The following is a 57,671-nucleotide window of genomic DNA, read 5'->3' on the forward strand; positions in this document are numbered from 1 at the left end:
AATAGTGGTACATGAAAAAAACACCTCCTGAATTCGCATACTAAGTATGCAAATTCATTGGAGGTGTTTTTCGTTTGAAGACAAGAGTTCATTACCCAGAAGAAGTAAAGTGGAAAGTGATTGAAATGAAAAAGGATGGATATTCCAATTGGACAATTATGGAGAAGCTTGGAATTAAAAATGTTTCCCAAATTAAGACGTGGATGAAGTGGTATCGTACCGATCAAACGTACCGTTTTCAACAACCTGTAGGAAAACAATATTCTTATGGAAAAGGACCAAAAGAGCTCAGTGAATTAGAACAGCTACGTTTAGAAAATAAACATCTAAAAACAAAATTACTTGTATGGGGAAAGTATCTGGAAATCGAAAGGGGCTGAAACCAGAAACTGTAGTTACTTTATGGAGAAATGTACAAACAAAAATAACGGTAAAAGACTTGTGTAACGTATTAGAATTACCCCGTTCTACATTTTATCGTTGGTTACAACGAACGGAAGATCTGAAAGATGATATAGAAGAAAAAGTAAAGGACGTCTGTCTTAGGCATAAATTCCGGTATGGATATCGAAGAGTGACCGCTACTCTTCGAAAAATGGGACTGTGTGTCAATCATAAAAAAGTATTACGAATCATGAGACAAAATCATATTCTTTCAAAAGTGCGTCGAAAGAAAAAGAAATATATCAATGGTGCGGAACCAATGGTAGCCCCTCATCGATTGGAGCGCCAATTCGATGCATCCAAACCAAATGAAAAGTGGTTTACGGATGTGACGTATCTCTTATTTGGAGAGCGTACCTTGTATTTATCAACGATCATGGATGCCTTTAATCGTGAAATTATTAGTTGTGTCATCAGCGAATCACAAACACTGACATTAGCGATGAAAACATTGAAACAAGCAATGAGAGGGCGAAAAGTAAAAGATGTCCTTCTTCACTCGGATCAAGGAAGTATTTATACAGCAAAAGAATTTCAAGCGTATGCCAAAGAAAACGGCATGATCACCAGCATGTCCCGGAGAGGAAATTGCCATGATAATGCCGTCATGGAAAGCTTCTTTGGTCATTTAAAAAGTGAAGCTTTCTATTCACAAAAGATAACAAAAGTATCCAACACAACTGTGCGAAAGATTGTGCTAGAATACATTCATTACTACAATTGTGTGCGAATTCAAGAAAAATTAAACCACCTATCCCCTAAAGAATTTAGGGAACAAGTGGTTTAGGTGTTTTGATTGGTGTCCCGTTTTCGGGGTTCACTTCACAAAGTTATGGTTTTTATCCTACAACGCCACTCTACCTATAACTTTGCCGTGAATTCCACAAAATCCATTTGTGCCTATACCAACTTTCACCTTTTTCACAATGAAACTATATACGTTAAAATCGTTTCATAACGCTATTACTTCCGCATACCTACACTTTATATAATAACGGTACAGTACAAACAACGTACTGTACAAATATATGTGGGGGGATTAACTATGAACGAAGCGTTACTATTAGTCGACATACAAAATGATTACTTTGAAGGTGGCAATATGGAATTACATCAACCTGAAAAAGCCGCACAAAAAGCGAAAGAAGTTTTGAGAGTATTTCGCGAAAAGCATAAAACAGTTATTCACGTATAACATATTGCGAACAACGAAGGGGCTACTTTCTTCTTACCCGATACAGTAGGTGTTCAAATTTATGATGATGTACAACCGATTGCTAACGAAAGAGTCATTCAAAAACATCACCCTAACAGTTTTTTAAGAACAAATTTATTAGAAACATTAAAGACAGAAAAAATAGATCAACTAGTCATTTGCGGTATGATGACTCATGTATGTATTGATGCAACAGTACGCGCTGCCAGTGACTTCGGATTTCAATGTATTGTAATTGAAGATGCTTGTACAACAAAAGATTTAGAATTTCAAGAAAATCTAATCCCCGCAGTACACGCTCATCAATCGTTCATGAGTGCATTAGAGTTTGGTGATATTTATGCAACAGTCATGTCAGCAAACTGTTTTATAAACAAGAGCAAATAAAAAATTACAGTTCAAAAAAAAGAAAGGATAAATATCTTATTCTTTCTTTTTTTCCATTGTCTTAATGACCGTATTTATACGATAATCACCATAATGTAAAACATCTGCAAGAGTCTCTTCTAATTGCTGATGCGAAGATGTGTGAAGAGTCATGACATAGCACCCATCGCCGCTTATACGATACATTTCAGTAATTACGTCCGTTTTTTCAAAAAATTTTTGAATTTGATTATGATAGTGCGGTGCATGCAAAAATAGTGTAACAAAGGTCATAATAGATCCTTCTAGCTTAGCCCTGTTGATATTTATCGTATATTTTTGAATGACACCTGCCTCTTCTAATTTATGAATTCGTTTCCCGACAGCCTGACCAGTCAAATGTACTATCTCCCCAATTTCCTTCCAGTTCATTCTAGCGTTTTCTTGTAGTAATTGTATAATCTTAAAATCTGTTGAATCAAACATGGACATCCCCTTCCTATACGAAACGAATTCTATAAAATCTTCATTTCCCCTACAGTTTAGCTCGAAAATTTTGCAATACAATCGATTGGCTCCATTAGGAATTACATTATTGTTAGCGACTTTCCTTCTTCATTACAATGTATTTGTTGGATTACTCGTAGGCACTACAACAAGCTAGCGATTTTTTATAAATATGAACATTTTTTAGGAATTAGTTTATCTTTTTTTAATGTTTTATTTAGAGGCAGTTTATAGTCGGGTATTAACATAAGAAACGTAGCAACTAAGTTCATATATGACGCACTGCTACTATAATCGCAAACCGTACTACTTAAAATCATAAAATAAGGAGACGATAAAACATGAACAAAAAAACAAAAGCACTATCATCCGTACTGCTCGGATTCACATTAGCATTAACAGGGTGTGCTGGTACTAAAGCTGAAGAAAATCATAGTAAACAAAAACAAGAACAAGTTGCTAAAGAAACAAAAAAGGAAAATAAATTAACTAAAGGGCAAAAAATGGCTAATATTCTTAGCAAGACAAATTGGCAAGGTACACGAGTGTATGACAAAGATAAGAATGACTTAACAAAAGAGAATGCAAACTTCATTGGTCTTGCAAAATATGATGCGAAGTCAGGCAGATATGAATTTTTTGATGCTAAAACAGGTGCAAGTCGTGGCGATAAAGGAACTTTCTTTGTCACAAATGATGGGAAGAAGAGAATATTAATTTCAGAATCAATGAAGTATCAAGCTGTCGTTGACATGACAAAACTAAATAAAAATGTATTTACTTATAAACGAATGGGGAAAGACGCTAACGGTAAAGATGTAGAAGTTTTCGTTGAACATGTTCCATATAAAGAAAAAGAACTTTCTTTCACTGATCCGGACAAGCAGCTGAACACGACTACAGGAGATATTGTTAAAAATGTTGATGGAGATAAAATTTTAGGCGGTACCCTTTGGCACGGAACAAAGGTATTAGACGAAGCTGGTAACGATGTAACACAATTTAATTCGAATTTTATAAGTCTAGCAAAATTTGATGACAAATCTAATAAATATGAGTTCTTCAATAGCGAAACAGGTCAAAGCCGCGGTGATTATGGCTACTTCGATGTTGTACATGAAAATAAAATAAGAGCCCATGTTTCAATTGGAAATAATAAATATGGTGCTGCTCTTGAACTTACTGAACTAAATAAGAATAAATTTACGTATAAAAGAACTGGTAAAGACCAAGCTGGTAAGGATATAACTATATTCGTTGAACATGAACCTTATAAAGGGGATATGAAACCACAATTTAGCTTTTAAAAACGTTTAATTAAAGATCCTGTACTGAGTTGCAAGATCTTTCTTAAGACAAAATCATTTATGATTCTCTTGAAAGAAATCGTCTCATATCCCCCCTCAACACTTCAGCTTAATTGTTGAATATAACAACTTTAAAAAGCCTTACTACACATAAATTGTAGTAAGGCTCTGACTATTTAAGATAAACATTAAACGACTTCATTATCTCTATACAAATAAAGTTTAGCAAATAATGTTACTATCTCCTCCAAAGAAAAGAAACCTTATTTCAACTTTCCTATTGATAAGTTAACACGGTAGTTCCCGTATTTTAATAGTCGTCCTAGAAAGTTATCTAAGTCTTCGTTGGAAGCAAAATGTGTTTTTAATAAATAACACCCCTCACCACTTATACGGTGTACTTCAGAAATCCCTTCTTCTCCTTGAAAGAAATTCATAAACTCTTGGTGATTAGCCGTTGTTACGAACAAAGTAACAAATGCAGTCACTACTTGTCCTAATTTGATTCGGTTTATTGCAATTGTATACTGTTCAATAATCCCTAAATCCTCTAATCTTCGAATTCGATTTCCTACAGCTTGCCCCGTCATATGTATTTTTTGGCCAAGTTTTTTCCATTGTATTCTTGAGTTTTCTCCTAATAATTTCAGTATCTCAAAATCTGTTTGATCAATGATATAAACCAATCCTTTCACCGTGAAAGTAGAAAGCCCGAAAGTGTTTCGCCAACTTATTCTGCTTATCGATACAATTCACTATACTTAGTTTATCCTCTTACATCACATTATTTATCAGCTATATTTACTTATAACACAGAGGACACAACAAAAAAATACATCTAGATTTAAAGGAGGTTACAAATATGTTATTACAAGAAATTCTATCGTTCAATGAACATTTTGTAGAAAATAAGGAATACGCTCCTCGTGAAGCGACAAAAATGCCTAAAAAACGTATGGTTGTTGTTTCTTGCATGGATGCTCGTTTAATTGAGCTACTTCCAAAAGCTTTAGATATACACGATGGTGATGCAAAGGTTATCAGAAATGCAGGTGGTAAAATTGCTTCTGCTTTCGATAGTGTTATGCAAAGTGTTGTAGCATCAGTATACGATTTAAATGCAGATGAAATCTTCCTTATTGGACATCATAGATGTGGCGCGAGCCAAACGAATCCAAAAGGAACACTTCAAAAAATATTAGATCGCGGAGTAGCTTCATCAGAAATTTTATCAGCAATTGAATATGCTGGTATTGACCTTGAAAAATGGTTATTCGGATTCGATGATGTTTGCGACTCAACGCAAGCTAATGTTGATTTAGTAAGAAATCATCCACTTATCCCAAAAGATGTTCCTGTACATGGTTTAGTTATTGACCCTCACACAGGTAAATTAGATGTAGTGGTTGATGGATATAAAGCGTTAAATAGTAAAACAAAATAATAATTATCACGTATATGAAGGGAAGTTATGAGATATGAAAAAACAAGTATTAGATATGAATAGACAAGAAGCTACGCAAAAAATTTTAGCGGCAAAAATTAAAAAAGGGTTAACTTGGGAAGAAATTGCAAAAGTAAGTGAACACTCTGAGACTTGGGTTGTAACAGCGTTATTAGGACAAGCTACAATGACACGTCCAGAAGCAGAAAAAATTGGTAAACTATTAAAATTAGATGAAGAAGTAGTTCAAGCATTGACAGTAGTTCCACTTCGCGGCCAAGTGATGGAAATGCCTCCTACGGACCCGATTGCATATCGTTTATATGAAATGATGTTACAATATGCACCAACTATTAGAGAGTTAATCTTAGAAAAAGCGGGCGAAGGTGTAATGAGTGCGATTAACTTCAACCTAGGTGTGGATACACAAGAAGATCCAAAAGGTGGCGATCCTCGTATCGTGATTACACTTAATGGGAAATTCTTACCATTCCGTACATGGTAATTAATTAAAAATCTATCTATATAATTAAAATAATTTTATAGATTTAATAAATCCATCCTTTTTAATCTAACTGTGTAGAAAGGATGGATTTTTACTATGAGATTCTTTTTCGGCAAAGGAGAATAATATGAATAAAAAACACTTTGATACGAGTTTTAGTATTCTACAATGGTTTGTGTTTCTATTAGCAAATGCAATTGCGTTACCTATCATTATTGGTGGCATATTCCATTTACCAATAGAGGATGTCTCAACATTAATGCAGCGGACTTTTTTAGTCGTGGGAGTAAGTTCGTTTCTACAAGCGTGGTTTGGGCATCGTTACCCCATTGCGGACGGGCCAGCCGGTTCATGGGTAAGTATATTTGTCATATTGGGACAAGTCGCTATGCATCAGGGACAAAGTGCAAAAGACGTATTGCAACTTTTAGAAGGCGGATTAATTATTGCAGGTATATTACTCTTCTTTCTTGGTATAACAGGGCTTGTTCATCGAATCTTACGCTTATTTACACCCTTGGTTACAGGAACCTTTCTTTTAATATTATCTCTTCAGCTTAGTGGTGTGTTACTAAAAGGAATGATAGGATTACAAGGATCTGCAACCCATCCTGACTATACAACAGCTACTATTGCTCTCTTTGTTTTTGCCCTTATTACTTTCTTATCAATTAAAGGGAAAGGATGGATGAAAAGTTACGCTGTGTTACTTGGAATTTCATGTGGTTGGCTTTTGTATGCAGTATTAGGAAAATCATCTCATATCCCTTCGCATACAACGCTAGTTAAGTTACCAGAGATATTTGCTTGGGGCACACCTAGATTCGATATTGGAATGACTCTAACTGCAACTTTATTTACATTTCTTTTAGTTGCAAATACAATCGCTGCTATTTCGGCTGTAAAACAAGTGGCTCCATTATCTAAAGAAAATGAAAAGCAAACACTGAACCGTGGTGTATGGGTCGGAGGTATATCACATATTATCTCGTCGTTGTTCTCTACAATTGGAATTGTACCATTACCTGCATCAGCAGGATTTATCCAACTAACAGGACAAAGAAAAGTGAAGTCGTTCCTTATAGCAAGTCTTATATTAGCAGGAATTTCTTTTATTCCCTCAATTGTAAACTTTATATCCTTGCTACCAGGACCTATTGCTAATGCTGCACTTTTAGCTACATTTGTCCAAGTAATAGGCATTTCATTTCAATCCATTTTACGTGAAGAATTAAATCAACGCCGATTAACTATATTAGGAATTTCATTATTAATCAGTTTGGGAATATTGTTTCTTCCAGAAAGTGCATTTAGCGGAGTTCCTTCTTCCTTACAATATGTTTTAAGTAATGGCTTACTTGTGGGTACCATGCTTGTCATTCTATTAGAACAATTTTGGAAAGAGTAAAAAGCGCCCTACTTATAGGGCGCTTTTTTTATAACTAATGACTAATACTAGCTGTTGGGTATAATGTTGTTCCTCCAATTGAAACTTTTATTTCATTTGTTAATGGAACATTTTGTTCATTAATAATTGTTCTCCACCATTCCCATGCAAGACCAGTACATTCTCTAGCTACGATTTTTATATTTTTTGAATTTGGTGGAAGAGGGATAACTGTAGAGTAATGAGCCGTTTTGTCTTTTCCGCTACCATCCCATGTTTTATGTGTTAGTACTTCTTTCCCATTTTGATCAAATGTGAATTCATCCCAAGATACATCAAATTGAGCAACGTAAGCACCGTAATGATCAAGTGTCATTTTAGCACTTGAATATTCTGTAGTTGTCGTCTCAATATAATCTGTATTGTTATGAACAGCAGCAGTTGCATTATCTTTTAAGAAAGTGCTTGTATATGAAATTGGATATGCTGGATTTTTAAGACTTAATTCAGCATTATCTTTAATGATATTTCGGATTTCATTGAAATCTTTAGTAACAACCTTGTTATGCTCTTTCGCATCTCCGCCTAATACTACAGCAGTAAAGGTACTTTCTTCAAAAATATCTTTATACTGTCCACTCGTTTCGACGCTGTTATTCTTAAGTAAGGCTTTAAAAGCAGCTTGTACATCTTTACTCTTAGATGTTGTTTCTAATTTTACATAAACGGTTCTACCATAAGCTACATTTGAAACCATAACAGGTGGAGCCGAATTACTTACACCTTTACGAGTTAACTCGTCAAAAGTAACACTATTATCAAAAAGATCGGATGGATTGTTAGGTAGTTCAGCACTTACCGTATAAAATATTTGCTTATATGCCGCTACCATCACTTTCTTCTCTCCATTTGCAACCGCATTAAAATCAATGTTTAGACTGTTATCAAGATATTTAGCGTTAACATTAAGAGCACTTGCGATTTGTGATTTACTATAAACCATAGATTCTGTATACTGCATTCTTGCAGGTAACGTATGTGTTGTAGAATACTTTTCATTCCAAGTAGATACTAAATCGTCTACTGCTCCAGCTACATTACCATATGTCGGATTTTGAACAGTGATTGTATTTTCTTTTCTCATGCCAGGTAAGTCTATACTAATATTCAAAGGCTTTCTCTTAGCCACTAATAAACTCGGTTGATTGTCTGCAAAAGCTTTATTTGCAAGTTGTACAGCTCCTGGATACGTGCGATTCACTACAGAATCAATAATTGAAATATCGACCGGTGACGTTGTAAGTGATTTTTTCTCGCGTTCCACTACTACAAATTTACCATTTGAATTGATACTTTCTTTCGGAACAAAACTCTCTACTTTATCACCATTTACGGCTAAAACCTCTTGATTATTATATTTAAGATTTGCTATACCAGTATCAATGCCACTAGCATTTTTGGTTACATCAGTTACATTGCTTGCTTGTGTTTCTGCGAAGGAAATAGATGAATAATTAATAGTGCATAAACTAACTAATAAACATGCAAGGAACTTTCTTCTTTTAGTGTTTTTCTTAATATTCAGAAAAATCACCCCGTTCTTTTTTTAGTATAATATGATAATGATTGATAAATGATAGCTAATTAATAAACTTACATAAATGCTTTTAAAAGTTCTTGAATTAACGGGATTACGCCACCTACAAATTTTAAAACTGCCATTGCGATTTCCATATTATTTCCTCCTTTTTCTTGCTACGATAATGTGGTTTATCTTTATGCCCTCATTATAGTGACACCTTACACTTTTATCAATACACTCTGATATGCAATATTACATATCAAAAACAAACTGAATTCTTTTAAAAAGTTATACAGAGATATTTTTTCGTTTGGTACATACTTGAACAGGTGAAGCATTCTTTTGCATTTTATGAGTAGTCACATAAAAAAAGCTGCTACCTATAAAATATAGACAGCAACTTCAACTAGAGTGTCTTGCATAATCTACGCAAGACATTTTATAACTAATAAACTGCGATTGGCCCATAAGGACCATTAATAATCTCTATTTTTGTTTCAAAAATATCTGTCAAAAGTGTTGGGTCCATAACCTCTTCTACTGTTCCGAAAGCAGCAATTTGTCCATCTTTCATAGCACAAATTTTATCAGAGTATTTAGCCGCAAAATTTATGTCATGCATGACAGTCAAAATTGTTCGTCCAAATTCATTAGCTGCACGTCTCAAATGCTCCATCATTTGAACAGAACGAGCAACATCAAGGTTGTTCAAAGGTTCGTCCAAAAGTACATATTCCGTCTCTTGGCACAATACCATCGCTACATATGCCCTTTGTCTTTGACCACCAGAAAGCTCATCTAAATATCTATTCTCTAAACTAGTTAAATCTAAGAAATCGATATATTTAGAAATGATAACCTCATCTTCTTTAGTCAATCTTCCCTTTGAATAAGGAAAGCGCCCAAATCCAACTAATTGTCTAACAGTAAGCCTAGTTACAAAATGATTTTCTTGTCGCAATATAGTCAAAATTTTTGCTAAGTCTTTTGATTTGGATTCAGAAACATCCATATTTGCTACCTGAATTTGACCTTCATCCATATCTAAAAGTCTTCCAATCATCAAAAGTGTCGTAGACTTTCCAGCGCCATTTGGTCCAATTAAAGAAGTAAAGCCTGCTTTTGGTATTTCAATATCCAAAGGTCCTATCTTCACCTTATCAGTATAGAACTTTTTAACATTATCAATTTTTATCATAAAGCCCTCTTCCTTAAAACTATAGTTAAGAATATGATTCCACCAAATAATTCAATAATAACTGAAACTACACCTTGAGCATGGAATACATGATACATTAAAAAGTATGCACTCGTCATTATTAAAAATCCTATAGCAAAAGCCATCGGAAAAATGTATCTATGATCATAAGTTGACGCTGCCTGATAACTCAAAGTTGCTACTAAAAAGCCGTAGAAAGTAAGTGGTCCAATTAGAGCTGTTGAAATGGACATCAAAATAGCTACTAATACAAGCGTATAAATTACACTAGGTTGATATTTAACACCAAAAGAAGTAGCAACATCTTTTCCTAGTGACAAAACATTCAAATTCTTAGAATGAGCCAAAATTAATACTGCTACAATTATGATCATAGGAATTACAATAGGAAAATATGCAGGATCTGCATGATTAACAGAACCAAATAATCTTGCTTGTAAAATATCAAATTCTGAAGGCGCAAGTAGTTTTCTCATGAAAGTTGACACTGAATTTAGCCCGGTACCAATAATAATTCCAACTAAAAGCATAAGTTGTAAATTCCCGTATTTACCGGAAAGTAACCATCCATAAAGTATCAAACTCATGAAGACCATAACAACAACTTGGAATAAAAATGATCCAATTCCATTAAAATTTATTAATGCACTAGCACCAAAGAAGAATATTGTACTCGTTTGAATTGCTGAATAAAGTGATTCGAAACCTAAAAGCGATGGAGTAATAATTTTATTATTCGTAATAGATTGGAAAGCAACTGTCGACAAGCTATGGCAAACTGCAGCGATAATCATTGCAACAATAGCTACTATCCTTCTCTTAACGACTGGGATAAAAGAAGGTGAATCTATCGGAACTGGATTGTTATAAACTAAAAGTCCATATGAAGAAAGGAGACCTAAAGCAATCAATGTAATCAGTAAAATCCAATAACGTCTTGCTTCCTTCTTAGACCGAAAAGCGCTAGCTGATCTACTTTCATTATGAAGGCTAGAATCGATTTCGACATTTTCTTTTTTTCTATATTCTAATGTGATCATCGTAGCCTCCTTGGTTTTCTTTGTCTCAATAAAATAGTAATAAACACGACTGCTCCCACTGTTGCAAGTATTAAAGAAACAGGTAATTCAAAAGGCTGTATAATTGTTCGAGAAATGATGTCACAGGCAGTTATTGACCCCATTCCGATCACACAGACCCAAGGTAAATTACTCCTAAGATCATCACCTCTAAACATTGAAACGATATTTGGCACAATTAATCCTAAGAAAGGTAAGTGTCCAATAACAGCTGCAACAATTCCAACTGCAACAGATATAAGAGCAGTCCCAAAAAGAACAATTCTATTGTAATTAACTCCAAGGCTTGTTGCGACATCTTCTCCTAGTCCAGCTAAAGTCAATCTATTAGCATACATAAAAATAAGAAAAGTAATGATAACAATCAGCCATAAATATTCATATCTTCCTACCTGAACGTTCGCAAATGAACCTACGAACCAAGTTTCAATACTTTGCGTCTTTTGAAAAAGGAGTCCCAAAAAAGTAGACACTGCAGAAATAACTGCTCCAAGCATCAATCCAATAATCGGGACAATTAAAGACGAACGAAGCTTAACTCTTCTTAAAAATAGAAAAAAAATCATAGTTCCTATAAAAGAAAAAATGATTGCACCAGTCATTCTTTGAACTAAAGTTGGGGCAGGAAATAGTAAATACACAAAAAGCAGGCCTAAGCCTGACCATTCAATAGTCCCTGTTGTAGTAGGTTCAACAAAGCGATTCTGTGTAATGAGTTGCATTACGAGCCCTGCCATCGCCATTGCAGCTCCAGTAAGCATTAATGCAACTGTTCTTGGAACACGAGTGATGAAAAACATCTCCATTCCGTCCTCTTGTCCACGTATATCATAAACTCCAGTAAACAGTGATATAATCCCTAAAATTAGAACAACTATAATCGCTATTATAAAAGGTTTTGTCCATAATTTATTGTGATTATAAAACTGGGGTTGAGAAATATTCTCAACCCTAGAAATTATATTTTTTGACACTGCTTCGTACTCCTTTACACTACTTAGCTAAAGTTTTTGAAATATTTCCAAATAACTCTATATAAGTTTGAATTGATTCATTTGTGTAAGTATCTTCTGGTGCATAAATAACCTGGTTTTTAGAAACAGCAGTTGTGTTTTGAAGAGCAGGTGATTTAGAAATAACATCCTTAGCTGGAGCTGAAGTGGCTGCATCAGATGTTGCAGCATCACGATCTAATACGAAAATCCAATCAGGATTTGTTTGTGCAATAGCTTCAACAGAAACGTCGTCACCTTTATGACCTGCAGTAGAATTTGAAACTTCTAATGCTGGAGTCCAACCGAAAATTTCATACATTGGTCCCCAAACACGACCAGAGTGCGGCGCAGCAAAACCGATATTCCCACCAGTAACGATAACACTCATAACTTTATCTTTTCCGTTATAAGCAGATTTTGCGTTTTCAATAGATTTATCAAAATCAGCTACTAATTTTTTAGCTTCTTTATCTTTATCAAAGATTTTCCCTAAAGTAACTGTAGAATCTTTAAGTCCTTTTACTAAGTTTTCGCCAGGCTTAGTAGCCTTCTCAGATACATCAACATTAAGATCAATAACAGCTGCATTTGGTACTAATTTTTTGATTTCTTCGTAATGACCAGCAAATCTTTGACCAACGATTACAAGTTCAGGATTTGCAGCTGCAATAATTTCAAGATTTGGTTCACGGTGATTTCCAATGTTTTGAACTGAATCATCCTTTTTATATGCTGAATCTGCAGGCATGATATCCTTTGGAGCAGCCGCTAATTTAATTCCCCAATCAGATAAAGTTTCAAAAGTTCTGTTATCCAAAGCAACTACATTCTTTGGGTTTACAGGGACTTTAACAGTTCCATGAGCATCAGTGATTTCAACCGTTTTTGCCTTATCACTACCATTATCTTTATTAGCTTTTGACTCTTTAGTATCATTACTTGGATTTGAGCAAGCTACTAACATTAAAGTAAAAATTGCTAGAATACTCACTAATTTTAAAAGCATAGATTTTTTCATATGTATACTCCTTATAGTGTAATTTATTTCGAAAATGATGACATCCATAGATTGAATTAGAAATTAACTTTTATTCAATTGAATCGCTATTGATAATCATTTTCATTTGAACATCCTGTTAATTAGTATAGTCATTAATTCTGTGAAAATCTTGTGAATGGTGTGAATTCATAAAATCAGGCACCAAAAGTAATATGTGAAGTCAGGCGTGTTGATTAATCATGATTTCCTCTACAAAACACGCTCATTAATAGCTAATATTTTTATAATCCATTTTTTTACGTCTTTTAATACTTCTAAGAAACTATTTGATTATTAGATTCAATAGAAAAAAGAGTAAAACTGAATGAAACAGTTTTACTCTTTTTTCTATTACCTTATTTTATCATTCAATCATTGAATAACCTCTACCATGTATCGTTTGAATATATCTGTCTTTCTTCTCGCACTTTAACTTTTTTCTTACATACCCAATATATAAATCTACTACATTTGGATTTACTACTACGTTATATCCCCAAACTTGATTCAAAAGCATTTCACGGCTTAATATTGTGTTTTTATTCTTGATTAAAAATACAAGTAAGTCGTACTCGCGCTTAGTAAGCGAGAGGTTTTCGCCACCTTTTTTCACAATATTGCTAGATGCATCAACAAAGAGATCTTTAAACTGAAAAAAATTCGTCTCATTTTGCTGGTTACAATCACTTCTCCTTAAAATAGCTTGAACCCTTGCTACTAATTCTTCTTTCACAAATGGTTTTCTTATATAATCATCTGCACCTGCTTGTAGCCCTGCCACGCAATCCTCGCTAGAAATATTGTCGGTCACAATAATTATCGGTGTCGTTTTAACAAGTCGTATTTGTCTGCAAATTTCCGGTCCCGATATACTTAATGAATCCCAATCCAATACGATAATATCCCAATCTTGTTCATATATTATATTTAAACCTTCGTTTTCATTGTGAAGTTTTAAAATGAAATAGCCTTCTTGCGTTAGACCGCTTACGATTTTCTTCGCTAAAGACCTTTCATTTTTAATTACTAACACCTGCCTCACCGATGGTTCACCTCTACTTCAATATAACTTATTTAGATAAAAAAATTATCCCGAAAAAACAATTTAAGATTTATAAATTTAAGATTCCTAAATAATCCATTAAAACAGCTTATTAGAAGAACTCTATATAATCTTACAATAGGTATGGATAAAAACACAAAACATATGAAGATTATAATAAAGTGAAATATTAATAAACACTCACCAATTGGGCGTTTACTAGCAGCTATAGTATCTCCCTACTTATCATCAATAACCATTTTTTTATTCTCTGTTTCAAGGATACCGTCCCATCAACTTATACATTTTATAAAACTACAAAACAAAATACGGTATTTTTTCTATTGCTTTAAACCTAGAAGCCAAACCGCTTCGATATTTTCTGAATATTATGGGAGGATGTAAATACTGTGAACACGGTATATTTAGTGTTTAATTGACCTTATAATAAAAAACAGCGCGCTAAATTAATTTGAAAGGTGCAAAAACATGATTACAAATCAACAATTAGTCATAAACAATTTGGAAGAAAAATTAAAAATATTTACTCATGCAGTTAGTGGAGAACTTACAAAAGAAGAAGATTTCATCATAGCAAATACAGACATTCCTACTGATACATTCAATGTAGTATTGCCGAAATCTCCAAATATCAAAAATGCAGGTAAGATTAGACATGGAATCGATAATTTTTCATATAAAAAATATCCCTTTAGTATTTGGATTGATGCTCAGTATTTAACCGAGGATTGGACAAAACTTATGCAAGAATATGACCTAGAAGAAGCGGAACATAATGTGATGATGAAGCTTGAAAATACTCTTAATGTTGGTCAAAGAATTTCCGATCAACTTATGATTACTAATGTAAAAAATAATGAAGAACTTTTAAAATATATAGACGTATTCATGAGCTTATTTGAGGGTACACCAGAAAAAGACGCATTAGAAAGTTATTTTAATAAGTTTTCTCAAGTAAAATTAGGTTCAGAAGTTCAAATGTTTATTGGATGCATAGATGAAATGCCTGTAACTACTGGTTTATTAATAGAAAGCAAAGATTGTTATGGTATTTATGATGTGATGACAAAAGAAACATTTAGAAGTAAAGGAATTGGCAGTGAAATGTTTCAATTTCTTCTAAATCAAACAACGGATAAACAAAAACCAGTTGTATTACAAGCTTCAGATGATGGGAAAAATATCTATAAGCGATTTGGATTTATGGATGTCGGGGAAATGGTTGTATTTGAATAAAGGGTTTTCTTATTCATCTATAGAGCAGGGTTCTTGAGCTACATAGATAGGAAATGATCCAAGTTTTTATAAAAGAATAAACTAATTGAAAATATTAAGAGCGTGTTTTGACCGATTTTTTTCAAAACACGCTTTTTTATTTATCAAGGTTATTTGCTTAATTTGAACAAACTTTATTCTAAAACAACCTTAATTAAAATTACTTCCAAGAAGCATATCTTTGCATAACAAAAAAGGAAGCATAAACCTGCATTTTATGCAAAGTTATGCTTCCTGTTATATACAAAATAAAAAACCACCAAATATGTATTGGTGGAGACGGTGGGAGTCGAACCCACGTCCAAAAATATCGGCACTTAAGCTTCTACGAGTGTAGTCGATATATTAGCATTTCGCGAACTCTTCGGCCTATCGACAGGCTTCCAAGTTGCTAGTCTGATTGTTCTCTTCCTTCGCCCTCAGACGGCGAACTCCGGCGTAGTCCACTTAGTTTGAGTCCCTTACCCTACCACATGGACGATGGAGGGAGGAACCTTTAGTGCAATTAAGCAGCTAAAGAAAGATTGTTTTGTTTGCCAATTATAGGCTTTGACGTTTTAACGAGGCCGATCCCCTCGACTCGCAACCTAAGCTCGAACTATCCCTGTCGAATCCGTAACGTCCCCATGATAAAAATGGAGCATACGAAGAAAATATCGTGATAGCTACTAAGAGCTGTTTTTCAATGTGCAACAACCTTACATAAGTTATTATATCATACGCGCGCCGTTTTACAAATGTAAATATCTGTATTACATCTTTTGGCGATCACGGAACACGCGTGCAATTTCACGTTTCGCTTCTTTCTCTTTTAAATCGTGACGTTTATCATATTGTTTCTTACCTTTTGCTAAACCAAGTGCCATTTTTGCAAATCCATTTTTAAAATAGATTCTAAGTGGAACTAATGCGTAACCTGTTTCTTTTGCAGCGCCCGCTAGCTTATCAATTTCTTTTTTATGAAGAAGTAATTTTCTCGTACGAAGTGGATCATGGTTGAAACGATTCCCTTGTTCGTATGTATTAATGTGCATATTATGAACCCATACTTCACCATTATGTATACGTGCAAACGCATCTTTCAAGTTCACGCGACCAGCGCGAATCGACTTAATTTCCGTTCCTTGAAGGACAAGCCCTGCCTCGTATGTTTCTTCGATGAAATAATCATGAAATGCTTTTTTATTTTGTGCAATAACCTTACCTGTACCCTTTGGCATATAACGTCCCTCCTCTATTTTTACTATTGTAACAAATGTTAATAAAAAGCGAAAGTGGCTCGCTCTCAAGCCACTAATAAAAAAAGAAAAAGCCTCGCTTTTCATCAAAGCGAAGCCATCCTTTTCTTACTTACGCTTTTTCTTTTTCTTCTTGAATCCTGGTACGTTTTCGAAGAATCCTTTTTTCTTCTTGCCATTACCATCTTTTTTCCCTGGCTGACTAGCAGACGTGGACGCTGTTGCTGATGCGGATCCTCTTCCTGTGCTTTTACCTTTGCCACCACGGTCAAACTTTCTACCTGTGCCACGTTCACCGCCGCGCTCATTACTGCGCTCGCTACGTCCACCGCGTTTCTTTCTGCCTGTTCTTGGCTGCTCGATAACGACTGGACGATCTTTGAACTTACGACGAGGTGTACCTTTCATGCCAACGATTTCAAAGTCGATTGCACGCTCGTCTTTGTTTACGTTAATAACGCGAATTGTAATTTCATCACCGATGCGGAATACGTTTCCTGTACGTTCTCCAATCATAGCGAAATGTTGCTCGTCATAACGGTAGTAATCATCCGTTAAATAACTAACGTGTACAAGACCTTCAATTGTATTTGGAAGCTCTACGAATAAACCGAAGTTTGTTACAGAGCTAATCATACCGTCATACTCTTCACCGATCTTATCAACCATATACTCTGCTTTTTTCATCTCATCTGTTTCACGCTCTGCTTCAACAGCACGGCGTTCCATATTAGAAGAGTGCTCTGCAATCTCAGGTAATTTTTCACGCCATTTTGCTTGCGTTTCATTGTCGACTTTACCATTAATAATGTATTCACGAATTAATCTATGAACGATTGTATCTGGGTAACGACGAATTGGTGATGTGAAATGTGTGTAGAACTCAGTTGATAAACCGAAATGCCCTAAACTATCCGCATCGTAACGAGCTTGCTTCATAGAACGAAGCATAACCGTTGAAATAACTACTTCTTCAGGCTGTCCTTGAACCATTTCAAGAATTTGTTGCAGCGCACGAGGGTGTACTTCATTCGCACGTCCTTTTACCGCATATCCGAAGTTCGTTACAAACTCGAAGAAACGCTCAAGCTTATCTTCTTTCGGATCTTCATGGACACGGTACATAAACGGTACGTTCATCCAGTGGAAGTGCTCTGCTACTGTTTCATTCGCAACAAGCATAAATTCTTCAATTAACTTCTCTGATACAGAACGATCGCGCATAACAACATCAGTCGGTTTTCCTTCTTCATCTACTAATACTTTCGCTTCTTTAAAGTCAAAGTCAATTGCACCACGGCGCATACGTTTTTCACGTAGAATTTGTGCCAATTGACCCATCTCTTTAAACATCGGTACTAATGGCTCATAACGCTTAATTAACTCTTCGTCCTCATCTTCTAAAATGCTTCTTACGTCAGCATACGTCATACGCTCTGTCGTTTTAATCACACTTTGGAAAATCTCGTGTTTAACAACATCACCTAAGTTGTTGATTTCCATTTCACAAGATAATGTCAGACGGTCTACTTTCGGATTTAATGAGCAAATACCGTTAGATAGACGATGTGGAATCATCGGAATTACACGGTCAACAAGATACACACTCGTCGCTCTTTCCGCTGCTTCTACATCAATTGGAGAACCTTCTTGAACGTAATGACTTACATCCGCAATGTGAACGCCAAGCTTGTAGTTACCGTTCTCAAGCTTCGTTACTGTAACAGCATCATCTAAGTCTTTCGCGTCTGCACCATCAATCGTTACGATCATTTGATCACGTAAATCACGACGATCCTTTAAATCTTCTTCTGAAATCGTTTCTGGTACACTGTTTGCATGCTCCATCACTTCTTCAGGGAATGCTAAAGGTAAATGATGTTTATGAATGACAGATAAAATATCTACTCCTGGATCATTTTTATGACCTAGAATTTGAATAACTTCACCTTCTGCGCTTAAACGGTTTTCTGGATAGCTCGTAATTTTCACAACTACTTTATGACCTTCTACAGCACCCATTGATGCACTTTTCAAGATAAAGATATCACTCGTCCAGCGCTTATTGTCAGGTATAACAAATCCAAAGTTTTTCGATTCTGTATATGTACCAACAAGTTCTTTCGTTCCACGCTCTAAAATGCGTACAATTGAACCTTCTTGACGTGAACCGCTCGATTGAGAACTAAGGCGTGCTAATACTGTATCGCCATGAAGTGCACCGTTTAATTCTGTAGGAGGGATGAAAAGATCATCGTCTCCAGTTTTCTTCTCTTCTGGCACAACGAAAGCAAAGCCACGTGCATGTCCAATTAACTTACCTCGTACTAAATTCATCTTTTCAGGAAGACCGTATCGATTACTACGTGTACGAATAACAAGTCCCTTCTCTTCCATCATTACAAGTGCTTTTACAAAATCTTTAAAGCCCTCAGAACCTTCAATTCCAAATGCCTCTTCTAACTCTTGTATCGTTAGCGGTTTATACGCTTCTTCTCTCATAAATAATAACAACTTATCAATATGTTCTTGTGTGATTTCTTCCAAGCAAAAATACCTCCTTTAAAACCTTATATTATTTAGTGTATCCGAAAGATAGGGGATGTATAAAGCGAAACTTCAATACTCCCCTTATGATTTTTACAGTTTTCACAAAAAATTCCTTATGAAAAAAAGAGGCAACTAGATCTTACCAATCTAGTTGCTCCAAGAAGTTATATACATCCTCATGTAGCTCATCACGTTGTTTATCAAGTGTAATGACATGCGTAGAGTCTTCATACCATTTAATGTCTTTTAACGTAGATTCTACACCGTTATAAATAATGTTAGCACTATCTGTATTAATCATTTCGTCATGACGTGCTTGTACAACAAATGTTGGTGCATAAATCATATCCACATTGTTACGTACGTCAGCAATTAATTGTTGTAATGCTTTTAATGTATTCATCGGTGTCTTTTGGAATTCCAACATTTCTTGTTCAATTTGTTCTGGTGATTTTTGCTCACGTTTTTTATATTCGCGGGCATATGCCAATATACCTTGGTACATCGTTTCTTCGCTCTTAATATACATCGGTGCACACATTGGTACTACACCTAAAACCGGTACTGTATAACCTAATTTTAAAGAAAATACGCCGCCAAGTGACAATCCAACAACAGCAATTTTCTCAAAACCTTTATCTTTTAAAAGCTGATATGCCTCCGTTACATCTTGCCACCAATCTGTAGGGCCTGTATGAACAAGCTCTTCTGGTGGTACACCGTGCCCTTTATAAATTGGCGCATGACAAGTATAGCCTTTCTTTTCTAAGAAACGCCCTAACATACGTACATCAGCTGAGTTCCCTGTGAATCCATGTAGTAATAAAACAGCGCGGTCTCCACCCTCAAATGTAAATGGTTTCGGAGATGCTAATTTCATCATGTACTTCTCCTCTTTCTCTTCTGTAATCTAGTCGTATTCTTTCTATATCTAGTGTACCATATTTACATTTCTATAATCTAATTAGAAACATCTTTCAAATGGCAAAACAAAAAAAGAAGAACCATTAGTACATCTTACTAACGCTTCTTCTTTCAATTTTATAAGTTTAAGTACGTAACAGCAATTGTTAATACAAAGAACAATACAGCTAAAACAATTGTAATACGGTTTAATACCGCTTCAATTCCACGTGCTTTTTGCTTACCAAATAATTGCTCTGCACCGCCTGAAATTGCACCTGAAAGGCCTGAGCTATTACTAGACTGCATAAGTACCATAACAATCATTAAAATCGATACAGTAATAAGTAAAACGGATAATAACGTATGCACTTGGCGTACCTCCTACAAAGATTCAGTTATTGTAACTGTAGCATAAATCCTATAGAAAAGCGAGAGCTATAGAGTTGCCCTCGCTTTTCTTCTATTACATAAACATCATTGCAAATAACGGTCCAAGTAAACATGTCAAAATTGCTGTTAATGTCATTGTTACCGATCCAATAACACCTTCATGTTCGTTATTTTTCATCGCTCTCATAACACCCATAATATGAGAAGCACATCCAAATCCGATACCTTTACCAACTGAGTTTGTAACACGGCTCCATTTTAATAAGAGAGGTCCTGTAATTGTTCCAGTAATACCTGCGATAACAACGAAAGCTGCTGTTAAGGAAGGTACACCACCAACTTGTTCAGAAACGCTCATCGCAACTGGCATTGTCACCGATTTTGGTAAAGACGATAAGATTAAGCTTTTATCTGTTCCCATAAGTGAAGCAATGGCAAAATCACTAGCGATTGCAACTGTTGTACCTACTAATACCCCACCAGCAATCGGTACAACATATTTTTGCAGAACATGACGTTGTTTATAAAGAGGAATTGCAAATGCTACAACACCAGGTCCAAGTAGCTTTGCAATCCAACCACCACCACTTTCCATATAATGTTGATATGGTATATCAAGCACGATAAATAGGAAAGCCATTAATCCTGTTGCTACAAGCATTGGAATGGTGAATGGTGTTGGAAATAATTTATAGATTTTTTTAGATAATTGATATAATAGCACCGTAAAAAGAACCCAACCGATTCCGATTAATATTTGGCTCATCGCGACTCTCTTTCCTTCCTATTCGCAAGATATTGTCCTGTATGTCCTGCGACAATAATAATTAAAAACGTACTCGCTACAACTGTAATGAAAAGAGAAATTCCTTTACTCATAAAAAAAGCACCGTAATTCATTAGGCCAAGCGTTGGCGGAATTAATAAAAACGGCATAATAGCAACGAGTGTTTCTGCTCCTAAATCGAACCATTTCACTGGAAGAACTTTTAGGCTAAGTAAAACAAGTAAGAGGAACATCCCAATCAAACTTCCTGGAATTGGAATATTTAGCATTTCTTGCACCCAAGTTCCAACCATATAAAACACGTAAAGAGCAGCAATTTGGACAAGAATCTTTGTAAATTTCATGTTCATCATCCCTCATGTTTATACGATCTTCTGTTAATATCTTTATCATAGTATAAATTGTAAAAAGCTGCAATTTATCAACTTGACAGCAAAAACAGCCTATGTTACACGCTTACAACCTTGATATGACTGCATTTTCAAACGAAAATTATGTCAAAAACCTTGACCTAATATAAAAAGTTTTTATTTTCTGAATTTAAAAGACTATTATTTCAATAAAATAATCTTTTTATCCTTAAACTTACATATATATAAAGTGAAACTTTAATCATTGAGGTTTTCCTCATCCCCATTAATTATTAGCCCTCACCAAGCGGATTTGTACTGGATAAACAAGATAGGTGGTGAACATATGCCCAAAAAAGTTCTCATTTTTTGTGATCCTGGGATTGATGATACGATGGCTCTCCTCTTAGCATTCTTTATCGATGAAATAGAAATCGTCGGTATCGTTGCTGATTACGGCAATGTTCCAAAAAAAATGGCCGTAGAAAATGCTCATTTTTTTAATAACGAAACAAAGAATAGAAATATCAAGATATTCGGTGGTTCAGAACGTCCCCTTACTGGTGCCCCACCTGCGTTTTTTACGGATGTACATGGGAAACAGGGGCTTGGTCCAATTATTCCAAAGGTGAATGTGACTAACGGAGAAATGGAGAATTTTTTTGAAGTCATTCCTCTTATTGAACAGTATAAAGATGAATTAATCATTGTAAGTTTAGGAAGACTTACCTCCCTAGCAATTTTATTCATCGTATGTAAACAGTTAATGAAGCAAGTTAAATCTTACTACGTAATGGGCGGTGCCTTTTTACATCCTGGTAATGTTACCCCTATTTCCGAAGCAAACTTTTATGGCGATCCTACTGCCGCTAATATAGTCCTCCAATCTACAGCTAACATGCACATATACCCATTAAACGTCACCCAATATTCCGTCATTACACCCGAGATGGCGGAGTATATTGAAACAAAAGGAAAAGCCCCACTTGTCAAACCTTTATTCGATCATTATTACTACGGATATTATAAAGACGCCCTACCACATTTAAAGGGTAGCCCCTTCCATGACACAATGCCAATACTCGCTTTACTTGATAACTCTATGTTTACCTATCACAAATCACCTATCGTTGTCATGACAGAATCTTATGCGCAGGGGGCAAGCATTGGAGAATTTCGCTCTTTAGGAGAATCTAAGCCATTTATTGATTGGCCGAGTCATCAAATCGCAATTGATTTTGATTATAACCGCTTCTTCAAACATTTCATGTCACTTATGACGGGCGAACAATTTTAGCATAAAAAACAGACCGTGATTTCTCACGGTCTGTCGTTATTTTCTACAATTATCGTTTGATGTTATAGAAAGATTTGATACCATCGTAAACAGCGATTTCGCCTAGTTCGTCTTCGATGCGTAATAATTGGTTGTACTTAGCAATACGGTCAGTACGGCTCATAGAACCAGTTTTGATTTGGCCAGCGTTAGTTGCAACTGCGATGTCAGCAATTGTAGCATCTTCAGTTTCACCAGAACGGTGAGATACAACTGCTGTGTAACCAGCACGTTTAGCCATTTCGATAGCTTCGAAAGTCTCAGTTAAAGTACCGATTTGGTTAACTTTAATTAAGATTGAGTTAGAGATACCTTTTTCGATACCTTCAGCAAGTTTTTGAGTGTTAGTTACGAATAAATCGTCACCAACTAATTGTACTTTATCACCGATACGCTCAGTTAATAATTTGTGACCATCCCAGTCGTTTTCGTCTAAACCATCTTCGATAGAGATGATTGGGAAGTCTTTGCAAAGCTCTTCGTAGAAATCAACCATTTCTGCAGAAGTTAAGCCAGTACGGCCTTCGCCTGCAAGGTCATATTTACCAGTTTCTTTGTTGTAGAACTCAGAAGAAGCAACGTCCATTCCTAAGAATACGTTCTCGCCAGCTTTGTAACCAGCTTTTTCGATAGCTTCGATGATTACTTCTAAAGCTTCACGGTTAGAACCAAGGTTTGGAGCGAATCCACCTTCGTCACCTACTGCAGTGTTAAGACCTTTGTCATGTAATACAGCTTTAAGTGCATGGAATACTTCAGCACCCATACGGATTGATTCTTTGAATGTTGGAGCACCAACTGGTAAGATCATGAACTCTTGGAAGTCAACGTTGTTATCAGCGTGAGAACCACCGTTGATGATGTTCATCATTGGAGTTGGTAATTGTTTTGCATTGAATCCACCAAGGTAACGGTATAATGGAAGACCTACGAAGTCAGCTGCTGCGTGAGCTACTGCCATAGATACACCAAGGATAGCGTTAGCGCCTAGTTTACCTTTGTTTGGAGTGCCGTCTAATTCGATCATAGCACGGTCGATACCAGCTTGGTCAGTTACATCGAAACCAGCGATTTCTGGAGCGATAATTTCGTTAACGTTGTTTACTGCGTTAACAACACCTTTACCAAGGTAACGAGATTTGTCACCGTCACGTAATTCTACTGCTTCGTGCTCACCAGTAGATGCACCACTTGGTACGATAGCGCGTCCGAAAGCGCCGCTTTCTGTGTAAACTTCTACTTCTACAGTTGGGTTACCACGAGAGTCAAGGACTTCGCGAGCATAAACATCAATAATTGTTGACATAATAAATTCTCTCCTTTTTATATAAGCAAATTATTTAATAATTGTTTTACCTGTCATTTCTTTCGGTTGTTCCACATTTAAAAGTGTAAGCATTGTTGGAGCGATATCTCCTAAAATACCACCTTCACGAAGCTCTACATCATTTTTTGTAACGATGAAAGGAACCGGGTTAGTTGTATGAGCTGTCATCGGCTCGCCATCAGCAGTTAACTCCTGATCGGCATTACCATGGTCAGCAGTAATAAGTGCTACACCATCTTTTGCAAGAATCGCTTCTACAACTTTTCCTAAACATTCGTCAGTTGCTTCTACTGCTTTAATTGTTGGTTCCATCATCCCAGAATGGCCAACCATATCACAGTTTGCAAAGTTAAGAATGATAACATCATGTTTATCATTTTCGATTTCATTTACTAAAGCGTCCGTTACTTCGTAAATGCTCATTTCAGGTTTCAAGTCATACGTTGCAACCTTCGGTGAGTTAATTAAGATACGCTCTTCTCCTGGGAATTCAGCCTCACGACCACCGCTAAAGAAGAATGTAACGTGCGGATACTTTTCGGTTTCCGCGATGCGAAGTTGCTTTAATCCCGCTTGCGCAACAACTTCACCTAAAGTGTTATCAAGGTTCATTGGCTTGAATGCCACGTAACCATTTACAGTTTCACTGAAGTGTGTCATACATACGAATTCTGGAATGTGAGGTACTTTTTCACCACGATCGAACTCACGGAAGTCTTCGTTTGTAAATACACGAGCAATTTGGATTGCACGGTCTGGACGGAAGTTATAGAAGATAACTGCATCATCATCATTGATTGTTGCAACTGGCGTGTTATCTTCGTTAACAATTACAGACGGCAATACGAATTCATCATAGATACCGTTCGCATAAGAGTCTTCTACACACTCTTCTGCTGATTTATAAGTAGGGCCTTCACCATTCACCATAGCACTGTAACATTTTTCTACGCGATCCCAACGCTTGTCACGGTCCATGGAGTAATAACGACCAGAGATAGTCGCGAATTGTCCTACTCCTGTTTCTTTAATTACTTCATTTGCTGCATCGATATAACCTTTTGCTGTTTGTGGTCCAACATCGCGGCCGTCTAAGAACGCATGGATATAAACTTTCTCCACACCTTCTTTTGCTGCTAAGCGAAGAAGAGCAAACATATGGTTCATGTGACTGTGCACACCACCATCAGAAAGTAAACCGAATAAATGAAGAGCAGTACCTTTTTCTTTTACGCTTTTAATTGCATTTTGGAATGTTTCGTTCTGATCGAACTCACCTTCACGAATTGCAACGTTTACGCGTGTTAAGCTTTGATATACTATGCGGCCAGCACCAATATTTAAGTGACCAACCTCAGAGTTACCCATTTGACCTTCTGGAAGACCTACTTCCTCACCACAAGCTGTAAGCGTTGTATGAGGGAATTTGTTCCAGTAACCATCAAAATTAGGTTTCTTAGCTTGTGCTACAGCATTCCCGTGAGTTTCTTCACGAAGTCCGAAACCGTCAAGGATGATTAAAGCTGTTGGCTTTCTCATTTTACCGCCCCCAGAAGACCTAAGAACGAAGCAGGCTCTAAGCTAGCACCGCCAACTAAAGCGCCGTCGATGTCAGATTGTGCCATATACTCTTTAATGTTTTCTGGTTTTACGCTACCGCCGTATTGAATACGAACAGCTTCTGCAGCTTCTGGAGAAACAGCTTCTGCAACAACTTTACGGATGTGCGCACATACTTCATTTGCATCTGCAGAAGAAGAAGATTTACCTGTACCGATAGCCCAGATAGGCTCATAAGCGATAACAGTTGCTTTAACTTGCTCTTCTGTTAAACCTGCAAGTGCTTTTGTCACTTGACCTGCTACTAGATCAAATGTTTTTCCGCTTTCGCGCTCTTCTAAAGTCTCACCACAACATACGATTGGTGTTAAACCATGTTCAAATGCTGCTAGAGTCTTTTTGTTTACTGATTCGTCTGTTTCAGCAAACATTTCACGACGCTCAGAGTGGCCAAGTACTACGTAGCCTACTTTTAAGTCGCTAAGTGCTACTGGGCTAATTTCGCCAGTGAATGCACCATTTTTTTCGAAGTGCATGTTTTGTGCACCTACTTGTAAATCAGTTCCTTCAGTTGCTGCTACAAGGCGCTCTAAGAATAGAGCTGGAGAGCAAACTACTGCATCAACAGCTGAAGCTGCTGGGATTTGACCTTTAACTTCCTCTACGAAGCTAACTGCTTCAGATAGAGTTTTATTCATTTTCCAGTTACCTGCGATAATTGGTTTACGCATGCTTTGCACCGTCCTTTTTCTTTGGCTGCTACTTATTTGTCGTTAAGACAAACTACACCTGGAAGCTCTTTACCTTCCATGAATTCTAATGACGCACCGCCGCCAGTAGAAATGTGGCTCATTTTATCAGCCATACCGAATTTTTCAACAGCTGCTGCAGAGTCACCACCGCCGATAACAGAGTATGTATCTTCTGCATCTGCTAATGCTTGTCCTACTGCTTTTGTACCTTCTGCGAATGGAGTCATTTCGAATACACCCATTGGTCCATTCCATACAACAAGCTTAGAGTTTTTAATTACATCTGCATAAATTTCACGTGTTTTAGGACCAATGTCTACGCCTTCCCAGTTAGAAGGGATAGAGTCGATACCAACGATTTGAGTTGTTGCAGTTTCAGAGAATTCCTCAGTGATTACAACATCAACTGGCATGTAGAAGTTTACGCCTTTTTCTTTTGCAAGTTGCATAAATTCTTTAGCTAGTTCAATCTTGTCGTCTTCACATAGAGATAGACCAATTTCATGACCTAAAGCTTTAACGAACGTGTAAGCAAGTCCGCCACCGATGATTAAGTTATCTACTTTGTCTAATAGATGACGAATTACACCGATTTTATCTTTTACTTTCGCACCACCAATAATAGCTGTAAATGGACGTTCTGGGTTAGAAAGTGCTTTACCTAATACATCTAACTCTTTTTCCATTAATAGACCAGATACTGCTGGTAGGTAGTCTGCGATACCTGCTGTAGAAGCGTGAGCACGGTGAGCTGCACCGAATGCATCGTTTACGAAGATGTCAGCAAGTGCTGCAAATTCTTTCGCAAGTTCTGCATCGTTCTTTTCTTCGCCCGCATAGAAACGTACGTTTTCAAGAACTAATACGTCGCCTTCGTTCATTGCTGCAACCATTTCTTGTGCAACTGGTCCGAATGCTTCGTCTGCTTTTTTAACATCTTTACCAAGAAGCTCGCCTAAACGTGCTGCTACTGGAGTAAGACGTAATTCTTCTACCGCTTGACCTTTTGGACGGCCTAAGTGGCTTGCTAAAATAACTTTCGCACCTTGCTCTACTAAATATTGAATTGTAGGAAGAGCTGCACGGATACGAGTTTCATCTGTAATTTTGCCTTCTTTCATAGGTACGTTGAAATCAACGCGGCAAAATACACGCTTACCTTTTAAATCTACGTCACGAATTGATTTTTTGTTCATTGGATTTCCCTCCGACTACTAGTTAGGATTGACAAAACCCATTCAAAAGCTTAACACATTTGCTTTTAAAACGAAAGAAGAGAGAGAGGGAACAAACCCTCTCCCTCGTTTTGTCATTGATTGCTTATATAATTAAGAATTAAAGACCTTTAGAAGTCATGTAAGCTGCTAAGTCTACTACGCGGTTAGAGTAACCAGTTTCGTTATCGTACCAAGAAAGTACTTTAACCATGTTACCTTCCATTACCATTGTAGATAATGCATCGATTGTAGAAGAAGCTGTACATCCGTTATAGTCGATAGATACTAATGGCTCTTCGCTGTATCCAAGGATACCTTTTAATTCGCCTTCAGCTGCTGCTTTGAATGCTGCGTTTACATCTTCAACTGTTACTTCTTTGTCAAGTTCAACAACTAAGTCAACAAGAGAAACGTTAGCAGTTGGAACACGTACAGCGCCACCGTTTAATTTACCTTTAAGTTCTGGTAATACTAATGCTACAGCTTTAGCTGCACCAGTAGATGTTGGGATCATGTTTTCAGCTGCTGCACGAGCACGACGTAAATCTTTGTGTGGTAAGTCTAAGATTTGTTGGTCGTTAGTGTAAGAGTGAATTGTTGTCATCATTCCGCGTTTTACGCCGAATTTTTCGTTTAATACTTTAGCGAATGGAGCTAGACAGTTTGTAGTACAAGAAGCGTTAGATACTACGTTGTGGTTAGCTGCATCGTATTGTTCGTGGTTAACACCCATAACTACAGTGATATCTTCGTCAGAAGCTGGAGCTGAGATGATAACTTTCTTAACTGATCCACCTAAGTGTTTTTCAGCGTCTGATTTTTTAGTGAAACGGCCAGTAGATTCTACTACTACTTCTACTCCGTAGTCGCTCCATGGTAATTGAGCTGGGTCACGCTCAGCGATAACTTTAATTTCTTTACCGTTAACAACGATGCTGTTTTCGTTAGCAGATACTTCTGCATTTAAAGTTCCGTGAACTGTGTCATATTTTAAAAGGTGAGCTAATGTTTTAGCATCTGTTAAGTCGTTGATTGCTACTACTTCTACCTCAGAGTTGTTAAGAGCTGCGCGGAATACGTTACGTCCGATACGTCCAAATCCATTAATACCAATTTTAGTCATTTGAATTTCCTCCTTGGGGGATTATATTAAAGGGTAAAACCCTTTGTTAACTGTTTTGCTGCACCTTCATCTGTAATTAGAATTGAAGTGTGCCCTTGTTTAATTACAGCCTGTATTGCTTTTGCCTTTGAAGAACCTCCAGCGACTGCAACAACGTGAGATACATTTTGTAAATCCTCTAATTGCATACCAACTGTTCTTACTTTATGAACAACATTTCCTTCTTCATTAAAGTAGTAACCGAAAGCTTCACCAACTGCTTCGCTTGCTTGAATCTTTAACCAATCTGCTTCCGAAGTACTTCTGCGACGTGCCATTGTTAACGCATCACCTATTCCATGAATGACGATATTGGAAGATCGAATCAACTCAAGAACTTCTTTCACGGAAGGCTCTGTCACAATAGACGCATATGCTTCGCTACTAACATGGTCTGGAACATACAATAAGCGATAATTACTCATCGTATTTTGCGCCATCTTGGCACAAATGGTATTGGCTTCTAATTCAACACCTTCTCCGATTCCACCACGTGCTGGGACAAATAGCATATGTAAATCTTTACAATCAAGTTGCATCATGTCCGCAGCAGCAGCTAGCGTAGTTCCTCCAGCCACAGCAACGATATTATTCGCTGTCAGACGGTCTTTTATACAAGTCACACAAGCACGGCCCATCTCCAGTTTGACCCAAGGTGATTCATCACTATCACCAGGGACAACGAAAACTTCATCCAAGTCTAATGTTTCCTTAAGTTGCTTTTCTAAAACCTTTAACCCGGAAATTTCTTTCATAAAGTCTTCCAAAGCAAGAACTAAAGCTGTTCCTTCTTCTGTCAAAGTCATTCCAGAAGAAGCGACGTGAACTAAGTTTTGTTCTTTCAAAACTTGAACTTCACTTCGCAATACTCGTTCTGTCATACCGAGGCTTGCTGATAAGTTTCTTCTTCCAATCGGCTGCATGAGCCTAATGTATTGAAGAATTTGCATTCTCGTTTGCATAACAGGTAGCAGATCAGGTAATAATTTTTTTGTGTTCTGAATCCATGAGCGCATATCTTTTCTCCTCACTACATTGGTTCATTTTTCCTCGGTGGTCACTTTACGTCCCGTAGTGACATTTTGTGTCCCACATAGGTTAAAAAAATAATCCCTGCTACGTGTATTATTGTAACAGGAGATAGAAACTTATTCAACTCTTAACTGCATTCTTTATATAGTTTATTATGACACCTTTGTGAATGTTACCATATTCTACTTGTTTTCCGTCTATTTCTACAACCGGAATCATTAAATGATATTTTTCTAAAAGGTCATTATCTTCATATATATCTATTTCCTCGATTTGAAAAGAATATTCACATTGTACTTCCTGCAAAACTTGTTTCGCCTGCACGCAAAGACCACAATTCTTTTTTGTATACAGCACAACTTTCATCTTCTTCACCTATCCGATTGTTTTTCGCAATGACGAAGCTGGGATATGCATTTGTTCTCTATACTTCGCCACCGTTCTTCGAGAAATAACAATTTCATGCTCTTCTTCTAATAATTTTGAAATCTTTTGATCTGAGAGTGGCTTTTTCTTATTCTCTGCTTCCACAAGCGTTTGAATAAACTGTTTCACTCGCTTCGTTGAAACTGCCTCATCCTCTGTCGTCGAAACTGCATTACTAAAGAACGATTTCATCTCAAATAAACCGTGTGGCGTTTGCACATACTTATTTCTTGTTGCACGACTAATCGTAGACTCATGCACACTTAGCTCTTCCGCCACCTCTTTTAAAGCGAGCGGCTTCAAATACGCTGGACCTTCCCAAAAGAAATCACGTTGTTTTTCCATAATAATCGTCATCACTTGCAGAAGTGTTTGTTTTCTCTGTTTCAAACTGCGCATAATCCATTGCACATGCTGATACTTTTCTGAAACGTAAGATGCTACTTCACTTTCACTATTATTAAGAAGCGCACTGTACTCAGAGTGAATTTCAATTCTCGGCATATTTCTCTCATTCATCTGTAAAACGAGGCGATCGCCTTCTTTTTTCACTGCCATGTCAGGCACAATATACAGTGGTTTATCCGAAGAATACGCAAGGCCCGGTTTCGGCTGCAATGATGTAATACAGTTCACCGCCGATTGTAATTCTTCATTACTACACTTCAGCACATGAACGAGCTTTCGCCAATCCTTCTTCACGAAATAAGCAAAGTGCTCCTCTACAATATCTTCCGCTAATCCATCCCTTCTTTGTAAGCGCTTCAATTGCAAGGTTAAACATTCCTGAATATTACGCGCTCCTACCCCTGCTGGCTCAAGTGATTGAACAATCTCTACAGAGCGATCGACTACATGAATATGCGCAGAAAGGAGATCTGCTAATTCTTCATTCGTTTCTTGTAAATACCCATTTCCATCCATGTTCATAATAATGAAAGAAGCTATTTTTCGCTCTTCTTCTTCTATTTTATAATACTGTATTTGATTTAATAAATGTTGCTGAATCGTTGTAGAATCCACACTGTAGATTTCCATCTGATTCTCGACTTGTTTGCTGGTACTTTTACTGTTGTTAGAGCTCTTCTTCTTCTCCCTCTCAAAACCACCTAACTCAATAAGGGGATTCTCTAACGATTGCTCATACAAAAACTCCGATAATTCTTGTACATTATACTGAAGCATTGTAATCGCTTGCCTTAACTCTTGTGTCATTGCCAAACGTAAGCTTTGTTCTTGTAAAAGACTTGCCTTCAAACTAATCTCCCCCTTGTTTCTATTGTACAATAAGTTTGGTAAAAGGAGAATCCTCACGCAGACGCCCATTCCAAAATATTATTAATTTATATGTATTAATGATATTTACAACTTACAACCGAAATTTGAATAATATTGAAAGAAAATAATAAGTTATAAAAATTATTATCAAGTACTAATAGTAAATCTTATTATCAGATATAACAAGAGGGAAATAAAAAAAGTCCTAACCTACAAAACGTAAGTTAGGACTTTTTGACGCGCCCAGAGGGATTCGAACCCCCGACAGACGTGGTACCGGAAACCACCGCTCTATCCGACTGAGCTATGGGCGCATGATTATAGAAAACACTTCATTTTCTTCTCATAATAATAGCAATAAAATCCATCTAAATCAATAAAAATATCCCCGTAATACCTTATACATCTTAGCTAAAAGCATATAAAATCTATTCAACCCCTAAATTTTCCAATCATAAATTCATCCCAACTCACAAATTATAATCTTTGAATTGATATTCCAAAGGGGGCTTCATTCAATGACTGTAATTACGAAACTAAAGCAAACTGTTTCTGGATTAAAAAGTGCACAAGCTAGCTTAGAGGGATTCGCTCTTGATACGGATAACCAACAAGCTAAGCAACTTTTCCAAACAGCTGCGCAGCAAACACAAACGATTATCGATTCTTTAAACCCACGCGTTGAAGAAGTCCAACAAGAAGAACCACAATACTCACAGCAATAACAAATCAGTCTTGCTGTGAAATAGAAAAAGGATGATATGCAGTCATCCTTTTTCTATCACATTACATATTGCAATAGAAATGGAATGATAATTATGCGAAAACTCGGTCTCATAACCGCATTATTTGCACTTCTATTTAGCTCTTTTACTGGATGTGATAATAGTCCTTTAGATAAAAAAGTGAAAGAAGAAGCAAAACGAACGGAGAAAGAAAAAGGTCCAAAGTTAACAAAGACGAGTACAGAATCCTTTAATCAATCTATATCACAAGGAGCGAAGAAAAGAGCTCTCGCTATGGATGAAATTATAAAAAGCACAGCAGTGAATTCAAATTTAGATCTCTACATAGCAGTTACACCTGAGCATCACGAAAGGTTTGGATTAAAACCTCTTCGTAAAAAGCTTCAAAAGCAGCTAAGTGATGAGCATCCTACTTTCGATGTTCGTGTCAGTACAGATAAAAAAATCTTTATGTTACTCGAAAAACTCGAAAGAAAAATTAAGGAAAAAGAAGTATCTAAAGATGAAATTAATAAACAATTAAAATTCATTGGTAAAAAAATGGAGTCTAACACTTAACGCTTTTTAAAAGAAAAGGAAGGATTGCAATGTCTAGTAAAGATAAAAACTTAACCCCTGTACAACAGGAGTATAAAAAATTCGAACAAGAACGCGAACCGAAACGACCTGTCTTAAAAAATTGTATAAAAGCCTTTTTCGTCGGTGGTTTTATTTGCTTCATCGGTCAACTCATTTCTACTTTTTATATCACATATTTTGATTTCACTGAACGCTCAGCAGGAAATCCGACAGTCGCAACTCTTATTTTCATTTCTATGTTACTAACTGGATTTGGTATATACGATCGTTTTGGACAGTTTGCTGGTGCTGGTACAGCTGTACCTGTTACTGGATTTGGTAACTCTGTTATTGCCGCATGTATTGAGCATCGAACGGAAGGATTTGTCCTTGGCGTTGGCGGCAATATGTTTAAACTAGCGGGTTCTGTTATTTTATTTGGTGTATTTTCGGCTTTTGTCATCGCACTTATTAAAACGATTCTCGTTCAATGGGGAGGGCTATAAATGTTACAAGGACACCGAACGTGGGTATTTGAAAACAAACCAGTCATTATTTCAACAGGAGTCGTTGGTGGACCTTTTGAGGCAAAAGGGAAAATCCCAGAAGACTTCGATATCCTTCATGAAGATTTATGGCTCGGACAAGATTCCTATGAAAAAGCACATAAAATTTTATTCGAAGAAGCTTGTAGCCGGGCTACTGAAAAAGCAGAACTTCGTAAAGACGATATTCAATTCGTACTCGCAGGAGATTTAATTAATCAAATTACCCCTACAAGCTTTGCTTGCCGCACACTGGGCACTCCTTATCTCGGATTATTCGGGGCTTGTTCTACTTCCATGGAAGGTTTAGCACTTGGGGCAAGTATCGTAAACGCAAAGGGCGCAAAATATTTATTAACTGGTGCCTCAAGTCATAACACCGCTGTAGAAAAACAGTTCCGCTATCCTACCGAATATGGTGGACAAAAACCACCTACTGCACAGTGGACAGTAACTGGCGCAGGAGCCGCTATTTTAAGCGATACTGGGCACGGCCCTAGGGTAACATCTGCCACAATCGGACGAGTCGTTGATATGGGATTAACGGATCCGTTTAATATGGGAGGCGCAATGGCTCCAGCTGCCGTCGACACAATTGAAGCTCACTTACGCGAACGTCAAATTGATGCCTCTTACTACGATTTAATTGTAACAGGCGATCTCGGACATGTAGGACGCGAAATTGCTTATGACTTACTACATAAACACGGAACAAAAGTAATGAGCGAACAGTTTCAAGATTGCGGACTCCTCATTTATAGAGAAGGACAGCCTGTCATAGCCGGTGCTAGTGGACCAGGATGTTCCGCAACCGTCGTATACGGTCATTTATTAAATCGAATGAAAAGAGGAGAGTTCAAAAAAATACTTGTCGTTGCGACAGGTGCTTTACTATCTCCACTTACATTCCAACAAGAAGAAACGATTCCGTGTATCGCTCACGCCGTTTCAATTGAATTTGGAGGTGCAACGCAATGATTTTTTTCTGGGCTTTTGTCATTGGTGGACTCATTTGTGTAATTGGACAACTTATGTTTGATGTTGTAAAACTAACACCAGCTCACACAATGGCAACACTCGTCGTTGCTGGAGCTATATTAGATGGATTTAATTTGTATGAGCCATTAATTGATTTCGCTGGAGCCGGGGCAACTGTACCTATTACAAGCTTTGGTAATGCCCTCGTTCATGGCGCAATGGAAGAAGCTGCAAAACATGGCATCGTTGGCGTTATTACCGGCATGTTTAAAGTAACGAGCGCCGGTGTATCAGCAGCTATTATTTTCGGCTTCATTGGAGCATTGTTATTTAAACCGAAAGGATAAGAGGTGTTTATATGACTGTTATCGCTAGCGTAAAAACTTGCCTTGCTAGTGTAAGGGGCGCTCAAGCAAGCTTAAGTTCCCTTTCACTAAATTCTACAGACGATGAAGCTAAACGCGTATTTCATGAATGTATGTTAGAAATGGACAGTGTCATCGCTGATTTACAGGATAGAGTTTCAGTATTAGAACGTGAAGAACCTCAATATAAAGGGTTTTAAGTAGACTGGAGGAAATGACTATGTCTCACCTACCGGAATGGACACTTGTCATCCTTCGCTCTGTATTCATATTAATTATTTTATTCACTATTACAAAGTGCTTAGGAAAAAGGCAAATCTCTCAGCTTTCCTTTTTTGAATACATAGCGGGAATGACAATCGGTGATATCGCTGCTCAAATAGCTACAGGGCTTGATCAAAAGTTTTTCCACGGTGTCTTTGCAATACTTATTTTCGCCTCCGTACCTTTTTTCGTTGGAATTCTTTCCTTGAAAAACAAAACTGCTAGAGATTTCTTTGAAGGAAAATCTACAGTGTTAATAAAAGATGGAAAAGTACTTGAGGATAATTTAAAGAAAGAAAAATATACAAGTGATGAGTTACTTGAGCTTCTTAGAGGAAATGGTGCATTCAGTATAGCTGAAGTCGAATTTGCTGTCTTAGAACCGAGCGGAGAATTAAATGTATTATTAAAGAAAGATTCTCAGCCACTTACTGCAAAAGATCTCGGTTTAAAAGTGCCAAATGAAAAAGAACCACAAACTGTTATTATGGATGGAAATGTACTAGATGAACCACTTTCAGCAAGCGGGCATAACCGCGCTTGGCTACACTCTGAACTAGAAAAGCTCGGTGTTGTTATCGAAAATGTTTTTCTCGGTCAAGTAGATTCATACGGACAACTTACTATCGACATTTACAATGACAAACTACAAATGCCTTCTCCTCAAAATAAGCCTTTATTATTAGCATCTTTAAAAAAATGTCATGCTGATCTTGAACTATTTTCTCTAGAAACAAAGTCGAAATCAGCAAGCGAAATGTATAGTAAAAACGCGAAACAAATCGAAAAGATTTTAAATAGAGTTACCTATCTTTTAAAAGACTAATTATCGAAAGAACGCTTCAGTTAACAAGCGTTCTTTTCCTTTTTCTCCAGTTTTCATAACGTTTAAATTTATGTAATTCGGTTATGATGTTGAAGATACATAAGCAGGGAATTTCGAAAACATAGCGAATATTTCATGGTACAACTACATATTTTTTTGATTTAAAGTGGTTTCGTTTGACCTTTATTGACCATAATTGTATTATAAGACTAAGAAAGCTTTAGAAGGAGGAAATAACAGATGAATTTAATTCCTACAGTAATTGAACAAACAAATCGTGGAGAACGCGCTTACGATATTTACTCTCGACTATTAAAAGACCGCATCATTATGCTTGGTAGTGCAATTGATGACAACGTAGCTAACTCAATCGTTTCCCAGCTTTTATTCTTGGAATCTCAAGATCCAGAAAAAGATATTCACATCTACATCAACAGCCCTGGTGGTTCTATCACAGCAGGTATGGCAATTTACGATACAATGCAGTTTATTAAGCCACAAGTATCAACAATCTGTATCGGTATGGCTGCATCTATGGGTGCATTCTTACTTGCAGCAGGTGAAAAAGGAAAACGTTATGCACTTCCAAACAGTGAAGTAATGATTCACCAACCACTTGGTGGAGCACAAGGTCAAGCGACTGAAATCGAAATCGCTGCAAAACGTATCCTATTCTTACGTGAAAAACTAAACCAAATTCTTGCTGACCGCACAGGTCAACCACTTGAAGTACTACAACGCGACACAGACCGCGACAACTTCATGACAGCAGAAAAAGCTTTAGAATACGGTTTAATCGATAAGATCTTTACAAACCGTTAATTAATTTAAAGCGGAAGCGGCTCGTTCAGAATCGCAGGGCGATGGAGCACCTGATTCCGAGGCGCTTTTTGCCTCGAATGAAGGGGCGAAACGACCGGAGATTCTAGCCGCTGGAGCTGGATATACTAAAAGCGGAAGCGGCTCGTTCAGAATGGGAGGAGGATGGAGCTTCTGACAAAGAGGTGCTTTTTACCTCGGCGGAAGAAGCGAAGCCACCGACCATTCTAGCCGCTGGAGCTGGATACATTTAAAGCGGAAGCGCCCTATAATTGGGCGCTTTTTTATTATCATATACCTCCGTCTGTATACCCCATCCAGTATCCCTCTAAATATATCAACGATTTTTCAATTATATCGAACAAAACTCAAATTATATCAACGATTTTTTTAATATATCAACGGTTCGACACAACATATCGATTTACCGACAATCTCCGACAAGGACAAACCAGCTAAATACCCCTCCCCGCTAATCCGCACAAACAACAAAACAAAAAAACTATCGCATATACGCGATAGCTCTTTATTGTACATATGCAGCTAATGCTTCTAAAGCCTCTTCTGCATCTGAACCTTCTGTTGTAATTGTTATCATGCTTCCAGTTCCAATTGCTAAGCTCATAATCCCCATTATGCTCTTTGCATTTACTGTCTTTCCATCTTTCTCAATGAAGATATCTGCATGAAAGCGATTTGCCTCTTGTACAAACAACGCAGCCGGACGTGCTTGTAAACCGTTTTTTAATGAAACCTGAACTCGTTTTTGAACCACAGCTCCATTTCCCCTTTAACCTCTTATTTTTTTGCTACCGTTTCCCCCGCGCGTAATTTCTCTGCAATTTCATCGATTTTACGCAAACGATGATTAATACCCGATTTACTAATTTTCCCCCCGGATACCATCTCACCTAACTCTTTCAATGTTACATCTTGATAATCTCTTCGTAGCTGCGCAATTTCTCGTAGTTTATCTGGCAATATATCAAGACCAACCGTCTCATCAATATAGCGGATATTTTCAATTTGCCTTAGCGCTGCACCAATTGTTTTATTTAAATTAGCTGTTTCGCAGTTCACTAAACGATTTACGGAATTACGCATATCACGTACGATTCTAATATCTTCAAATCTTAAAAGCGCATTATGAGCACCAATAATATTTAAAAATTCCGTAATTTTCTCCGCTTCTTTCAAATACGTAATGTACCCTTTTCTTCTTTCCAGCGTCTTACTATTTAAATCAAATCCGTTCATTAGTTCACATATAGCATCATTATGTTCCTTATATAACGAAAAGATCTCTAAATGATAAGATGATGTTTCTGGGTTATTTACTGAACCACCTGCTAAAAATGCACCGCGTAAATACGATCGTTTACAACACTTCTTCTCAATCAATTCTTGTGATATATTTCGAATAAATGAAAAGTCATCTCGCACGATATGAAGATCGGCTAATATTTCGCGAGACTTCTCAACAAGCCTTACGATATATACATTATTTTTCTTCAATCGCATTTTTTTACGAACAAGCAATTCTACCGTTACGTCATATCCCTTTTTCAAAAGCGTATAAATTCTTCTTGCAATTGCCGCATTTTCTGTTTGAATATCAATAGATAGACGACGGTTTGAAAAAGAAAGCGATCCATTCATTCGAAGTAACGCTGATAATTCAGCTTTTTCACAGCATTCCTTCATTTCAAGGTTCGTCAGCTCTTTCTTTGTTTCTGATGCAAATGACACAGTCAACACCTCCTTATACGATTATTATGGAACAAAATTCTTGTCCTATATGAATGAGGAGCGCTACCTCAAACGAGGCAACGCATATTTATAACAATGAATATAAAATCGAAGCTAACTTTAACGTATCATGCCTTACAACACGATCATCATACTTCGCTAATCCACCTTGAATGACATCAATATTATTTTCAGCAAAACGTTCTTCATCCACTACAACTGGTGTAGACATTTCTTCCTCATATAACTTACGTAATTCACAAGGAATATCACGGTTATTTACAATTGCAGTATTGATAAATGGTTGCCCTAAATGATCGTGTAACGCCTGCACATGATCAAAAGCAGTATATCCCATCGTTTCACCCGCTTGTGTCATAACGTTACATACATACACCTTATTCGCCTTTGCAGCAAGAACAGCATCCCCAATTTTATTAACAACTAAGTTGGGTAATATACTTGTATACAAACTTCCTGGACCGAAAACGAGTAAATCAGCTCGTTTAATCTCAGCCAACGTTTCATGCAATGGCTCTACATCTTCTGGAGTTAAAAAGACACGATTAATCTTCTTTCCGTAATAAGGAATCTTTGATTCGCCTGTTACAATTTCTCCATCTTCAAGTTCCGCATGAAGTACCGCACTTTGATTCGCTGCTGGTAATACACGTCCTCTGACATTTAATACTTTACTTGTTTCCGTAATTGCATGGAAAAAGTCTCCTGTAATTGAGGTCATACCTGCCAACAATAGATTTCCTAACGCATGACCTTTCAGTCCGTCCCCTGTTGTGAAACGGTGCTGAAATAAAGCTTCCACCAGTGGCTCTACATCCGATAACGCAACAAGTACGTTACGGATGTCACCTGGAGGTGGAATTTCTAGCTCATCACGTAATCTACCTGAACTGCCACCATCATCAGCGATTGTAACAACTGCTGTAATATCAACAGGATATTGCTTTAATCCTCTTAATAAAACAGAGAGTCCAGTTCCGCCTCCCATGATAACAATTTTAGGCTTTCTCTCTTTTTTCATCCCTTAATGGCCCTTTCTCTTCTCCACATCACGATGAGATACATGAACACTATACTCTGGTTTCAAATGTTTCCCAAGGTATTCTGTAAGCGTAACAGAACGATGCTGTCCACCTGTACATCCAATTGCAATTACAAGTTGACTTTTGCCTTCTCTTTTATAATGAGGCAACATGAAAGTAATCAGATCCGTCAACTTCTCTAAAAACTTATGTGTCTCATTAAATTTCAGTACATACGAAGAAACTTCTTCATCTAGTCCTGTTAATGGCTTCATATGTGGAATGTAATATGGATTTGGTAAAAAACGAACATCAAATACTAAATCTGCATCAATTGGAATACCGTACTTAAATCCAAATGACATAACATTTACACGAAATGCTTGCTCAGTTTCTGTTGAGAACAAGTGAACAATTTTTTCACGTAATTCTTTCGGTTTTAAATCCGATGTATCAAGCACAATATTCGCTCGTGCCTTCATATCTGTTAATAAATCGCGCTCTGCTTCGATTCCCTTTAACGGCAAACCAGTTGGTGCAAGTGGATGCGAACGTCTCGTTTCTTTATAACGAGTTACAAGCGTACTATCTTTCGCATCTAAAAATAAAATATGAGGAATAATCCATGTACGTTCTGATAAATCATCAAGCGCTCCCCATAAATGTTCGAAAAACTCGCGGCCACGTAAATCAATACCAAGTGCCACTTTATTCATTTTCCCTTTTGAATCCGCCATAAGTTCAATAAACTTTGGCAATAACATCGGTGGCAAATTATCTACACAAAAATATCCTAAATCTTCAAAACTTTGTAAAGCTACTGTTTTTCCAGCTCCAGACATCCCTGTAATAATTACCATTTTTATATCATTATTCTCTGTCATCGTATCCTCTCCTTGACGGTTTAACTCGGATCTAATCGATATGAAAGCAACTCAAAATCTGGGGTATATACAAATGTACCGTAGATTATGCCATTTCCTTTAATTAAGTAATCAATAATGTGATAATCTCCTGGCGCCATTGCTAAATCATCAATTTTGTCAAATGTATGCCAACCAATGATGCCTTCTTCGCTCTCTAGTTTGTTTTCTCCTGCAAAATCTGTCGCTAAAAAGGAGAACATCATCCATTCAGAAACAACTTTATCACCTTCTTGGATGACAAAGGTGAAGACCCCCTTTAACGCTGGGTTTTTCAAATAAATACCTGTTTCTTCACGATACTCGCGAACAACGGAATCTCTTACAGTCTCACCACGCTCCATTTTCCCGCCTGGTGCAACCCACCAATTTCGGCGAGGTTTTTGGAGTAAGAGTACTTCATTATCTCTAATTAACACACAGTTTGTCACTCTTTGCATGTTTCTTCACCTCAGCTACTTGCAGTAAAATTCCTCACTGCATACTTCTTTCATTATACTATCAAAAACAGTTTGCTACAACGAAGGAGCCAGTCCTCTTTCGTTAAGCATATGCTACTCAACAATTTTAAAAAAGCTTTCTATAACAAGCGATGTAAATGCTTAGACTTTCAATGAATAGCATAAAAAATCCCCTTAACGATTTTTATCGCCAAGGGGATTAAAGCCTTTATTTCTTACCGAAATAAGTAACAATCGCAAATCCTAAAATAAAGGTAATAATCGAACTTATAATTGAAAATCCGCCAGTCGGAATCCCAGGGAACACAATTACAATCGAACCGATTACAAGTCCAATAATTGCCGCAAATGTCATACTTTTATAACGATCTAATAAAAAACTAATGCCTTTACTACTTACAACAAATCCGACCATAACACCAGCACCGATAACCACGATTAAAGGTAAATTAAGTGTAGTTAAAGCGTTAATTGCTGTTGGATACACACCAATAATTAATAAAATAAACGATCCACTAATCCCAGGAAGCAGCATGGCCATACTAGCCATCCATCCTGCGAAAAATAAACCAATTGCATTTAAAATTGTTAACGTCGTAATTGGATCTGCTGCCTTATCTGGTTTAAAGAAAGCTGTAATCGCAACAAGAATTGCTGCAACTATTAATAAAACAATGTGCTTACCTTTAAACGATGACTTTGCATCAGCTTCTCTCATTAACATCGGTAATATACTAATAATTAAACCGAGGAAGAAAAATTGAGTCGGTTCATAATGATTTGCAAGTAAATATTTAATAACGTGACTTAACGTTAAAAATGCTGCTGCCACACCAGCTGCAAGGGGAATTAAAAATCCTAAATGTTTTTTCCATTCACGACTAAAGAATCCACTAATTGCCGCAAGCAATTGTTCATAAATCCCTAACACAACAGCGATTGTACCGCCGCTCACACCAGGAATTAAATCACTAACGCCCATACAAAATCCACGATATATATTACGCCATTCCATACTGAATAAATTCCTCATTTCTTATAGTGATTTTTTCCGTAAAGTCCAGTATATCAATAAGAAAGCTTATAATCCTAATATTTTTTGACAAAACTTTGACATTTTCAAACAAAAAAAGAAGAAAGCTCCTGTCGGTAGCTTTCTTCTCACAAGGTATATTATCCCTTATTTTTCTGATACAGTTTTTAATTCCTCTAATAATTCTTCTACGTAATGTTGAGCACTTTGTGCTGCAATACTACCGTCACCTGTTGCAGTTACAATTTGACGAAGCATTTTTTCACGAACATCACCAGCTGCAAAAATACCAGGAATTTTCGTTTCCATACGTTCGTTCGTTTCAAGGTAACCATTTTCATTTGTAATACCTAGTTCAACAAATGGTTTTGATAATGGTAACATACCGATGTATACGAATACGCCGTCAGTTTTGACTTCTTTCTCTTCTCCACTGTTTACGTCGACAAGTGTTACACTTCCTACTTTACCACTTGCTTCGTTGATTTCTTTTATAGTATGGTTCCAAATGAAATCTACTTTTTCATTTTGGAAAGCACGGTCTTGTAAAATTTTCTGTGCACGAAGCGTGTCACGACGGTGAACAATCGTTACTTTTGATGCAAAGCGCGTTAAGAATACACCCTCTTCAACAGCAGAATCTCCGCCGCCAATTACGATAAGTTCTTTTTCTTTAAAGAATGCCCCGTCACATACTGCACAATATGATACACCACGGCCGCCAAGTTCTGTTTCACCCGGTACACCAATTTTTTTATACTCTGCACCGCTTGCAACGATAATTGCACGTGCTTTATATTCTTTTTTACCAGCAATAATTGTTTTGTATTCTTTACCATCGATGACTTCTTTCACATCACCGTATGCATATTCAGCACCAAATTTCTTCGCATGCTCAAACATTTTATTTGATAAGTCTGGTCCTAAAATAGACTCATAACCTGGGTAGTTTTCTACATCTTCTGTGTTTGCCATTTGGCCACCTGGAATACCACGCTCAAGCATTAATGTGCTTAAATTTGCACGAGATGTATATACTGCAGCTGTCATACCAGCTGGTCCTGCACCAATAATAACGACATCATAAATTTTTTCTTCTGACACACTATTCACTCCTATCCATTCCTACACAATTAAGTTACCCTCATTATACTGTTAGCATCATTTTTTTCCCAATGATTTGCTTATCTTATGTGTGCGTACGCTTAACAGCTTGCACATACTTTCGGACAGTCGCTACAGATACATTATATACATCTCCAAGCTCCGACTGTGTCATTTTATTTCCTTGTTCGCCGCGTACAATGTATTCAATCGCAGCTGACCAGCCGTACACATTTGTAAATATATCTCCAGATGTATATAAACGTATGAACGTACAAAACCAAAAGTGTAAACACTCTTCAATTAATTCATCATCTTTTTTCGTATAATTGTATAATGCATCCGCGATTCGTACGCACTGCTCAAATTGTTGTAAATCAGCTGGAATACTCTTATGACTATTAAGTAAAAAGAAGTAATTTGCAAGTTGTGATACGATGGGAACACCGTTCTTCGCTTGCGTTATATCAAAGAAGAATCCAACCTTCTCCGGCGTTGACAATTCATTCATTAAATATAAAGCCAGCATTTGTTCTTCTAACGTCGCACTTTGCTGAAATGATTTTCGTAATTCTTCAAATAGCAAACTTTGTCCTTCATCTGCTAAATTCAGCGCATTCCAGGGCTCTTTTCCTTTTTTATCAGGGTGCAATTCCACGACATGTTGCCACATTTTTTCAGCTAGTTGCTGATCTTTCACCATATAAGCAGAATATGCAAACCAATAATAAAAACTAACGTCTCCCTCGTATCCTTGACGCTTTAATAATTTGAACCATTTATATGCATGCTCGAAATAACCAATCGTTGCAAGTGTGGTTCCCAGTTTCAAACGATGTTCAAATGAAATCGGATATACTGAAACTAGCTGTCCCGCTAACGCTTCTACTTGTTTATGCTCTCCAATTGAATATAGAAAAATAAGCGTATTACAAAGCGCATGTATATTACCAGGATTTTTCTCTAAAATCATTTCTGTTAACTTCAGTGCCTTGTCTACATTGCCAGATTGAAAATGTGCAATGGCTAAATTATTATGACCTGACCAAAATTCCGGATAATCTTTCGTAACAATTTCTAATGTAGCAATTGCTTCTTCCAATTGTCCATTACGAATATAACGATTCGCTTCTTCCTGCATAACAATTAAATCATCTTCATCTTCAATCTCTTCCGCACCCATTGCTTCTTCTTCCATAATCTCAAGAAGTTCTAATGTATCTTCTACGAATTCCTTCTCTTTTGCAAATTCTAAATAGCGATCCGCATATTTCTTCGCCTGTTGAAATAACCCCATATATGCATAATTATTTGCAATAAAATAATAGCACTGTTCAAGTTCTGGATTAGATCTAACTAACTTTAAGAAGATTTGATTCGATTCTTGATATTCACCAGCCTCAGATAATACTGATGCTAATTGACATAAAATAAACGGCTCCTTCTCACTTTGTGCCGCTCTTCGAAAATATTTAATTGCATCTTGCAATTTTTGCCCTTTGTAAGCTCTCATCCCTTTTTTATAAAAGAAGTCCGCTAGCTGATTAAAAGAGATAACTTGTCCGTTCTCCTTATATATTCTTTGATTTTTCCCCATATATCCTCCAGTTTTTTGTTTTCTTCGTTCACACATTCTTCTATCTATAAGTATAAACGATTCCGTAAAAAACAAAACAGTATATTCTACTCAATTATTTCCTTTTTATTCATAAAAAAAGAAGAGAAATGTTACATTTTCACCATGAACCTTCTCTTGCGGTCATTTGCTCTTTCGTATAAATAATACGCATTGGATTTCCACCTACGAAAGCTCCGCTCGGTACATCTCTATGAACAAGTGTGCCAGCTGAGACAGTCGCACCATCTCCAATTTTCACACCTGGTAATATTGTTACATTCGCTCCAATCATCACTTCATTTCCAATGATGATTTCCCCAAGTCGATATTCACGAATTAAATATTCATGTGCTAAAAGCGTTGTGTTATAACCAATAATCGAATTCTCTCCCACAGTTATCTTTTCTGGGAACATAATATCCGGCATTACCATAAGTGCAAATGATGTTTTCTTTCCTACTTTCATCCGTAAAAAAGTACGGTACAACCAATTCTTCACAGATAAAAATGGCGTGTAACGCGCAATTTGGATAATAATAAAGTTTTTCATTACCTTCCAAAAAGACACTGTTTTATACACATTCCATAATGAATTTCCTCCTGAAACAGGATAGCGCGTTGTCCGTCGCACTTAGCTCGCTCCTCTACTAACTTACTTGGACCTTTATGAACGGTTCATATTAGACAAAATCGGTAGCAAATCACTCATTTTATTTAGCATAAAGTCCGGCTTGTAAGCTTCTAAATACGCTCTACCTTTCAACGTCCATGAAACCGCAGCTGTTTTCGTCCCCGCATTTTGACCACCGACAATATCATGATGATTATCCCCAACCATCAATGCCTCTTCTGGTTTTGCATCTAATAATTCAAGCGCTTTTTGAAGTGGCTCTGGATGTGGTTTCACATGCTCTACATCATCAATTGTCACGACAACATCAAAAAATTCATCAAGCTTTGACAACTGTAATCCCATCTCAACGGTTTGTCTCGCTTTCGTTGTAACAATACCAACTTTATAACCTTGCTTCTTCAACTCTCGAACTGTTTCATATACAGTTTCATATTCTTCTACTAATTCATCATGATGATCATGGTTAAATTCGCGATAGCTTGTAATCATCTCTTCAACCTTACTTTCATCAATCTTGCTGAAAGTATCATGCAAAGATGGACCGATAAATGGCAACACATCTTCACGCTTATATTGATTTGGATAATATGTATTTAAAGTATGTAAAAAAGAAGAAATAATAAGTTCGTTTGTATTAATTAAAGTTCCATCTAAATCAAATAACACTGTATTTATTCTCATTGCCTTAGTCCTTTCACTTTCCTGAATATGAAAGAAGCAGCATCTTACAATAAGATGCTACTTTTCTCTAATTTTCCGAATATCTTTTATCAGCTTGCCCCATTTTTCGTCTCACAATAATGAAAATAATAGAAATAACAACAAGTCCAATTGACATTACTTGTGCAATACGAAGTGGTCCTAGCATTAAACTATCTGTACGTAAGCCTTCTACGAAGAAGCGTCCTACTGAATACCAAATTAAATATGTGAAGAATAATTCCCCGCGGCGTAAATTCACTTTTCTTAATGCAAGTAGTAAAATTACACCTACAAAATTCCATAATGATTCATATAAAAACGTCGGATGATAGTACACACCCTCAATATACATTTGATTAATAATGAAATCTGGTAAATGAAGACCTTCTAAAAACTGTCTCGTTACTTCATCACCATGTGCCTCTTGGTTCATAAAGTTTCCCCATCGGCCAATTGCTTGTCCTAGTAAAATACTTGGCGCAGCAATATCCGCCAACTTCCAGAATGAAACCCCGCGTCGCTTTGCAAAAAGAATTCCGGTAATAACCGCTCCGATTAAACCACCATGAATCGCCAAGCCACCTTGACGAATATTAATAATTTGACTCGGGTTTTGCGCGTAATATTCCCATTCAAAAATAACATAATACATTCTCGCAAATAGAATAGCGATCGGTACTGCAATTAATACAAGGTCAACAAATGTATCTTTTGGAATACCTAGCCTTTCTCCCTCGCGAGTTGCTAGCCAAAGACCTAATAGCACACCTGTACCGATAATAATCCCGTACCAATAAACAGGAAACGGCCCAAGTTGGACAGCTACGCGGTCAAGCTGCGGTACAGAACCTAACAGCATATGTATGACCTCCCTCTCCAATGTTTACTCCTGATTCCCTAACTCAATCGCACTCATTAATCGTTCTGAGAACTGCTGTGCTGCATTGACTCCCATACGTTTTAAACGGAAGTTCATCGCTGCTACTTCAATAATAACAGCCAAGTTTCGACCAGGACGAACTGGAAGTGTAATCTTCGTAAGTTCTGTATCAATAATTTTCATCTTCTCTTCATCAAGACCTAAGCGATCATAATTTTTCTTTTGATCCCAAATTTCAAGATTAATAACAAGTGTAATACGCTTATAATTTCGCACTGCCCCTGCACCGAATAACGTCATAACGTTAATGATACCTAGACCACGAATTTCTAATAAATGCTCAATTAAATCTGGTGAGCTTCCTACTAATGTGTCTTCATCTTCTTGGCGAATTTCTACACTATCATCCGCAACAAGGCGATGGCCACGCTTCACAAGTTCAAGAGCTGTCTCACTTTTACCAACACCACTTTGACCTGTAATTAAAACACCAACACCGTAAATATCCACTAATACACCATGAACAGCAGTTGTTGGTGCTAGCTTACCTTCTAAATAATTGGTTAAACGACTTGATAATCTCGTTGTCGTTTGAGAAGAACGTAATAAAGGCATGCCTGATTCACGTGATGCTTGTAATAACTCATCTGGTACATCTTGATTACGAGTTATAATAATACATGGCGTCTCCTCGGTACAAAGCGCTTTCATTCTCTCTTGTTTTTGTTCTGTCGTTAACGTATCAAAGAACGTAAGCTCCGTTTTTCCAAGAAGCTGCACGCGATCAGCTGGATAATATGTAAAGAATCCTGCCATTTCAATTCCAGGTCGTGATAAATCACTTGTATCAATCGGACGATGAATTCCTTCCTCACCACTTATTAACTCCAATTGAAATTGTTCAATTAAATCTTTTGTCCTTACTTTTGGCATATGTATAAACCTCCACTCCGCTGCGGGTTCAGTCTCGTTTGATGTAAAATTCCATTCTACCGGATATTGTACCATTTTTTTCTGGAAACAAGAAATACGGTTTCTGATAAATAGAAAAAAACATTTCATACGAATAATGAAATGTTTTTCTTTTTGTCATTTTCTCTTTTTTTCATATAGAGGTTCCACAATTACCTTTTCAATAATCATATTAAAAATTGAAATACAAATTGCCGCAACAATCGCTACACCAAATCCTGATATATTAAAAGCATCTCCTAATAATGAATCTGCTATTTTTAACGTAATCGCATTAATAACAATTAAGAAGAAGCCGAAAGTTACAACAGTAATTGGTAGCGTAATTAAAATTAAAAACGGCTTTACGAACACATTTAAAATAGCCAAAATAATACTCGCAATAATTGCAGTTTGTATATTCGCTACGTAAAACGCGTCTGGTGCAATCCCTTTTAAAAGTCCCGATACAGCGATTAACACAACGCTATTTACAAGAAGTGATACAATCCATCTCATTTTCTTACACATCCTTTTAACATATATATTTCATCATACGCTAATAGACAATAAACGCAAGTATCATACAAATACTTATACCAACTTATTCTACTCTTCACGCTTGTATACCTACCAACATTTCTTTGTGAAATAGGGACCACACCATCTATGTTCATGAGTTTTTACAAAAGTCCAAGTGAAATCTTTATCTACAATATAGATATCACCTTTATACGCATCATCTGTCTCACACAATGTATCATCCATATGTAATAAACTCGCATCCTTTATTAATAGTACCTCATCACAGTGTTGGTAGAAAATGTAGCACTCCTTTTTCACTTCATTATGAAACGCGCTCTCTGCTTCTATTCCTTCTAAGCACTTCTTTTTCTCATAACTAAATATGTGCCAAAGATATCCACATACATACTTATCTCCGTAAAAGAAAATGTCTTCTTTTTCTTCATCACTTAAATGGTTTGCAAAGTTATTCTCCCAGCGCTTCCGAAAATATACACCCCACTTTTGGAACTTTCTTACCTTCATATTCTTCTTTCGCAACACATCTAAAAACTCCATCATCTCCCCCTATACAATAAAAACCGAGCGTCATTTCCACTCGGTTTTCATCAATAAACTTATTGCGATAACTCTACTTCTTTTATTTTCTCTTTCATTCTTGCTTTATCACGATTTAAAATCTCTTTTAAATACTTACCAGTATACGAGCGCTCTTCTTTTACTACTTGCTCTGGCGTTCCCGAAGCGACGATTTGTCCACCTTTGTCCCCGCCTTCTGGTCCAAGGTCAACGATATAATCAGCTGTTTTAATCACATCTAAATTATGTTCAATTACAAGTACCGTCTCACCACTCTCAACAAGACGTTGCAGCACTTCTAGAAGACGTGCAATATCATGCGCATGTAAACCAGTCGTTGGCTCATCTAAAATATATAACGTACGACCTGTAGAACGACGGTGTAATTCAGAAGCTAATTTCACACGCTGTGCTTCCCCACCAGATAATGTTGTTGCTGGTTGACCTAATTTCATATAACCAAGCCCAACATCTACAAGCGTTTGAAGTTTACGCTTAATTTTAGGAATATTGGCGAAGAATTCTACTCCATCTTCAATTGTCATCCCTAACACTTCAGAAATATTCTTATCTTTATATTTCACTTCTAACGTTTCACGATTATATCGTTTACCGTGACAAACTTCACACGGAACATACACATCTGGTAAGAAATGCATTTCGATTTTAATAATTCCATCTCCACGGCACGCTTCACAACGGCCACCTTTTACGTTAAAGCTGAAACGTCCTTTTTGATATCCGCGCACTTTAGCTTCGTTCGTTTGTGCAAACACATCACGAATATCATCGAATACACCTGTGTACGTCGCTGGATTAGAACGTGGTGTACGACCAATTGGCGATTGATCAATATCAATTACTTTATCTAAATGTTCAAGACCTTTAATCTCTTTATGAGTACCTGGCTTCGCTTTCGCTTTATATAACTTTTGCGCTAACGATTTATATAGTACTTCATTAATCATCGTACTTTTACCTGATCCAGATACACCTGTTACCGCTACAAACGTACCAAGCGGGAATGACATTTTTGCATTCTTTAAGTTATTCTCTTTTGCACCGACAATCTCCACTTTACGTCCGTCACCTTTACGTCTTTCAAGTGGAACTGGAATAAACTCTTTACCACTTAAATATTTTCCTGTTAACGAATTATCATCTTGCATCACTTCAGCTGGTGTCCCTGCCGATACAACTTGCCCACCGTGAATACCTGCACCCGGTCCGATATCAAGTAAATAATCAGCAGCCATCATTGTATCTTCATCATGCTCAACAACGATTAATGTATTACCTAAATCGCGCATTTCTTGCAACGTACGAATAAGACGATCGTTATCGCGCTGATGTAAACCGATAGAAGGCTCATCAAGAATGTAAAGTACGCCAGTAAGACGAGAACCAATTTGCGTCGCTAAACGAATACGCTGCGCCTCACCACCTGATAAAGTTCCTGCGGCACGACTTAACGTTAAATAATCTAAACCGACGTTCACTAAGAACCCAACGCGCTCTTGGATTTCTCTTAAAATTAAATGAGCAATTTTTTGTTGTTTCTCCGTTAGCTCCACATTCGAGAAGAATTCCTGTACTTCTTGAACAGAATACTTCGTTACATCAGCAATCGTTTTATCACCAACGAAAACAGCTAAACTCTCAGGCTTTAAGCGTCCACCTTTACACTTCGGACAAGCTTGCTCTGCCATATACTTTTCCATTTGCTCACGGACATAATCAGAACTCGTTTCACGATAACGACGTTCGATATTTGGAATAACACCTTCAAATAAAATCTCATTTTCCTTTACTTGACCAAATTCATTTACATAGCGGAAATAAACTTTCTCTTCACCGCTTCCGTACAACACTTTATCAAATAAATCTTTCGGTATATCTTTCACAGGCACATCCATATCAACGCCGTAATGATTACATACAGATTGTAAAAGCTGTGGGTAATATTGTGAGCTTGTCGGTTCCCATGGAGCAATCGCATGTTCATTTAATGATAAATCCCAGTTCGGAATAACAAGTTCTAAATCTACCTCTAGCTTTGAACCAAGTCCATCACAAGAAGGACATGCTCCGAATGGACTGTTGAATGAGAACATACGCGGCTCTAATTCTCCGATTGAAAAACCACAATGCGGACAAGCATGATGTTCACTAAATAGAAGTTCCTCTTCTCCCATTACATCGATTAACACTCGGCCTCCGCCAAGCTTTAATGCACTTTCAAGTGAATCAGCAAGACGGCTTGCGATTCCTTCTTTTACAACAATACGGTCAATTACAACTTCAATGGAATGCTTCTTATTTTTATCTAACGTAATCTCTTCAGACACATCAAGCATTTCACCATCAACACGTACACGAACATACCCTTGCTTCTTAATATCTTCAAGTACTTTCACATGCGCTCCTTTACGCCCAGACACGATAGGCGCTAACACTTGCAATTTCGTACGCTCAGGATATTCAAGAACACGGTCTACCATCTGCTCGACTGTTTGTGATGTAATTTCAATCCCATGATTCGGACAAATTGGCGTACCAATTCGTGCAAATAATAAACGTAAATAATCATAAATCTCCGTCACTGTTCCGACAGTTGAACGTGGATTACGACTCGTCGTTTTTTGATCGATTGAAATCGCCGGTGACAATCCTTCAATCGTATCTACATCCGGCTTATCCATTTGTCCTAAAAACTGGCGCGCATACGCAGATAACGATTCTACATATCTGCGCTGCCCTTCTGCATAAATCGTATCAAATGCTAATGATGATTTCCCCGAACCAGACAATCCCGTTACAACGACAAGCTGATTTCTCGGAATGGTTACATCAATATTTTTTAAGTTATGTGCTCTAGCACCTTTTACAACGATAAAATCCTTGCTCTTACTCACTCTTTTCACCCTTCCGCTTTTAATTCTAATAGTAAATCTCTTAGTTCAGCTGCACGCTCGAAGTCTAACGCTTTTGCTGCTTCTTTCATCTCTGCTTCCATCTTCGCAATTGTCTTTTCGCGCTCTTTTTTCGTCATTTTCTTAGCAGGAGTTGCTTCGTATGTTTCTGTCTCTTCAGCCGCTGTCGTTGCACGGATTACATCACGAACACCTTTTTGAATCGTTTTCGGCGTGATACCATGCTCTTCATTGTAAGCTTCTTGTATAGTACGACGACGCTGCGTTTCTTCAATTGCAATTCCCATCGATCTCGTTATGCGATCTGCGTACATAATAACGCGGCCGTTTTCATTACGCGCCGCACGACCAATCGTTTGAATTAACGAACGTTCTGAACGCAAGAACCCTTCCTTATCAGCATCTAAAATCGCTACAAGTGATACTTCTGGAATATCTAATCCTTCTCGTAATAAGTTAATACCGACAAGTACATCAAACTTACCAAGGCGAAGGTCACGGATAATTTCAATACGTTCTAACGTTTTAATTTCAGAGTGAAGATAGTTCACTTTAATTCCTACATCTTTTAAGTAATCCGTTAAATCCTCTGACATTTTCTTCGTTAAAGTCGTAATTAGTACACGTTCATTTTTTGCAATACGATCTTGAATTTCTCCTAATAGATCGTCAATTTGACCTTCAATAGGTCGTATATCGATTGGTGGATCTAAAAGCCCTGTTGGACGAATAATTTGTTCTATTACTTCTGGTGACTGCTCTAACTCATACGGTCCTGGCGTCGCCGAAACGTAAATAACTTGATTTGTTTTCTCCTCAAACTCATCAAACATGAGCGGTCTATTATCTAAAGCTGACGGCAGACGGAATCCATGATCCACAAGCACTTGCTTACGTGCTTGGTCCCCGTTATACATCGCTCTTACTTGTGGCACTGATACGTGCGACTCATCCATAACAATTAAGAAATCTTTCGGGAAATAATCTAATAACGTATACGGCGTTGCACCCGCTGGACGAAGTGTTAAATGACGGGAATAGTTTTCAATCCCTGAACAAAAGCCCATCTCGCGCATCATTTCTAAATCATAACGTGTACGTTGCTCTATACGCTGTGCTTCTAGCAACTTACCGTTATCATTTAATTCCTTTAAACGCTCTTCTAATTCTTTTTCGATATTTTCAATAGCGACCTTCATTTTCTCTTCACGTGTAACGAAGTGAGATGCTGGGAAGATTGCTACATGATCACGTTCTGCTAATACTTCACCTGTTAACGCATTTACTTCACGAATACGATCAATTTCATCGCCGAAAAATTCAATCCGAATACAATGCTCATCAAGTGATGCTGGGAAGATTTCAACTACATCTCCGCGCACACGGAATGTACCACGCTTGAAATCAATATCATTACGTCCATACTGTACATCAACAAGTTCACGAAGCAATTGATTGCGGTCCTTCTCCATACCAACTCGAAGTGACACAACTAACTCGCGGTATTCTTCAGGAGAACCTAAACCATATATACACGATACACTCGCAACGATAATTACATCGTCCCGTTCAAATAATGCAGACGTTGCCGAGTGACGCAATTTATCAATTTCATCATTAATCTGCGCGTCCTTTTCAATAAACGTATCTGTTTGTGGTACATACGCTTCTGGCTGATAATAATCGTAATAACTAACAAAATATTCAACTGCATTATTCGGGAAAAAGTCTTTTAGCTCACTATATAACTGACCTGCTAATGTTTTATTGTGAGCCATGACAAGTGTTGGCTTTTGCACTTCTTTAATGACATTTGAAATCGTAAATGTCTTACCCGTTCCTGTCGCTCCAAGCAACACTTGCTTTTTCTTTCCACTATTAATTCCCTCTACAAGCTTCTCTATAGCTACCGGCTGATCACCTTGCGGGGAATACGCTGAGACAATTTCAAATTGACGTTCCAAGAAAATCCGACCTCCTCATAAAAATCTGTATTATTATTTTACCACGAATACCTATAAAAAACCTAAAAAAACGAACAGATATTCGGTAAAGTTTTCGACAATATACACATAGAAAAAGGAAGGAGTAAATACTTCCTTCCTCTACTAACTCTATTTTTTAGGTACATATACTAAGTCATATCCATTGCGCCCATTTTCATTCACACAGTCTATTAACCTATAAGCCGTTTGCGATTCACGCTGCTCTTTAACAATCCTTTTACAGCTATCTTTATATAACCTTTTATCCTCACCAGCAAATTTGTCTTGTCTACTATCTAACACATAAAGGATATCTTTCCCACTATGCTCTAACGTTTGAAAAACCGGGTCACCTTCATCGGTATACTGTACAATTCTTATTTCATCAACTTTCCCTTGTTCCACATTCCAAACGAACTGCTCGAATTTATCTAGATTGGAAATCCTGGTTCCCTTTACAATGACATCATTCTTCTTGTTAATTGTAGTGTTAGATGGTGCACATGCTACTAAACTAAAGAGAAATAGACATATAAAACTGATTCTTTTTCCTATTGTCATCCTCTCCTATAAAAATTATTTGTATACCCAAAAGCTACTTTCAACTATGAAAGTAGCTTTTCTTTTCCTTTCTCCTTCTTCGGAAAAATCACATATGAAAATGAAATCGCTGTATCAACTAAAAATATAATTGCCCACACTTGGCTCACGCGACTTGCAGCTTTATTTAAAACGATTCCCGATTCTAACCAATTACCCCATTGTTCAAACGAAATAAATCCATACGCAAAGAAAAAGAATATGTGCACACCAACGAATAAAACAAGATGTAATACCCAATTTTTTATTTCCTGCTTCGCATAGGCCATACCTGTTAATTCTACGTGCTCTTCCATAATTGGCGCTGGTTCATTACGCCATTTCGCAACTAGCTTTTGCGCAAATATATCCAGCTTCTTCAAATCCTTTTTCCCGTAGAAAACTGCATACAATAAAATAATTACAGTAATGATTTGAAAATTAGAGAACTTTCCTGTTTGATAATAGTCCACTACCCCTAATGTTAAAATAAACACTTCATTTATGAGGAGTACAATCCCCATAATAAAGCTCGCCTTTTTCAAACGGAATCCGTAACGGAGTAAAAAGAAACCGATAGCTGATAACCAAAATACAATTTCTGCCCCAATTAAAAAATACCAACGATATTCTGCGAGTATACTCATTTATCCTTCTCCTTTTCATCATAAATACGAAAAGCTTCATCCATATATATTAAAAGTTCTTCTTCAATTGGATACATGCTCATTTTCTGTGAATCTTCCTTCGATTTTCTAACTTCCCATAACTTATCTAAAAATGCTTCGTCACCATTAGCCATTTCTAAACACTTCTGCATTAATTTTTTCGTTGCCCCTTGTACCTCATCATTAGCAGCTTCTTTACCTTCCTTCATAAAAGTACGGAATCGCTTTAATAAATCTACCCATTCTAAAACATTCGGATCTTCTTCACTCATATTCGGCAAATTGTGAAGCAACTTTTGTTCTTCCTTTGAAAACACTTCATTTTGGAATATTTCACGTATACGAGGAGACTGTTTCGAAAGCTGAATAAGTTCAAACATAACTTTCCAATCAAGATCTCCCTCCACATCTACCGAATAAACAACAGCTTGTAAAACACGCTCCATTCGATTAAATTTCTTTTGTTCTTCCTGTACAAACCGAAGTTGTTTTTCAAGAGAATCCTTTAAGTTAAGCTCACCTTTTACTAACATATTCGCAGCCTCTTTTAATGAAAATCCCATTTCCTTTAAAAATAAAATTTGTTGCAGCCTTATTACGTCAACTTCACTATATAAACGATGCCCACCTTCTGTTTTCCCGCTCGGCTTTAACAAATCTATTTGATCGTAATAACGTAATGTACGTACTGTAACCCCTGTTTCTCTCGTCAATTCTTGTATTGAAATCACTACCATCACCTCTTCCCCTTCATTATAAAAGATGACGTTACGTAACTTTCAAGTAATTTGTAAAAAAATACAAAAAGCTGTTTATACAAAGTGTATAAACAGCTTTTATGGAAATAACCCCTTTTGTATGGCGCGCCCACAAAATAAAATAAGTGCTCCAACAACAACACTCGTTGCTGTTTTATGATAATGAGCTGAAACTAATAAATAATATGATAAACCGACAGTACCGAGCATAATACAAATACTTGGCACTGGATTACGAGAGAAGTTCTGCATTCCCCAAAACAAAGCAAAAATAGCCGTAGCGACACATAATACCGGTAATCCCATCCCAGTTCCCCTTTTTTCTATCTATTCCTTGTTGCTAACACGCTCGTTGATGCGATACTTATTAATAAACCAAAACCAATCCTTATATATTTAAACGTTTAATCTAATTGAAATCTCTCAAACTTATCATTTATTTTCTTTCCCCCTTACTCCAGCGTAAAGATTTCCTCCACCTTCACTCCAAAATACTTGGCGATTTTTAAGGATAACTCTAGACTCGGATTGTAATGATGATTTTCAATCGCCACTATCGTCTGCCGCGTCACCTGCATCGCCTTTGCCATTTCAACTTGCGTTATATGATTTTGCTTTCTTAACTCTTTTATTTTATTTTTCACACCCATAGGCTCCACCTTCAAAAGTAAAGATATCTTTACTTAAATTATAAATATTTTCCAGTTTTAAGCAAAGATATCTTTACAAATTTTAGAAAAACGTTTCACTGAACATCTACTCTAACGAAGTACAAGAGTAATTCAATTTATATCAGCGATTTCCCAAATATATCAGCGCAACTTAAATTATATCGGCGATTTCCCAAATATATCAGCGCAACTTAAATTATATCGGCGATTTCCCAAATATATCAGCGCAACTCCATTTATATCGGCGATTTTTCAAATATATCGACTTACCGACAAATATCGACATCCGTAGCGCTACTATAATCATAAAAAAAAGCTGTCCCCAAATACCTTCAGGAACAGCTTTCTCCTCTACTACATAAATCCTAACGCATATACAAGAACGTATCCAAGAACCGATAAGCAAATCGAGCCAATCAGCCCTGCCACGAATGCTTTACTTCCTAATTTACGGAATGTTTTAAACTCTACATTTAAACCGAGCCCTGCCATCGCCATTGCGATTAGCATATAAGCAATGACAACAATATATCCCGCAACTACTTCTGGAATAATCCCGAGCGAATGCACTGCACTCATTGCTAAAAACCCGAAGATGAACCACGGAATTGGAAGGTCGCGCCACGATCTTTTTTCCTTGCTTCCCTCGCTCTTACCAAACCATAATCCGATTAAAATCGCTACTGGCACAAGCATTGCAACGCGCGTTAATTTCACGATAACTGCGATATCTACAGCCGTGCTTCCTCCTGGCGCCGCAGCTGCGATGACATGAGCGATTTCGTGAAGCGTCGCACCTGAGAATACACCGTAACCGTACGGAGATAAACCAAGCACTGGATATAATAACGTATAAATAAGCGTAAATATAGTACCTAAAATTGCGATGATTGCTGCTCCAACTGCCGTTTCGTCATCTTTTGCTTTCACTTGCGGTGCAATTGCCACGACCGCGGCTGCGCCGCAAATTGCCGTACCGCATGCAGTTAAAATTCCAAGTTTCTTTTCTACTTTAAATACTTTCGTTAATCCGTA

59 protein-coding genes, 1 tRNA gene, 1 other RNA gene and 2 pseudogenes (1 of these 63 running past the window's edge) are annotated in these 57,671 nt (G+C 37.0%); 16 read left to right on the forward strand and 47 right to left on the reverse strand.

The window, feature by feature from the left end:
- The first annotated feature begins 74 nt into the window (after window positions 1–74).
- Both ACYFX0_RS16120 and ACYFX0_RS16125 read left to right on the forward strand, forming a co-directional pair.
- Window positions 75–1,231 (forward strand): IS3-like element ISBt2 family transposase gene (locus tag ACYFX0_RS16120; RefSeq protein ID WP_097826534.1). Its coding sequence is split into 2 segments (ribosomal slippage): window positions 75–327 and window positions 327–1,231, totalling 1,158 coding nucleotides; the frame shifts between segments, so codons are not numbered across the junction.
- Window positions 1,232–1,489: 258 nt separating this feature from the next.
- Window positions 1,490–2,047 (forward strand): annotated as a pseudogene (locus ACYFX0_RS16125) (cysteine hydrolase family protein).
- 36 nt (window positions 2,048–2,083) lie between these two features.
- On the opposite strand, the gene ACYFX0_RS16130 reads toward ACYFX0_RS16125, so the two are convergent.
- Window positions 2,084–2,512, reverse strand: coding sequence for an Lrp/AsnC family transcriptional regulator (locus ACYFX0_RS16130; protein WP_000460473.1), 429 nt, complete (start codon window positions 2,510–2,512; stop codon window positions 2,084–2,086).
- A gap of 362 nt (window positions 2,513–2,874) precedes the next feature.
- Here ACYFX0_RS16130 and ACYFX0_RS16135 point away from each other — a divergent pair, with 362 nt between their 5' ends.
- Entirely contained in the window at window positions 2,875–3,840 is a 966-nt protein-coding gene (locus tag ACYFX0_RS16135) for a DUF4822 domain-containing protein (protein ID WP_042596471.1), read from the forward strand.
- A gap of 263 nt (window positions 3,841–4,103) precedes the next feature.
- Here the strand turns inward: ACYFX0_RS16135 and ACYFX0_RS16140 are convergent, their stop codons facing one another.
- Window positions 4,104–4,535 carry an Lrp/AsnC family transcriptional regulator gene (locus tag ACYFX0_RS16140; protein ID WP_247727642.1) on the reverse strand — a complete coding sequence of 144 codons (432 nt, stop codon included), beginning with the start codon at window positions 4,533–4,535 and terminating at the stop codon, window positions 4,104–4,106.
- Between the two features lie 167 nt (window positions 4,536–4,702).
- On the opposite strand from ACYFX0_RS16140, the gene ACYFX0_RS16145 reads away from it, so the two are divergent.
- The 3 genes from ACYFX0_RS16145 to ACYFX0_RS16155 all read left to right on the forward strand — a co-directional run bounded on the left by ACYFX0_RS16145 (window position 4,703) and on the right by ACYFX0_RS16155 (window position 7,197).
- Window positions 4,703–5,284: a beta-class carbonic anhydrase gene (locus ACYFX0_RS16145; protein ID WP_000926482.1), complete on the forward strand. Its 582-nt coding sequence runs from the start codon at window positions 4,703–4,705 to the stop codon at window positions 5,282–5,284.
- 55 nt (window positions 5,285–5,339) lie between these two features.
- Entirely contained in the window at window positions 5,340–5,789 is a 450-nt protein-coding gene (cynS, locus tag ACYFX0_RS16150; RefSeq protein WP_086410189.1) for a cyanase, read from the forward strand.
- A gap of 127 nt (window positions 5,790–5,916) precedes the next feature.
- Window positions 5,917–7,197 carry a purine/pyrimidine permease gene (locus ACYFX0_RS16155; RefSeq protein ID WP_097981408.1) on the forward strand — a complete coding sequence of 427 codons (1,281 nt, stop codon included), beginning with the start codon at window positions 5,917–5,919 and terminating at the stop codon, window positions 7,195–7,197.
- A gap of 34 nt (window positions 7,198–7,231) precedes the next feature.
- On the opposite strand, the gene alo is transcribed toward ACYFX0_RS16155, so the two are convergent.
- From alo to ACYFX0_RS16185, 6 genes are all read right to left on the reverse strand, one after another.
- Window positions 7,232–8,770, reverse strand: a complete 1,539-nt coding sequence (gene alo / locus ACYFX0_RS16160; RefSeq protein WP_086398395.1) for an anthrolysin O/cereolysin O family cholesterol-dependent cytolysin Alo — start codon at window positions 8,768–8,770, stop codon at window positions 7,232–7,234.
- A gap of 433 nt (window positions 8,771–9,203) precedes the next feature.
- A complete protein-coding gene (locus ACYFX0_RS16165; RefSeq protein ID WP_000590056.1) occupies window positions 9,204–9,956 on the reverse strand; it encodes an iron ABC transporter ATP-binding protein in 753 nt (250 codons plus the stop codon).
- A complete protein-coding gene (locus ACYFX0_RS16170) occupies window positions 9,953–11,017 on the reverse strand; it encodes an iron chelate uptake ABC transporter family permease subunit (protein WP_000631243.1) in 1,065 nt (354 codons plus the stop codon). The genes ACYFX0_RS16165 and ACYFX0_RS16170 overlap by 4 nt, the downstream gene beginning before the upstream one ends.
- Window positions 11,014–12,030: an ABC transporter permease gene (locus ACYFX0_RS16175; protein ID WP_000041823.1), complete on the reverse strand. Its 1,017-nt coding sequence runs from the start codon at window positions 12,028–12,030 to the stop codon at window positions 11,014–11,016. The genes ACYFX0_RS16170 and ACYFX0_RS16175 overlap by 4 nt, the downstream gene beginning before the upstream one ends.
- 19 nt (window positions 12,031–12,049) lie before the next feature.
- Window positions 12,050–13,069 carry a siderophore ABC transporter substrate-binding protein gene (locus tag ACYFX0_RS16180; protein WP_016078161.1) on the reverse strand — a complete coding sequence of 340 codons (1,020 nt, stop codon included), beginning with the start codon at window positions 13,067–13,069 and terminating at the stop codon, window positions 12,050–12,052.
- A gap of 385 nt (window positions 13,070–13,454) precedes the next feature.
- Window positions 13,455–14,132, reverse strand: coding sequence for a response regulator transcription factor (locus ACYFX0_RS16185; RefSeq protein WP_001250260.1), 678 nt, complete (start codon window positions 14,130–14,132; stop codon window positions 13,455–13,457).
- A 489-nt stretch (window positions 14,133–14,621) separates the two neighbouring features.
- Between ACYFX0_RS16185 and ACYFX0_RS16190 the strand changes: the two genes are divergently transcribed.
- Window positions 14,622–15,389 (forward strand): GNAT family N-acetyltransferase, encoded by a 768-nt coding sequence (locus tag ACYFX0_RS16190; RefSeq protein WP_000632233.1) that lies wholly within the window; start codon window positions 14,622–14,624, stop codon window positions 15,387–15,389.
- 310 nt (window positions 15,390–15,699) lie between these two features.
- Here the strand turns inward: ACYFX0_RS16190 and ssrA are convergent.
- The 7 genes from ssrA to ACYFX0_RS16225 all read right to left on the reverse strand — a co-directional run bounded on the left by ssrA (window position 15,700) and on the right by ACYFX0_RS16225 (window position 21,643).
- Window positions 15,700–16,054: a transfer-messenger RNA gene (gene ssrA / locus ACYFX0_RS16195) on the reverse strand.
- A 126-nt stretch (window positions 16,055–16,180) separates the two neighbouring features.
- Window positions 16,181–16,648, reverse strand: coding sequence for an SsrA-binding protein (gene smpB, locus ACYFX0_RS16200; RefSeq protein ID WP_460270942.1), 468 nt, complete (start codon window positions 16,646–16,648; stop codon window positions 16,181–16,183).
- A 126-nt stretch (window positions 16,649–16,774) separates the two neighbouring features.
- On the reverse strand, window positions 16,775–19,213 hold the full coding sequence (gene rnr, locus ACYFX0_RS16205) for a ribonuclease R (protein WP_000391343.1): 2,439 nt from the start codon (window positions 19,211–19,213) through the stop codon (window positions 16,775–16,777).
- 142 nt (window positions 19,214–19,355) lie between these two features.
- Window positions 19,356–20,096, reverse strand: coding sequence for a carboxylesterase (gene estA, locus ACYFX0_RS16210; RefSeq protein ID WP_000761986.1), 741 nt, complete (start codon window positions 20,094–20,096; stop codon window positions 19,356–19,358).
- 161 nt (window positions 20,097–20,257) lie between these two features.
- Complete coding sequence (gene secG, locus ACYFX0_RS16215; RefSeq protein WP_000557266.1) at window positions 20,258–20,491, reverse strand: preprotein translocase subunit SecG; 234 nt, start codon at window positions 20,489–20,491, stop codon at window positions 20,258–20,260.
- Between the two features lie 94 nt (window positions 20,492–20,585).
- Window positions 20,586–21,278 carry an LrgB family protein gene (locus tag ACYFX0_RS16220; RefSeq protein ID WP_000078304.1) on the reverse strand — a complete coding sequence of 231 codons (693 nt, stop codon included), beginning with the start codon at window positions 21,276–21,278 and terminating at the stop codon, window positions 20,586–20,588.
- Window positions 21,275–21,643 carry a CidA/LrgA family holin-like protein gene (locus ACYFX0_RS16225; protein ID WP_000673222.1) on the reverse strand — a complete coding sequence of 123 codons (369 nt, stop codon included), beginning with the start codon at window positions 21,641–21,643 and terminating at the stop codon, window positions 21,275–21,277. Before ACYFX0_RS16225 ends, ACYFX0_RS16220 begins: the two co-directional genes overlap by 4 nt.
- A gap of 352 nt (window positions 21,644–21,995) precedes the next feature.
- Between ACYFX0_RS16225 and ACYFX0_RS16230 the strand changes: the two genes are divergently transcribed.
- Window positions 21,996–22,946, forward strand: a complete 951-nt coding sequence (locus tag ACYFX0_RS16230) for a nucleoside hydrolase (protein ID WP_136997761.1) — start codon at window positions 21,996–21,998, stop codon at window positions 22,944–22,946.
- Window positions 22,947–22,995: 49 nt separating this feature from the next.
- Here ACYFX0_RS16230 and eno read toward each other — a convergent pair whose 3' ends face one another.
- The 9 genes from eno to ACYFX0_RS16275 all read right to left on the reverse strand — a co-directional run bounded on the left by eno (window position 22,996) and on the right by ACYFX0_RS16275 (window position 32,053).
- Window positions 22,996–24,291, reverse strand: a complete 1,296-nt coding sequence (gene eno / locus ACYFX0_RS16235; RefSeq protein ID WP_000103951.1) for a phosphopyruvate hydratase — start codon at window positions 24,289–24,291, stop codon at window positions 22,996–22,998.
- 30 nt (window positions 24,292–24,321) lie between these two features.
- The gene (gene gpmI / locus ACYFX0_RS16240) at window positions 24,322–25,851 is read right to left on the reverse strand and encodes a 2,3-bisphosphoglycerate-independent phosphoglycerate mutase (RefSeq protein ID WP_001231141.1); all 1,530 of its coding nucleotides are present in this window, start codon (window positions 25,849–25,851) and stop codon (window positions 24,322–24,324) included.
- Window positions 25,848–26,603, reverse strand: coding sequence for a triose-phosphate isomerase (tpiA, locus tag ACYFX0_RS16245; RefSeq protein WP_001231042.1), 756 nt, complete (start codon window positions 26,601–26,603; stop codon window positions 25,848–25,850). The genes gpmI and tpiA overlap by 4 nt, the downstream gene beginning before the upstream one ends.
- Window positions 26,604–26,635: 32 nt before the next feature.
- Entirely contained in the window at window positions 26,636–27,820 is a 1,185-nt protein-coding gene (locus ACYFX0_RS16250; protein ID WP_001036332.1) for a phosphoglycerate kinase, read from the reverse strand.
- A 139-nt stretch (window positions 27,821–27,959) separates the two neighbouring features.
- Window positions 27,960–28,964 carry a type I glyceraldehyde-3-phosphate dehydrogenase gene (gap, locus tag ACYFX0_RS16255; protein WP_000161234.1) on the reverse strand — a complete coding sequence of 335 codons (1,005 nt, stop codon included), beginning with the start codon at window positions 28,962–28,964 and terminating at the stop codon, window positions 27,960–27,962.
- 26 nt (window positions 28,965–28,990) lie between these two features.
- Window positions 28,991–30,019 carry a gapA transcriptional regulator CggR gene (gene cggR / locus ACYFX0_RS16260; RefSeq protein ID WP_001258185.1) on the reverse strand — a complete coding sequence of 343 codons (1,029 nt, stop codon included), beginning with the start codon at window positions 30,017–30,019 and terminating at the stop codon, window positions 28,991–28,993.
- 136 nt (window positions 30,020–30,155) lie between these two features.
- Window positions 30,156–30,401, reverse strand: coding sequence for a glutaredoxin family protein (locus tag ACYFX0_RS16265; RefSeq protein WP_000869737.1), 246 nt, complete (start codon window positions 30,399–30,401; stop codon window positions 30,156–30,158).
- Between the two features lie 9 nt (window positions 30,402–30,410).
- Window positions 30,411–31,718 (reverse strand): RNA polymerase factor sigma-54, encoded by a 1,308-nt coding sequence (gene rpoN / locus ACYFX0_RS16270; protein ID WP_098829169.1) that lies wholly within the window; start codon window positions 31,716–31,718, stop codon window positions 30,411–30,413.
- A gap of 259 nt (window positions 31,719–31,977) precedes the next feature.
- Window positions 31,978–32,053 (reverse strand) — tRNA-Arg (locus tag ACYFX0_RS16275).
- Window positions 32,054–32,257: 204 nt separating this feature from the next.
- Between ACYFX0_RS16275 and ACYFX0_RS16280 the strand changes: the two genes are divergently transcribed.
- The 8 genes from ACYFX0_RS16280 to clpP all read left to right on the forward strand — a co-directional run bounded on the left by ACYFX0_RS16280 (window position 32,258) and on the right by clpP (window position 36,843).
- Window positions 32,258–32,464: a DUF1657 domain-containing protein gene (locus ACYFX0_RS16280; protein ID WP_000216166.1), complete on the forward strand. Its 207-nt coding sequence runs from the start codon at window positions 32,258–32,260 to the stop codon at window positions 32,462–32,464.
- A gap of 93 nt (window positions 32,465–32,557) precedes the next feature.
- Window positions 32,558–33,043 carry a YhcN/YlaJ family sporulation lipoprotein gene (locus ACYFX0_RS16285; protein ID WP_001228545.1) on the forward strand — a complete coding sequence of 162 codons (486 nt, stop codon included), beginning with the start codon at window positions 32,558–32,560 and terminating at the stop codon, window positions 33,041–33,043.
- Between the two features lie 29 nt (window positions 33,044–33,072).
- The gene (gene spoVAC, locus ACYFX0_RS16290) at window positions 33,073–33,549 is read left to right on the forward strand and encodes a stage V sporulation protein AC (protein ID WP_000095399.1); all 477 of its coding nucleotides are present in this window, start codon (window positions 33,073–33,075) and stop codon (window positions 33,547–33,549) included.
- The gene (gene spoVAD, locus ACYFX0_RS16295; RefSeq protein ID WP_000938953.1) at window positions 33,550–34,566 is read left to right on the forward strand and encodes a stage V sporulation protein AD; all 1,017 of its coding nucleotides are present in this window, start codon (window positions 33,550–33,552) and stop codon (window positions 34,564–34,566) included.
- On the forward strand, window positions 34,563–34,913 hold the full coding sequence (spoVAE, locus tag ACYFX0_RS16300; protein WP_000575924.1) for a stage V sporulation protein AE: 351 nt from the start codon (window positions 34,563–34,565) through the stop codon (window positions 34,911–34,913). The genes spoVAD and spoVAE overlap by 4 nt, the downstream gene beginning before the upstream one ends.
- 11 nt (window positions 34,914–34,924) lie before the next feature.
- A complete protein-coding gene (locus ACYFX0_RS16305) occupies window positions 34,925–35,131 on the forward strand; it encodes a DUF1657 domain-containing protein (protein ID WP_000215916.1) in 207 nt (68 codons plus the stop codon).
- Between the two features lie 20 nt (window positions 35,132–35,151).
- Complete coding sequence (locus tag ACYFX0_RS16310; RefSeq protein WP_000018932.1) at window positions 35,152–36,021, forward strand: DUF421 domain-containing protein; 870 nt, start codon at window positions 35,152–35,154, stop codon at window positions 36,019–36,021.
- Window positions 36,022–36,261: 240 nt separating this feature from the next.
- Window positions 36,262–36,843, forward strand: a complete 582-nt coding sequence (gene clpP / locus ACYFX0_RS16315) for an ATP-dependent Clp endopeptidase proteolytic subunit ClpP (RefSeq protein ID WP_001049162.1) — start codon at window positions 36,262–36,264, stop codon at window positions 36,841–36,843.
- Between the two features lie 523 nt (window positions 36,844–37,366).
- On the opposite strand, the gene ACYFX0_RS16320 is transcribed toward clpP, so the two are convergent.
- The 23 genes and pseudogenes from ACYFX0_RS16320 to ACYFX0_RS16430 all read right to left on the reverse strand — a co-directional run.
- Window positions 37,367–37,615 carry an HPr family phosphocarrier protein gene (locus ACYFX0_RS16320; protein WP_000250307.1) on the reverse strand — a complete coding sequence of 83 codons (249 nt, stop codon included), beginning with the start codon at window positions 37,613–37,615 and terminating at the stop codon, window positions 37,367–37,369.
- A gap of 23 nt (window positions 37,616–37,638) precedes the next feature.
- A complete protein-coding gene (gene whiA / locus ACYFX0_RS16325) occupies window positions 37,639–38,589 on the reverse strand; it encodes a DNA-binding protein WhiA (RefSeq protein WP_000006563.1) in 951 nt (316 codons plus the stop codon).
- A gap of 88 nt (window positions 38,590–38,677) precedes the next feature.
- A complete protein-coding gene (locus ACYFX0_RS16330; protein WP_000712190.1) occupies window positions 38,678–39,631 on the reverse strand; it encodes a gluconeogenesis factor YvcK family protein in 954 nt (317 codons plus the stop codon).
- A 3-nt stretch (window positions 39,632–39,634) separates the two neighbouring features.
- Window positions 39,635–40,516, reverse strand: a complete 882-nt coding sequence (rapZ, locus tag ACYFX0_RS16335; protein WP_000138458.1) for an RNase adapter RapZ — start codon at window positions 40,514–40,516, stop codon at window positions 39,635–39,637.
- A 20-nt stretch (window positions 40,517–40,536) separates the two neighbouring features.
- Window positions 40,537–40,995 carry an NUDIX hydrolase gene (locus ACYFX0_RS16340; RefSeq protein WP_001190080.1) on the reverse strand — a complete coding sequence of 153 codons (459 nt, stop codon included), beginning with the start codon at window positions 40,993–40,995 and terminating at the stop codon, window positions 40,537–40,539.
- Between the two features lie 229 nt (window positions 40,996–41,224).
- Window positions 41,225–42,031, reverse strand: coding sequence for a DUF368 domain-containing protein (locus ACYFX0_RS16345; protein WP_000455196.1), 807 nt, complete (start codon window positions 42,029–42,031; stop codon window positions 41,225–41,227).
- Between the two features lie 165 nt (window positions 42,032–42,196).
- A complete protein-coding gene (gene trxB, locus ACYFX0_RS16350; RefSeq protein ID WP_001288077.1) occupies window positions 42,197–43,153 on the reverse strand; it encodes a thioredoxin-disulfide reductase in 957 nt (318 codons plus the stop codon).
- 85 nt (window positions 43,154–43,238) lie between these two features.
- On the reverse strand, window positions 43,239–44,750 hold the full coding sequence (locus tag ACYFX0_RS16355) for a tetratricopeptide repeat protein (RefSeq protein WP_000517718.1): 1,512 nt from the start codon (window positions 44,748–44,750) through the stop codon (window positions 43,239–43,241).
- Window positions 44,751–44,889: 139 nt separating this feature from the next.
- Window positions 44,890–45,402 carry an acyltransferase gene (locus ACYFX0_RS16360; RefSeq protein WP_001255086.1) on the reverse strand — a complete coding sequence of 171 codons (513 nt, stop codon included), beginning with the start codon at window positions 45,400–45,402 and terminating at the stop codon, window positions 44,890–44,892.
- A gap of 33 nt (window positions 45,403–45,435) precedes the next feature.
- On the reverse strand, window positions 45,436–46,086 hold the full coding sequence (gene ppaX / locus ACYFX0_RS16365; RefSeq protein ID WP_097980971.1) for a pyrophosphatase PpaX: 651 nt from the start codon (window positions 46,084–46,086) through the stop codon (window positions 45,436–45,438).
- Between the two features lie 67 nt (window positions 46,087–46,153).
- Window positions 46,154–46,966 carry a prolipoprotein diacylglyceryl transferase gene (lgt, locus tag ACYFX0_RS16370; RefSeq protein ID WP_000924241.1) on the reverse strand — a complete coding sequence of 271 codons (813 nt, stop codon included), beginning with the start codon at window positions 46,964–46,966 and terminating at the stop codon, window positions 46,154–46,156.
- Between the two features lie 24 nt (window positions 46,967–46,990).
- A complete protein-coding gene (hprK, locus tag ACYFX0_RS16375; protein WP_001127251.1) occupies window positions 46,991–47,920 on the reverse strand; it encodes an HPr(Ser) kinase/phosphatase in 930 nt (309 codons plus the stop codon).
- A gap of 156 nt (window positions 47,921–48,076) precedes the next feature.
- Window positions 48,077–48,457 (reverse strand): phage holin family protein, encoded by a 381-nt coding sequence (locus ACYFX0_RS16380; RefSeq protein WP_460270955.1) that lies wholly within the window; start codon window positions 48,455–48,457, stop codon window positions 48,077–48,079.
- A 111-nt stretch (window positions 48,458–48,568) separates the two neighbouring features.
- Complete coding sequence (locus ACYFX0_RS16385; RefSeq protein WP_000394721.1) at window positions 48,569–49,021, reverse strand: DUF4275 family protein; 453 nt, start codon at window positions 49,019–49,021, stop codon at window positions 48,569–48,571.
- Between the two features lie 59 nt (window positions 49,022–49,080).
- The gene (uvrA, locus tag ACYFX0_RS16390; RefSeq protein ID WP_000045589.1) at window positions 49,081–51,957 is read right to left on the reverse strand and encodes an excinuclease ABC subunit UvrA; all 2,877 of its coding nucleotides are present in this window, start codon (window positions 51,955–51,957) and stop codon (window positions 49,081–49,083) included.
- A gap of 5 nt (window positions 51,958–51,962) precedes the next feature.
- Window positions 51,963–53,939: an excinuclease ABC subunit B gene (gene uvrB / locus ACYFX0_RS16395; protein ID WP_017763744.1), complete on the reverse strand. Its 1,977-nt coding sequence runs from the start codon at window positions 53,937–53,939 to the stop codon at window positions 51,963–51,965.
- A 150-nt stretch (window positions 53,940–54,089) separates the two neighbouring features.
- On the reverse strand, window positions 54,090–54,521 hold the full coding sequence (locus ACYFX0_RS16400; RefSeq protein WP_000151993.1) for a DUF4362 domain-containing protein: 432 nt from the start codon (window positions 54,519–54,521) through the stop codon (window positions 54,090–54,092).
- Between the two features lie 44 nt (window positions 54,522–54,565).
- Entirely contained in the window at window positions 54,566–55,186 is a 621-nt protein-coding gene (locus ACYFX0_RS16405) for a hypothetical protein (RefSeq protein WP_460270959.1), read from the reverse strand.
- Complete coding sequence (locus tag ACYFX0_RS16410; RefSeq protein ID WP_140159679.1) at window positions 55,183–55,944, reverse strand: MerR family transcriptional regulator; 762 nt, start codon at window positions 55,942–55,944, stop codon at window positions 55,183–55,185. The genes ACYFX0_RS16405 and ACYFX0_RS16410 overlap by 4 nt, the downstream gene beginning before the upstream one ends.
- A gap of 99 nt (window positions 55,945–56,043) precedes the next feature.
- The gene (locus tag ACYFX0_RS16415) at window positions 56,044–56,271 is read right to left on the reverse strand and encodes a hypothetical protein (protein ID WP_000524123.1); all 228 of its coding nucleotides are present in this window, start codon (window positions 56,269–56,271) and stop codon (window positions 56,044–56,046) included.
- A gap of 17 nt (window positions 56,272–56,288) precedes the next feature.
- Window positions 56,289–56,360, reverse strand: a pseudogene (locus ACYFX0_RS16420) (ATPase); the annotation flags it as partial.
- 57 nt (window positions 56,361–56,417) lie between these two features.
- Window positions 56,418–56,615, reverse strand: coding sequence for a helix-turn-helix transcriptional regulator (locus ACYFX0_RS16425; protein WP_000538364.1), 198 nt, complete (start codon window positions 56,613–56,615; stop codon window positions 56,418–56,420).
- 375 nt (window positions 56,616–56,990) lie between these two features.
- Window positions 56,991–57,671: the 3' portion of a YeiH family protein gene (locus ACYFX0_RS16430; protein ID WP_247727648.1), read on the reverse strand. The gene runs 342 nt beyond the window's last position; the window shows 681 of its 1,023 coding nt (coding positions 343–1,023); its start codon lies off the right edge, out of view — the gene reads right to left on this strand; it ends in the stop codon at window positions 56,991–56,993.

The sequence above is a fragment of the Bacillus sp. NEAU-Y102 genome, from assembly GCF_054788175.1.

Excerpts from the sequence above, each read along its gene's own strand:
- clpP (WP_001049162.1), top strand. The coding sequence starts at position 36,262 with ATGAATTTAATTCCTACAGTAATTGAACAAACAAATCGTGGAGAACGC.
- ACYFX0_RS16165 (WP_000590056.1), bottom strand. The coding sequence starts at position 9,956 with ATGATAAAAATTGATAATGTTAAAAAGTTCTATACTGATAAGGTGAAG.
- ACYFX0_RS16405 (WP_460270959.1), bottom strand. The coding sequence starts at position 55,186 with ATGAGTATACTCGCAGAATATCGTTGGTATTTTTTAATTGGGGCAGAA.
- ACYFX0_RS16170 (WP_000631243.1), bottom strand. The coding sequence starts at position 11,017 with ATGATCACATTAGAATATAGAAAAAAAGAAAATGTCGAAATCGATTCT.
- ACYFX0_RS16155 (WP_097981408.1), top strand. The coding sequence starts at position 5,917 with ATGAATAAAAAACACTTTGATACGAGTTTTAGTATTCTACAATGGTTT.
- ACYFX0_RS16355 (WP_000517718.1), bottom strand. The coding sequence starts at position 44,750 with ATGGGGAAAAATCAAAGAATATATAAGGAGAACGGACAAGTTATCTCT.
- ACYFX0_RS16190 (WP_000632233.1), top strand. The coding sequence starts at position 14,622 with ATGATTACAAATCAACAATTAGTCATAAACAATTTGGAAGAAAAATTA.
- ACYFX0_RS16305 (WP_000215916.1), top strand. The coding sequence starts at position 34,925 with ATGACTGTTATCGCTAGCGTAAAAACTTGCCTTGCTAGTGTAAGGGGC.
- ACYFX0_RS16330 (WP_000712190.1), bottom strand. The coding sequence starts at position 39,631 with ATGAAAAAAGAGAGAAAGCCTAAAATTGTTATCATGGGAGGCGGAACT.
- spoVAE (WP_000575924.1), top strand. The coding sequence starts at position 34,563 with ATGATTTTTTTCTGGGCTTTTGTCATTGGTGGACTCATTTGTGTAATT.
- ACYFX0_RS16220 (WP_000078304.1), bottom strand. The coding sequence starts at position 21,278 with ATGAGCCAAATATTAATCGGAATCGGTTGGGTTCTTTTTACGGTGCTA.
- ACYFX0_RS16145 (WP_000926482.1), top strand. The coding sequence starts at position 4,703 with ATGTTATTACAAGAAATTCTATCGTTCAATGAACATTTTGTAGAAAAT.
- cynS (WP_086410189.1), top strand. The coding sequence starts at position 5,340 with ATGAATAGACAAGAAGCTACGCAAAAAATTTTAGCGGCAAAAATTAAA.
- ACYFX0_RS16280 (WP_000216166.1), top strand. The coding sequence starts at position 32,258 with ATGACTGTAATTACGAAACTAAAGCAAACTGTTTCTGGATTAAAAAGT.
- estA (WP_000761986.1), bottom strand. The coding sequence starts at position 20,096 with ATGAAATTAGCATCTCCGAAACCATTTACATTTGAGGGTGGAGACCGC.
- spoVAC (WP_000095399.1), top strand. The coding sequence starts at position 33,073 with ATGTCTAGTAAAGATAAAAACTTAACCCCTGTACAACAGGAGTATAAA.
- ACYFX0_RS16225 (WP_000673222.1), bottom strand. The coding sequence starts at position 21,643 with ATGAAATTTACAAAGATTCTTGTCCAAATTGCTGCTCTTTACGTGTTT.
- lgt (WP_000924241.1), bottom strand. The coding sequence starts at position 46,966 with ATGCTGTTAGGTTCTGTACCGCAGCTTGACCGCGTAGCTGTCCAACTT.
- ACYFX0_RS16310 (WP_000018932.1), top strand. The coding sequence starts at position 35,152 with ATGTCTCACCTACCGGAATGGACACTTGTCATCCTTCGCTCTGTATTC.
- ACYFX0_RS16425 (WP_000538364.1), bottom strand. The coding sequence starts at position 56,615 with ATGGGTGTGAAAAATAAAATAAAAGAGTTAAGAAAGCAAAATCATATA.
- tpiA (WP_001231042.1), bottom strand. The coding sequence starts at position 26,603 with ATGCGTAAACCAATTATCGCAGGTAACTGGAAAATGAATAAAACTCTA.
- ACYFX0_RS16230 (WP_136997761.1), top strand. The coding sequence starts at position 21,996 with ATGCCCAAAAAAGTTCTCATTTTTTGTGATCCTGGGATTGATGATACG.
- ACYFX0_RS16135 (WP_042596471.1), top strand. The coding sequence starts at position 2,875 with ATGAACAAAAAAACAAAAGCACTATCATCCGTACTGCTCGGATTCACA.
- ACYFX0_RS16340 (WP_001190080.1), bottom strand. The coding sequence starts at position 40,995 with ATGCAAAGAGTGACAAACTGTGTGTTAATTAGAGATAATGAAGTACTC.
- gap (WP_000161234.1), bottom strand. The coding sequence starts at position 28,964 with ATGACTAAAATTGGTATTAATGGATTTGGACGTATCGGACGTAACGTA.
- ACYFX0_RS16180 (WP_016078161.1), bottom strand. The coding sequence starts at position 13,069 with ATGAAAAAATCTATGCTTTTAAAATTAGTGAGTATTCTAGCAATTTTT.
- gpmI (WP_001231141.1), bottom strand. The coding sequence starts at position 25,851 with ATGAGAAAGCCAACAGCTTTAATCATCCTTGACGGTTTCGGACTTCGT.
- smpB (WP_460270942.1), bottom strand. The coding sequence starts at position 16,648 with ATGCCAAAGGGTACAGGTAAGGTTATTGCACAAAATAAAAAAGCATTT.
- ACYFX0_RS16380 (WP_460270955.1), bottom strand. The coding sequence starts at position 48,457 with ATGAGATGGATTGTATCACTTCTTGTAAATAGCGTTGTGTTAATCGCT.
- ACYFX0_RS16345 (WP_000455196.1), bottom strand. The coding sequence starts at position 42,031 with ATGGAATGGCGTAATATATATCGTGGATTTTGTATGGGCGTTAGTGAT.
- ACYFX0_RS16400 (WP_000151993.1), bottom strand. The coding sequence starts at position 54,521 with ATGACAATAGGAAAAAGAATCAGTTTTATATGTCTATTTCTCTTTAGT.
- ppaX (WP_097980971.1), bottom strand. The coding sequence starts at position 46,086 with ATGAGAATAAATACAGTGTTATTTGATTTAGATGGAACTTTAATTAAT.
- ACYFX0_RS16385 (WP_000394721.1), bottom strand. The coding sequence starts at position 49,021 with ATGGAGTTTTTAGATGTGTTGCGAAAGAAGAATATGAAGGTAAGAAAG.
- ACYFX0_RS16285 (WP_001228545.1), top strand. The coding sequence starts at position 32,558 with ATGCGAAAACTCGGTCTCATAACCGCATTATTTGCACTTCTATTTAGC.
- rapZ (WP_000138458.1), bottom strand. The coding sequence starts at position 40,516 with ATGACAGAGAATAATGATATAAAAATGGTAATTATTACAGGGATGTCT.
- ACYFX0_RS16250 (WP_001036332.1), bottom strand. The coding sequence starts at position 27,820 with ATGAACAAAAAATCAATTCGTGACGTAGATTTAAAAGGTAAGCGTGTA.
- eno (WP_000103951.1), bottom strand. The coding sequence starts at position 24,291 with ATGTCAACAATTATTGATGTTTATGCTCGCGAAGTCCTTGACTCTCGT.
- spoVAD (WP_000938953.1), top strand. The coding sequence starts at position 33,550 with ATGTTACAAGGACACCGAACGTGGGTATTTGAAAACAAACCAGTCATT.
- ACYFX0_RS16265 (WP_000869737.1), bottom strand. The coding sequence starts at position 30,401 with ATGAAAGTTGTGCTGTATACAAAAAAGAATTGTGGTCTTTGCGTGCAG.
- ACYFX0_RS16130 (WP_000460473.1), bottom strand. The coding sequence starts at position 2,512 with ATGTTTGATTCAACAGATTTTAAGATTATACAATTACTACAAGAAAAC.
- ACYFX0_RS16410 (WP_140159679.1), bottom strand. The coding sequence starts at position 55,944 with ATGGTAGTGATTTCAATACAAGAATTGACGAGAGAAACAGGGGTTACA.
- hprK (WP_001127251.1), bottom strand. The coding sequence starts at position 47,920 with ATGCCAAAAGTAAGGACAAAAGATTTAATTGAACAATTTCAATTGGAG.
- cggR (WP_001258185.1), bottom strand. The coding sequence starts at position 30,019 with ATGCGCTCATGGATTCAGAACACAAAAAAATTATTACCTGATCTGCTA.
- ACYFX0_RS16415 (WP_000524123.1), bottom strand. The coding sequence starts at position 56,271 with ATGGGATTACCGGTATTATGTGTCGCTACGGCTATTTTTGCTTTGTTT.